This is a genomic window from Amycolatopsis vastitatis (assembly GCF_002234595.1).
In the GTDB taxonomy this organism is placed as follows: domain Bacteria; phylum Actinomycetota; class Actinomycetes; order Mycobacteriales; family Pseudonocardiaceae; genus Amycolatopsis; species Amycolatopsis vastitatis.
In genome coordinates this window covers 1-43,119 of the sequence record NZ_NMUL01000046.1, presented here as the reverse complement: position 1 = coordinate 43,119, position 43,119 = coordinate 1, and the positions used below count along the sequence as shown (strand labels likewise).

The following is a 43,119-nucleotide window of genomic DNA, read 5'->3' as shown; positions in this document are numbered from 1 at the left end:
AATGTGGCGTTGGTTGCGTGGAATAGGCACTGCGGCGCGAAGCGCCTCCGTTGAGGGTGGTGGCGGGGGCATGGATGGAGCACCCAATGTGGCGTTGGTTGCGCTGAACGCACCCAATGTGGCGTTGGGTGCGTTGGACGCACCGAACGCCACATTGGGGCGCTAGAGGCGCCGGTTGGCCAGGGCGCCGGTGGCCGTGCGGGCCTGAGCCGACACCGCCGGGTCCACGTCGACCAGCAGCATCTCCGGCTCGGCCCCGGCCGCCGCCGGCACGCGGCCGAAGCCGTCCGCGGCCAGCGAATACCCGATTCCCGTCGGGGCCTTCGGGTTGACCTCGGTGCCCGTCGCCGCCGGGTCGGCCTGGCCGCACGCCAGCACCCAGCAGCCCGAATCGAGGGCCCGCGCCCGCACCAGGACCTCCCACTGCTCCCGCTTGCCCGCTCCCGCACCCCACGACGCCGGCAGCAGCACGACGTCGGCGCCGTCGTCGGCCAGCGCGCGGAACAGCTCCGGGAAGCGCACGTCGTAGCAGGTCGCGACGCCGTACACGATGCCGTCGTGCTCGAACGTCACTGGCGCGGTGCCCGGGGCGACCGTGTCGGACTCGGCGAAGCCGAACGCGTCGTAGAGGTGGATCTTGTCGTAGCCGAGGTGGTGCCCGGCGCCGGTGATCAGCAGCGTGTTGCGCACGCGGCCCTCGTCCGCGGGGGTGAACATGCCGGCCACGACCACCACGCCGTGCTCCGCGGCGACCACGGCGACCGCCGAGGCCCACGGCCCGTCCAGCACCTGGGCGACCGGCTCCAGCGGACGCCCGAAGCGCGCCATCGTCGCCTCGGGGAACACGACGATCCGCGCGCCGCCCGCCACCGCGGCTTCCACCCCGGAGCGAACCAGTTTCAGGTTCGCCTCCGGATCGTCACCCGAGTTGACCTGGCACAACGCGATTCGCGCCACCGCTGCCTCCTGCATTCTGGGATCGGCCGTCATGGGGGAGTATCGCTGAAAACCCGTTCGGCGTGACCTCGTACCCTGGGGGCATGTTGAACCGCACCGACCTGCGTGGGCAGGTCCCGACCGCCGCCGAACTGCGCGCCACGCTCCCCCGCGCCGAATACGACGTGGACGCGGCGCTGCATCACGTGCGCCCGGTGGTCGAGGCGGTCCGTGACCGCGGTGTCGAAGCCGTCCTCGAGTACACCGAGAAGTTCGACAAGGTCCGCCCCGGTGCCGTGCGGGTGCCGCGGGCGAAGCTGACCGAGGCCCTCGCGCAGCTCGACCCGGAGGTCCGCGCCGCGCTGGAGGAGTCGATCACGCGCGCCCGGAAGGTCCACGCCGAGCAGCGCCGCACCGACGTGACGACCACGGTCGTCGAGGGCGGCACGGTGACCGAGAAATGGGTGCCGGTCGAGCGCGTCGGGCTGTACGCCCCGGGCGGGCTGGCGGTGTACCCCTCGACCGTGGTGATGAACGTCGTGCCGGCGCAGATCGCCGGCGTCGGCTCGCTGGTCGTGTGCTCGCCGCCGCAGGCCGCGTTCGACGGGCTCCCGCACCCGGCCATCCTCGCCGCGGCCGAGCTGCTCGGCGTCGACGAGGTGTGGGCGGCCGGCGGCGCGCAGGCCGTCGCGTTGCTGGCGTACGGCGGCACGGACACCGACGGCGCCGAGCTGGCGCCCGTCGACATCGTCACCGGGCCGGGCAACATCTACCTCACCGCGGCCAAGCGGCTGCTGCGCGGCCTGATCGGCATCGACTCCGAGGCCGGGCCCACCGAGATCGCCATCCTCGCCGACGAGACGGCCGACCCGGTGCACGTCGCCGCCGACCTGATCAGCCAGGCCGAGCACGACCCCCTGGCAGCGAGCGTCCTGGTCACGACGTCGATCGAGCTGGCCGACGCCGTCGACAAGGTGCTGGTGAACCGCGTCGCGGCGACGAAGCACACCGAGCGCGTCGCCGAGGCGCTGGCCGGCAAGCAGTCCGGCGTCATCCTGGTGTCCACAGTGGACGACGGACTGCGCGTCGTCGACGCCTACGCCGCCGAGCACCTGGAGATCCAGACGGCGGACGCGCGCGCGGTCGCCGCCCGGGTCCGCAACGCGGGCGCGATCTTCGTCGGCGCGTACGCCCCGGTTTCGCTCGGCGACTACTGCGCCGGGTCCAACCACGTGCTGCCCACCGGCGGGTTCGCCCGCCACTCCTCGGGCCTGTCCGTGCAGAGCTTCCTCAAGGGCATCCACGTCGTGGACTACTCCGAGGACGCGCTGCGCGAGGTCGCCGGGCGCGTCGTCGCGCTGGCCAACGCCGAGGACCTGCCCGCGCACGGCGAGGCCGTCGTCGCACGCTTCGGAGGTTCGGTCTGATGACGATCGGCGAAGACGTCACCCTGGACGAGCTGCCGCTGCGGGACGACCTGCGCGGCAAATCGCCGTACGGCGCACCGCAGCTGGACGTCCCGGTCCGGCTCAACACCAACGAAAACCCCTACCCGCCGCCGCCCGAGCTGGTCGCGGACGTCGCGGAGGCGGTCCGCGCGGAGGCAGTCGAGCTGCACCGCTACCCGGACCGCGACGCGGTGGCGTTGCGCCAGGACCTGGCCGACTACCTGAGCGTGTCGACGCGGGTGGTGCTGTCGGAGGCGAACGTCTGGGCGGCCAACGGGTCCAACGAGGTGCTGCAGCAGATCCTGCAGGCGTTCGGCGGCCCCGGGCGCAGCGCGCTCGGCTTCGAGCCGTCGTACTCGATGCACCCGATCATCGCCTCGGGCACCCGCACCGAGTGGGTCCCGGCGCCGCGCCGCGACGACTTCAGCCTCGACACGGCCGCGGCGGCCGCGGTCATCTCGGAACGTCGTCCGGACGTCGTGTTCGTCACCAGCCCGAACAACCCGACGGGCGGGTCGATCCCGCTTTCCGAACTGCGTTCTTTGCTCGATGCGGCCACCGGGATCGTGGTGGTCGACGAGGCGTACGCGGAGTTTTCGTCGCAGCCGAGCGCGGTCGAGCTGCTGGCGGACTACCCGTCGCGACTGATCGTGTCGCGCACCATGAGCAAGGCGTTCGCCTTCGCGGGCGGCCGGCTCGGCTACCTGGCGGCGGCCCCGGCGGTGGTCGACGCGCTGCAGCTGGTGCGTCTGCCGTACCACCTTTCGCGGCTGACGCAGGCGGCGGCGCGAGCGGCGCTGCGGCACGCGGACGCCACTTTGGACAGTGTGCACAAGCTGGCCGCGGAACGCGACCGCGTGGTGGAGGCGCTGGCGGGCCTGGGTTACGACCCGGTCCCGAGCGACTCGAACTTCGTCCTCTTCGGACGGTTCGGCGACCCGCACGAGGCCTGGCAGTCCTATTTGGACCACGGGGTGCTGATCCGCGACCCGGGCATCCCGGGTCACCTGCGCGTGAGCATCGGCACCCCGGAAGAGAACGACGCCTTCCTCGAGGCGAGTAAGGAAGTCTCGCGATGACCCGCATCGGCAAGGTCGAACGGACCACCAAGGAGTCCTCGATCTCCGTCCAGCTGGACCTCGACGGCACGGGCGAGGTCGAGATCTCGACCGGCGTGCCGTTCTACGACCACATGCTGACGGCGTTCGGCGTCCACGGCTCGCTGGACCTGAAGGTCGAGGCCACCGGCGACGTCCACATCGACGCCCACCACACGGTCGAGGACACGGCGATCGTGCTGGGCCAGGCGATCCGCCAGGCCCTGGGCGACAAGAGCGGCATCCGCCGCTTCGGCGACGCGTGGATCCCCATGGACGAAACCCTGGCCCACGCGGCGATCGACGTGTCGGGCCGGCCGTACTGCGTGCACGTGGGCGAGCCGGAGCAGTTCACCACGTTCACGATCGGCAACAACTACCCGTTCGTCCTGACGCGCCACGTGTTCGACTCGCTGTCGTTCCACGCCCAGATCGCCCTGCACGTAAGGGTGATCCACGGCCGCGACCCGCACCACATCGCGGAGGCGGAGTACAAGGCGGTGGCCAGGGCCTTGCGCGCGGCAACGGAACCGGACCCCCGCGCGGCCGGCATCCCCTCCACGAAGGGCGTCCTGTGAGCAACGGAGTCGTCGGAGTGCTCCTGCTCGCCCTGGGAGGGTTCCTGGTGGGCGGGGTCTACTCGACGTGGAAGACGGCCAAGTTCATGGCGGCGGTGCTGGGAGTAGCGGCCCTGCTCGCCATCGGCGGCGCGATCTTCTGGTTCTCGAGCTGAAAGCCATGAGGGGCACCTTCATGGACATCAAGTCCATGAAGGTGCCCCTCATGGCAGTTCGCTAGCGGCTCGCGCCGACCAGCTCGCGGCCGTCGTCGCCAGGGGCGTCGTCGAGGTGTTTCGTCAGCTTCTCGCCCTCCACGTCGACGTCCGGCAGGATGCGGTCCAGCCACTTCGGCAGCCACCACGCGCCGCGGCCGAGCAGGGACATCACCGCCGGGACCAGCGTCATGCGGACCACGAACGCGTCCATCAGCACGCCGAACGCCAGCGCGAACCCGATCGACTGGATCAGCGTGGACTCGGCGAGCACGAACCCGGCGAACACGCTGATCATGATCAGTGCCGCCGCCACGACGACCCGGGCCCCGTGCCGGAAGCCGGTGACCATGGCCTCCTGCGGCTCGGCGCCGTGCACGTGCTCCTCGCGCATCCGCGTCACCAGGAACACCTGGTAGTCCATCGCCAGCCCGAACAGCACGCCGATCAGCAGGATCGGCAGCATGCTCATGATCGGCCCGGTCGATTCGACGCCGAGGAGATCGGTCAGCCAGCCCCACTGGAACACCGCGACCACCGCGCCGAACGTCGCCGCGACCGAGCCGAGGAAACCGATCGTCGCCTTCAGCGGCACCACGACCGAGCGGAACACCAGCATCAGCAGCACGAACGCCAGCCCGACGATCAGCGCGAGGTACGGCAGCATCGCGTCGGACAGCTTGGCCGAGACGTCGATGTTCGCCGCGGTCTGCCCGGTCACGGCCAGCTTCGCGTCCAGCGAGCCGGATTCGGCTCGGATCGCGGCCACCAGGTCTTCGGTCTGGGTGCTGCTCGGGCCGCTCTTCGGGATCACCGTCAGCAACGCCGTGTCACCGGTCTGGTTGACGCGCGGCGGCGTCACGGCGGCGACGTCGGGCAGCTTCTGGATGTCGGCCGCGGCCTGGCCGAGCGCCGCCTGGCGGTTGGCGCTCGCGCCGATGTCGACGACGACCAGGAGCGGCCCGTTCGCGCCTTCGCCGAAGCTGCGGCTGACGATTTCGTACGCCTTGTGCTGCGTCGACTCCGGCGCGGCGGTGCTGTCGTTGGGCAGGCCCAGCTGCATGCCGAGCGCGGGCAGCGCGACGAGGGCCATCCCGGCCAGCGCGACGAGCAGCACCGGGATCCGGTGGCGGGCGACGAACCGCGCCCAGCGTTCGCCGTGCGTCGTTTCGACCGGCTTGCGCCGCAGCCGGATGCGGCCACCGGCGACCCGGGACCCGGCGAAGCCGAGGATGGCGGGCAGCAGCGTCAGCGCGATGACCACGGCGATCGCGACGGTCACCGCCGCGGCGACGCCCATCTGGCCGAGGAACGGGATGCCGATGACGGTGAGGCCGGCCAGCGCGATGATGACGGTCAGCCCGGCGAACACGACGGCCGAGCCGGCGGTGCCCGCCGCGCGTCCGGCGGCTTCCTCGGGATCTCGGCCGATGCCCAGCTCGTGGCGGTAGCGCGACACGATGAACAGCGCGTAGTCGATGCCGACGGCCAGGCCGATCATCAGCGCCAGGATCGGCGTGTTCGAGTTCAGCTCGAGGAAACCGGAGGCGAGCAGGATGCCCGCCATCCCGATGCCGACGCCGATCAGGGCGGTGAGCAGCGGGATCCCGGCCGCGAGCAGCGAGCCGAAGGTGATGACCAGCACGACGGCGGCGACCGCGACGCCCAGGCCCTCGGTGGCGCCGGTCGCGGGCGCGCCTTGCACGGCGTCGCCGCCGAACTCGACGGTGAACCCGGCGGCACGACCGGCGTTCGCGGTGTCCAGCAGCGCCTGGCGGTCCCCGTCGGTCAGTTCGTACGCCTTCGCTCCGTAACTGACCTGGGCGAGCGCGACGCGCCGATCGGGTGAGATCGACTGCGCCTGGAACGGGTCGACGACGGCCGAGACCTTCGGCGCCGTCTTCAGCTGCGCGACCAGGGCCTCGACGGCGGCCTTGCCCTTGGCGTCGGTCACCGTGGTCCCGGCCGGGGCCTCGATCGCCACCCGTGCGGTGGCCCCGCCCGCCTTGGCCTGCGGAAACTTCTCGGTCAGCTGGTCGATCGCCCGCTGCGACTCCGTGCCGGGGATCGTGACCGAGTTCGACAGCTGGCCCGACAGCGTCAGCGCGCCCAGCCCGAGCGCCACCAGGACGGCCGCCCAGACGGCCGCGACCAGCGCTCTCCGTCGGAAGGAAAACCGGCCGAGCCGGTATAGGAAGGTCGCCACGAGTCAGCTCCATTTCGCCTGAACGGGGGTCCAGTCACTCCGTCAAGTGAGTCCCACGCTAGCCGATCGGCAAGGGAGACTCCAAGCCGATCGGCAAGTATGTGACTTGCCGAACAGCAGGTTTATTCCTTGTCGATCGGCAAGGAACCGGTTTGCCGATCGACAAGCCGTGACGTAGGCTCCGACGGCTCGATGAGGAGGACGAATGACCGCCGGCCCGGCCGAGGACACCCGGACCCGACTGCTGCAGACGGCCCTGCGCCTGTTCACCGAACACGGGGTCGAGGGCACGTCGCTGCAGATGATCGCCGATGCGCTGGGGATCACCAAGGCCGCCGTCTACTACCACTTCAAGACGAAGGCGGAGATCACCGAGGCGGTGGCTGAGCCGGGCATCCGCGACCTGGACGAGCTGGTGCGCCGAGCGGCGGCGCAGAAGCGGCGCGGCGCGCAGGTGGACCTGCTGCTCGACGGTTTCGTCGACCTGGTGATCCGCCACCGGGCGCTGGTGGCGCTGTTTTCGAGCGACCCGGGCATCGCCCGCGCGATCGAGAAGTCCGCGCACGGCGGGATGGAAGGTTTCGGCCGCGTGCTGCTCGGCATCCTCTCCGGCCCCGACCCGGACACGACGGCCCGCGTCAACGCGCTCGTGGCCGTGACCGGCATCGCGATGGCCGGCGGCTCCCCGGACCTGGCCGGCCTCGGCGACGACGAACTCCGCGTGGAGCTCCTCGACGTCGGCCGCCGCCTCCTCGGCCGCCCCCGCCGCCGGACCCCCGTGTCGGCCCTCTGATCACGAGAGATGCCCCGCCAATCACACGTGATGCCTCCGCAATCACGGGTGATGCCCCTTTGATCACGGGACTCGCGTACCTGGACGGCCGGTTCGTGTGATCAGGGCCGGAACTCGCGTGATTGAGCGGCGATCTCACGTGATTGGAGGGGCATCTCGCGTGATTGGAGGGGCATCACGTGAGGTGGGTTGTCAGGTGAGGGGGGAGAGGCAGGTTGGGGGGACTGTGGCTGTCAGCCAGACTTCGTTGGCGCTCACCTGGAACCTGTGGCCTGCCGCGGCCATGGCGGCGGCGTCGACGCGCAGGATGACCGGCTTGCCGCGGCGGGCTCCGACGATCCTGGCCGTCTCGACCGTCGCCGAGAGGTGGACCGCGTGGCGGTTCATCGGGCGCAGGCCCTCGCGGAAGATCGCGTCGAGGAACTTCGCCACCGTGCCGTGGTAGAGCACGTCCGGCGGGGTCGCGTCCGGCAGGCCGAGGTCCACCGTGACGCTGTGGCCCTGGCTCGCGCGGATGCGCGTGCCGGTCTCGTCGAAGGCGAAGCGGCGCTTGTTGTTCTTCTCGACGACTTCGTCGAGCTCCTCGCGGGTGATCGAGAGCGCGCGCACGAGCGTGTCGACGGGAACCCAGCCGCCGGGGGCGAGGGTGAGGCCGAGTGCGGCGGGATCGTGACGCAGGTGCCGCGCCAGCCGCTTCGAGATGCGGGTCATTTCCTTTTCGTTCATTGCCTCCTCAGCATCCCGCCGCGGGCAACCGGTTAAATGCCGCCTTCGACCGCAGGACGCAGTTTGCTCGCCCCCGGCCCGAAGCGGGCCAGCTCGTCGTCGTTGTTGTAGAGCACGCAGCTGCGCAGGGAAAGGCACCCGCAGCCGACGCAGCCGGTGAGCCGGTCCCGGAGGCGTTGCAGGGCGTCGATCCGCGCGTCGAGCTCGTGCTGCCAGTCGCGGGACAGCCGCGCCCAGTCGGCTTTCGTCGGGGCGTGGTCCACCGGCAGCGTCGCCAGTGCCGAGCTGATGTCTTCGAGCGAAAGGCCGACCCGTTGCGCGGCGCGGATGAACGCGATCCGGCGCAGCACCGAGCGGGAATAGCGGCGCTGGTTGCCCGCCGACCGCTCCGAACCGATCAGCCCCTTCTCCTCGTAGAACCGCAGTGCCGTGTGCGGAACCCCGCTGCGTTCCGCCACCTGTCCGATGCTGAGATGTTCAGCGAGCCTGGTCACCAGGTCAGACTATCCTTGACTTCGAGTTTGGTCGAGGTTGCATCGTCGTGTCATGACCACTGTGACCGAACCGGGCTACGCCGAGCTGCCGCGGCTGATTTCGCTGATGACCGGAGACGAAAAGCACACCGCCGCCGCGGAGTCCACTTTGGACGTCCTGTGGGTGCTCTACGACCGGGTGCTCGGCGTCACGCCGGACAACTTCCGCCAACCCGGCCGTGACCGCTTCCTGCTGTCCAAGGGCCACGGTCCGATGGCCTACTACGCCGTGCTCACCGTGAAGGGCTTCATCTCCGAAGCCGAGCTGCCGACCTGGTCCGACCCGGTGTCCCGGCTCGGTCATCACCCCGACCGGCGGCGGATCCCCGGCGTCGAGATCTCCAGCGGCTCCCTCGGCCACGGCCTGCCGATCGCGCTCGGCACCGCGTTCGGCCTGCGGGCGCGCGGCCTGACGGAAGCCAAGGTCGTGACGCTCGTCGGCGACGCCGAGCTGGACGAAGGCTCGAACCACGAAGCGATCGTCGTCGCGGCGCGGGCCGGCCTCGAAAACCTGACCACGGTGGTGGTCGACAACCAGTCGTCGACGCGCGGCTGGCCGGGCGGGATCGCCCGCCGCTTCGCCGTCGAAGGCTGGGAGACGCGCACGGTGTCCGGCCGTGATCACGACGCGCTGTACGAAGCTTTCACCACCGCCCACCCCGGCCGGCCGCTCGCCGTGGTCGCCGTCGTCGAACCGAAGGGCTGAACCGTGCTGCCGATGCGGGAAACGTTCCTCGCCACCACCGAAAAGATCATCGACGCCGATCCGGACGTCGCCGTCGTGCTGGCCGACATCTCCGCGGCGCAGCTGGCCGGGGTCGCGCGGCGGCACCCGGACCGCGTGATCAACGTCGGGATCCGCGAACAGCTGCTGGTCAGCGCGGGCGCCGGGCTGGCGCTCGCGGGCCTGCGGCCGATCGTGCACACGTTCCCGTCGTTCCTGGTGGAGCGTGCTTTCGAGCAGATCAAGCTCGACTTTTCGCACCAGGAGGTGGGCGGCGTCCTCGTGTCATGGGGCGCGTCGTACGACATGTCGACGGCGGGCCGCACGCACCAGTCCCCCGGCGACGTCGCGCTGATCGATTCGCTGCCGGGCTGGACGGTGCACGTGCCGGGCCACCCGGAGGAGGCGCGGCGGCTGCTGCTGGAGTCGGTCCCGGGTGACGGGCGGGTCTACCTGCGCCTGTCCGCGCAGGAGAACGCTTCCCCGCACCTGGGGGTCGGCTTCACGCGGCTGCGGCAGGGCTCGCGCGGAGTCGTGGTGGCCGTGGGCCCGGTGCTGGACCGGGTGCTGCGGGCGACGGCGGGCCTGGACGTCACGGTGCTGTACGCGTCGACGATCCGCCCGTTCGACGCGGCGGGCCTGCGGTCGGCGGTGCTCTCGGCGTCCGCCTCGGTCGTGCTCGTGGAACCGTACCTGGCCGGGACGTCGGCGTTCTGGGTCGGCGAGGCGCTTTCGGACGTGCCCCACCGGCTGAAGTCGCTGGGCGTGCGGCGCGACACCGAGGTCCGGACCTACGGCGGGATCGCGGACCACGACCTGGCGCACGGGCTGGACGCGGGGTCGCTGGGACTGTCGATCAGGGAGTTCCTGGGGGAGTAGGAGTGGCGTCGCCGGTGCCGGGGGTGCCGGCGGCCGGGTGTTCGTAGCGGACGCTGGAATCCCGCTGCTGATCGAGGAGGGCCATCAGCTTCTTGTTGTTCCACCGTTCTTCGACGGTGTTCCGGGGCAGTGCGACGTGCAGGCTCTCGTACAGCTTGAACCGGTTGAGATCGATCACCGTCGCCACGGCGACCATGTAGTCGGTCGCCGAGGCGACCGACGCCCGGTAGGCGATGGAGGTCAAGGCGCAGGGAGCGAGCGCCAGGAACAGCCACCAGCCGTCGGTGGTCAGGGTGGCCACGGTCATCAGGAAGGCCAGGAACGAAACCACGCACAATCTGACCGCGGTGTCGAACTGTTGCCGGCTGTCGCGCAGATAACGCACGTGACTTTCCTCGGCCACCAGGACCAAGTGCGGTGCCGTGAGGATCGCGTCGATGCCGTATTGGCGGCCGGCGGTGTCTTCGCCGCTCCGGAGGGCGTTGCCGAGCCGGGTGGGCATGATGCGGTCGCGGGCGGGATAGGCGGCCGGGAATGTCCGGAGGGCGGCCCGGAGCGATTCCTTCGCTGCGTACAGTCCGGAGAACCGGTCTCCCATGCGGGATCGGAAGAGCTCGTCCCGGTGGTCCGCGGCATCGGCGGGATCGATTCCGCGCCGGGCCAGGATCTTGTCGAGCCCGGCCTGCCATCGCCGGCCGAGGACCTGGCGCCGGTTGACCAGCCGCGCCTCCCGTCGGCGGTGGTGGCCGATCCGCCAGCGCAGGGCGGCGCGGGCGGGCCACGAACTTCCCCAATAGCCTTCGAGGAGCCGGGTCATCGCGAACTGCAGCGGATGCAGGAAAAGGCCGACCGCGAGCGTCGCCAGGACGATCCAGGCGATGTTGCGGACCGAGATGGTCTCGAGCCAGTCCTTAAGCGCCTGGAAATCCGGCTGCCCTCGCCACGCGTGGCTCGCGTGCAAAGCAGCCGCCCACAACACCAGGAACAGCGACGGGACCATGCTGACCAGACCGAAATAGCGACCTACACGGCTGCCGACCGACAGAGCCGGGCCGGCGATCGACGAGGTCATCGTCCGTCCGTTTCCACTCGCTGCCCGCAACGGTCGCAGACGTACCGTCCCGGAGCTTCCCGGCGCACGGTGTGTTTCTTCCGCCGGCAGTTCGGGCAGACCAGCTCGGGATCGTCGTCCTCGGCGCCGGGCCGGTCGCCGGGGAGCCGAGACGGTGGATTGTCGAAGCCGAGCACAGCCTGGAACCGGGCGAGCGTGAGCGCCAGCCGCAGAGCTCGCATCCGCCTCACCCCGCCCTCCAGGACCCGACCATGTTAGGTCAGCATTCAGGCCCAGTCGACTGTGCGGGACGAGGTGGGGATGAGGTGTTCGCCCTGGGCGGTGCCCGCCGTGGGCATCGTGCTCCTCGCGTGCGGTGCCGGCCGGCTCGGCTGGGTCGTGCTTCGGGAGCGGCCGACCGATAGCGTGACTTCCATGGGGCTCACGATCAGGCCGCTCGCGTTGGCGGTCATCCGGCGCGGGGACGCACTTCTCGTCTTCGAAGGGCGCGACGACTTCAAGGACGAGACCTACTACCGGCCGCTCGGCGGTGGGGTCGAGTTCGGCGAGAGCAGCAAGGACGCGCTCAAGCGCGAGTTCGGCGAAGAACTCGGCGCCGAGATCGAAGTCGGCAAACGGCTCGGCGTGCTCGAGAACGTCTTCACCTGGCGGGGCACTGCCGGTCACGAGATCGCCTTTCTCTACGAAGCCGCCTTCGTCGACCCGAGCTTCTACGAGCGCGACGAAATGAAGATCATCGACGAGCCCGCCACCGCGTGCTGGGTCGACGTGGCCGGCTTCCGCGACGGGAGCAAGATCCTTTATCCCGACGGGCTCATCGGGCTGCTCTCACCGGAGCAGGGACCGGGAGGTCGGTGAGAGTTCCAGCCCGCCCGGCTCCCGGCTGAACCACACCGAGAACGGCCCGTCCGCCCGGACCGGCAGCTGCGGGAACGTGTTCGGAGACGGCTCGGTCTCGAACGCCGCGAACGCCGGCTCCGGCGGCGATGACGGAGCGGAAACCGTCACGTACACGCCTGCGCCCGGTGGTGACGAAGCGAGCCCGCGCCGGACCGGGCGCAGCAGCAGGACGTCGTCCGAGTCGATCATCGTCGCGTTAGCCGCGTCCCGGAAACGGCGCCACACCGGGCCGAAGTAGAACTCTTCCAGTGCCGCCTTGCGGGCCTCCATCGAGCGGAAACCCCGCAGCCAGACGAACTCGTCCGGTGCCGCCCGGGACCGGAACAGCCCGAACAGGTGCGCGCCCGCCGCCTCCTGGGGCTCGATGAACTCGCGCTCGAACAGCTCGATCAGCTCGTCGCGCCGTCCGGGCTTCAGCGTGTAGCGCCGCAGCTCCACCACGGTTTCGAAATCGGTGAACGTCATGGGAGCGGAAGCTACCGGGCACTACCGACAAAAAAACGATCAGCGGAACGCGGCCAGCCCCGTGACGGCCTGGCCGAGCGACAGCGCGTGCATCTCCTCCGTGCCCTCGTACGTCAGCACCGTCTCCAGGTTCGCCATGTGCCGCATCACCGGGTACTCCAGCGAAATCCCGTTGGCGCCGAGCATCGAACGGGCCGTTCGCGCCACGTCCAGCGCCGATCGCACGTTCGCCATCTTGCCGAAGCTGACGTGGTTGTGGTGCAGGGCGCCGGCGTCCTTCAGCCGCCCGATCTGCAGCGCCACCAGCCCGGCACGGTTGACCTCGACGACCAGGTCGGCCAGCTTCCGCTGGGTCAGCTGGAACCCGGCCAGCGGCTTGCCGAACTGCGAGCGCGAAAGTGTGTACTCCAACGCCGATTCGTAACACGCGCGTGCCGCGCCGACCACGCCGAACAGGATCCCGTAGCGGGCCTCGTTCAGGCAGGACAGCGGCCCGCGCAGCCCCCGGACCTCGGGGAACGCCGCCGACGCGGGCAGCCGGACGCCGTCCAGCACCAGTTCCGCGGTCAACGACGCCCGCAGCGAGAGCTTGTGCTTGACCTCGTTGGCGGTGAACCCCGGCGCCGTCGTCGGGACGACGAACCCGCGGATCCCGTCGTCGGTCTGCGCCCAGACGACCGCGACGTCGGCGACGGTGCCGTTGGTGATCCACATCTTCGTGCCCGAAAGCACCCAGTCGGACCCGTCGCGCACCGCGCGCGTCCGCATCGAGCCCGGGTCGCTGCCCGCGTCCGGCTCGGTCAGGCCGAAGCAGCCCAGCGCGTCGCCGGTGGCCATCCGCGGCAGCCACTCCTGACGGTGCTCCTCGCTGCCCCACTTGTGGATCGCGTACATCGCCAGCGAGCCCTGCACCGAGACGAAGCTCCGCAGCCCCGAGTCGACGGCCTCGAGCTCGCGGCACGCGATGCCGTACGCGACCGCGCTGGTGCCGGCGCAGCCGTAGCCCTCCAGGTGCATGCCGAGCAGGCCGAGCGAGCCGAAGCCCTTCGCCAGCTCCGCCGCGGGCAGCGCGCCCGTTTCGTACCAGTCCGCGACGTGGTCCAGCAGGTGGTCCTTCGCGTACGCGCGGACGGCGTCGCGGATGGCGCGTTCCTCCTCGGCGAGCCCGGCGTCGAGGTCGAGGAAGTCGTGAGGATCAGGCGAGCGGCTCATGCGCGCACCTCGCTGACGCTCGGCGCGGCCTGAGCCCTGGGCGCAGTGTCGAATGATTCGTTCGCAGGCTCACTCATGAGGGCTCCCGGGGAACGCGGCGATGCGGTCCTCGCAGGAAACCACAGTCAAGCGTCTGTTCTCCGCGTGGCGTTCGTCACGCGGGCGGCAGACGCGCTCGGCGTGCACCGCGGCCGGGTCTGCTGGCGCGGGATCAGCAGCTCGCTGAACTGCGGAAACGGCACGCTTTCGATGTCTTCACGCCAGGCGTGCAGCATCTGGGACAGCAGATCGTCCTCGGCCATCTTCGCCTCCCTGGCGTCCGCTCGTGCGCGCTCGAGACACACGATCGGGTGACTTGATACCCAGCGAGCGGGACCCTTAAACGACCTTCGCCAAGATTCTTCCGGGGGATCCGCCCCGCGTGGCAGAATCGCGTCGCCGCCGCCAAGGCCTCTACTTCCGAGGAGCCCTCATGCGCGCGGCCAGTCTGCTCGCTCTGACCACCGCCACCCTGCTCACCGCGACCGGCGTCGCCACGGCGCACGAAGCGGGCTGGCGCCAGGCCGGGCACACCACCGTGGAGAACCGGATCAGCGGCGAAGGCCTCACCACGCTCCGGCTGCCCGGCCGCGCCCCCGAGCTCGTCTACCGCAACGGCGCCACCATCCCCCAGCCGCTCAAGGACGAGGGCTGGGGTCACGTCGGCGACCCCGACTCGCTGCACGGCTACCTCTTCGACGTCTACCAGGACACCCGCACCCCGGCGCCGGCCACGAAGATGTACCTGGTCACCAAGCCGGACGGGACGACGACGGAGTTCGTCCACCCGCTCCAGCCCGACGAACCCGCGGCCAACGCGAACGCCCAGGTCGCCGTCACGCCCGACGGCCAGTGGCTGGTCTCCGGCCCGCTCGGCGAGATCGACCGCCTCTACGTCTCCCCGACGCCGTTCCTGAACCCGCGGGCCCCGAAGCAGGCCGGCGACCTGCCCGTCGCCGCCCGCATCCACCTCGACCACCACATCCGGAGCGCCCAGGGCTGCGACTTCGTCGGGCCGACGCGCCTGATCTGCGCGACGAGCGACCCCTACAACGACCTGTACCCGACGAACCTGCAGCTCCTGCAGATCGATCTCGCCCGCCCGCTGACCGGCCGTGACGTCACGGCGAAGGTGCGCGAGATCGGCCAGGTCCCGCTGGTCAGCACCTGCACCGGCACGTTCACCCCGGAAGGCGTCGACTACGACGCCGGCGTGCTGCGCGTCGAGGTCGTGCCGCCGTCGCCGTGCAACACGGTGACGGACGTCTATTCGTTCGAGCGCCGCTGAGCACGACGGCTACGCTGGGTGGCGTGTCTCGTGTGGTGATCCTCGACTACGGTTCCGGCAACCTCCGCTCCGCCGAACGCGCCGTGGCGCGCGCCGGGGCCGAAGTCGAGGTCACCGCCGACCCGCATGCCGCGATCGAAGCCGACGGCCTGGTCGTGCCCGGCGTCGGCGCGTACTCCGCGTGCATGGCGGGGCTGCTGGAGGTGAAGGGCCACCGGATCATCGGCAAGCGCCTCGCAGGCGGCCGCCCGGTGCTCGGCATCTGCGTCGGCATGCAGATCCTCTTCTCCCGCGGCGTCGAGCACGGCGAGGAGACCGACGGCACGGGGGAGTGGCCCGGCGTCGTCGACCGGCTGCACGCCGACGTCCTGCCGCACATGGGCTGGAACACCGTCCGCGCTCCGGAGGACTCGCAGCTGTTCGCCGGCCTCGACCCGGACGAGCGGTTCTACTTCGTGCACTCCTACGCCGCGCGCAAGTGGGAGCTCGACGGCCTGGCCGGCCAGGAGCCGAAGGTCACCTGGGCGAACCACGGCGAGGACTTCGTCGCCGCGGTGGAGAACGGGCCGCTGTGGGCCACCCAGTTCCACCCGGAGAAGTCCGGCGACGCCGGGGCGCACCTGCTGCGCAACTGGCTGGCGACCCTCTGACCGGGTGATCCGGGTCTCCGCCTTAGAGTGAGCGGCGTGACTTTCACGCTGCTTCCCGCCGTTGATGTGGCCGATGGCCAGGCCGTGCGACTCGTCCAGGGCGAGGCCGGCACCGAGACCTCCTATGGCAGCCCGCTGGAGGCCGCGTTCGCGTGGCAGCGCGACGGCGCCGAGTGGATCCACCTGGTGGACCTCGACGCCGCCTTCGGCAAGGGCAGCAACCGGGAGCTGCTCGCCGAGGTCGTCGGCAAGCTCGACGTCCAGGTCGAGCTGTCGGGCGGCATCCGCGACGACGCGTCGCTGCGGGCCGCGCTGGCCACCGGTGCCCGCCGGGTCAACCTCGGCACCGCGGCGCTCGAGGACCCGGAGTGGACCGCGCGCGTGATCGGCGAGTACGGCGACCGCGTCGCGATCGGCCTCGACGTCCGCATCACCGAGGCCGGCCACCGGCTTTCGGCCCGTGGCTGGACTTCCGACGGCGGCGACCTGTGGGAGGTCCTCGAGCGGCTGGACCGCGACGGCGCGTCCCGCTACGTCGTGACCGACGTCAGCAAGGACGGCACGCTGCGCGGCCCGAACCTCGAACTGCTGCGGGACGTCGTCGCCCGCACCGACGCGCCGGTGATCGCCTCCGGTGGGGTGTCCAGTGTGGACGATCTCGTCGCGCTGGCGGGCCTGGCCGCCGACGGCGTCGAAGGGTCCATCGTCGGCAAGGCGCTCTACGCCGGCGCGTTCACCCTGCCCGAGGCCCTCGCCGCGGTCGCGAAGGTCTGACCGAGCAGGGACACCGCGGTCCGCCGCGCCGCCGACCCGGCCGACCGGCGCAAGGTGCTGGCCGAACCGGTGCCGGACGTGCTCGCCGGGGTCGAGGCGATCGTCGGCCCGGCCCGCGGCCGCATCGCCGAGGTCATCGGCGGGTATTCGCCCGAGCAGCAGGAGGTGCTGTTCGACTACTTCGCCCGCGCCGCACCGGCTTACCGGGAAGCCTCGGAGGAGATCCGCAAGGCGACGCGGGGCCGTTAGCCCTGTGGTGGACGGTAGGTCGTGACCGTGCCGCCGTGGCCGAACGTCAGGACTTCCACGGGTGTGAAGCCGCGCGGCCCGAAGCCCCCGCTGAACATCGGCACCCCGCCGCCCGCGACCACCGGGTACGACTTGACCACCAGCTCGTCGATCTCCGGCAGCAGCTGGCCAGCCAGATTCGCGCCTCCGCACAGCCAGACGTCCAGGTCGCCGTCCTCCGCTTTGAGCTGCCGCACGAGCGCCAGTGGGTCGCCGGGCACGAGCGTGACGGCCGGGTCGGCGATCCCGGTCAGCGACCGTGAGACTACGTACTGCCGGAGGTGTGTGTACGGGCTGTCGATGCCTTCGTTCAGGGCCGGCTGGTAGGTGCCGCGGCCCATGACGACCGTGTCGTACCGCTTGTTCGGCGTGTCCACGGCCATTCCGATGAGCGGGCGGATGTGGGTCGGCATGGTCTCCGGGAACTCCGTGCGGAGGTGGGCGACCATGTCGGGCGCGAGGGGGTGGAAGCCGGTGTCGCCGTCCGGCCCGGCGATCATGCCGTCGATGCTGACGCCGATGAAGTACACGAGCTTGCGCAAGGGTCCCCCTATTTCGATAACTCCGAGCGTAGTACTTTAGTTGGAGTGGTTTTGACGATAGTACTACGCCTGGAGTGGTGTCAATGGTCCGACGCAACCCGGAGCGGCGGGCGGCGCTGCTCGACGCCTCGATCGAGGTCCTGGCCAACGAGGGCGCGCGGGGCCTCACCTTCCGCGCGGTCGACCAGCAGGCCGGGGTGCCGGTCGGCACGGCCTCCAACTACTTCTCGAGCCGCGATGAAATCCTCAAGCACGCGGGGGAGCGGGTCTACGAGCGGCTGGTCGACGACGCGGTCCTCGCGGGCGGCCTGGCGGGGGCGCGCGACCGGGCCCGCGTCACCGAGCTGATGCACGAGCTCGTCGATCGCGTGGCCGCGTTCCCGACGGGTTTCCTGGCCCTGCTGGAACTGCGGCTGGAAGCCACCCGCCGGCCGGAGCTGCGGGACGTGCTGACCCGGCGCATCCGGGCGGACGTCGAGTTCAACGTCTCCTACCACGAGAAGTCCGGCCTGCCCGGCGACGGCACGATGGTGGTCCTGCTGTGGCTGGCGCTGAACTGGCTGATCGTGGAACGGCTGACGTTGCCCGATCTGTTCACCGAGGAGCAACGGCGTGACATGGTCACGGCTCTGGTCGATCGGCTGCTGGCGGGGCAGCCGGCATTACCTCCGGCGTAATCGACCCGGCGCCGCCGGTGGGCCAGCATTCCTTTCAGGACGACGAAAGGAATGCCATGACCGCCTACGGACTCGCCCACCTGCGCCCGCCCGCCGTGCTGCCCGGCGAAGCGTTCCAGTACCTGGAGCGCATCCAGGCGACGCTCGATCCGTACGGCGGCAAGTTCCTCGTGCACGGCGCGCCGGTGCAGGTGCTGGAGGGCGAATGGCCCGGCTCGCTCGTGGTCATCGAGTTCCCGGACGTCGCCGCGGCGCACGAGTGGTACGACTCGCCCGCGTACCAGGAGATCCTGCGGATGCGAGCTGATCACATCCCCGGTGACCTGGTCATCGTCGAAGGGTGCGGTCCGGACCACGACTCGGCCGCCATGGCCGCGGCCATGCGCGCGGCGGCCGCCAGCCAGGTTCAGTACTCGGCGTAGATCCCGATCACGTTGTCATTGCCGTGGGCCGAAAAGCGGCTGACAGCGGTCCGCGGGAGTCGTAGGTTGCCGCGGGTGGAGGAGATCGTCACCGAGCTCGAAATGACCGCCGCCGATCAGCTCAACCCCGCGCCCGTCGTCGACGGCGTCGCGCTGCGGGCCACGGAGCCGGGGCCGGGGGTCAAAGACCTGCACGTCCGGATCGGGACGCCGTACCGGTGGCCGAGCGCGTCCCGGAGCGACGACGGGTGGGAACGCTGGTTCGCCGAACCGGCGCGGCGGTACCGGCTCGTCGAGTACCGCGGCGAGGTCGCCGGCGCCGCCGACTTCGAGCCGCAGCCCGGTGGTGACGTCGAGATCACCACCTTCGGCCTGCTGCCGGAGTTCGTCGGCAAAGGACTCGGCGGGTACGCGCTCACCCTCGTCGTCGCCGACGCGTGGACCGTGCCCGGTGCGCGCCGGGTCTGGCTGCACACCTCGTCGCTCGACCACCCGAACGCGCTGCCGAACTACCTCAGACGCGGCTTCCGCAGCTTCAGCCGTCCACTTTGACCGCGATCCCGACCGTCCGGTCCGCCGGGCCGCGCAGCTTCGAGAAGAACATCGTGACGCGCCCGACGACGCCGTACTTGCGGGCGATCACCTTCCGGACCCGTTCGGTCCCCTCGGCGTCGAGCAGCCGGGCCTGTCCGGTGACGACGGCGCCGTGCGTCTTCCGCCCGCGGACGTCGCACGCCTGGACCTCCACCCGGCCACTGTTGCGGATGCGCTTGACCTTCCCGGCCTTCCGCTCCGACCACAGCACGAGCTCACCGCCGTCGCCGGCCACCCAGATCGGGGTCGGCACGGCGCGCCCGTCACGGCGGAACGTGGTCAGGACGACGTAGCGCTCGGCGGCGAGCCGGTCCGTTTCGGATGCCATGCGCCCACGGTAGTCACGGCGTCCGCCGCCGCAGCGTCGCCGCGCCGAGCATCAGCGCCAGCAGCGCGCAGCAGGCGACGACCAGCAGGTCGCGCAGGATCACCGCGTCGATCGTGGCCGCCGCCGTCACCCGGTTCAGCGCCTCGACCGCGTACGACAGCGGCATCACGTCCGACAGCCACCGCAGCAGCCAGCCCATGTCCGCGCGCGGCACGAACAGCCCGCACAGCAGGATCTGCGGCAGCACGAACACCGGCATGAACTGCACGGCCTGGAACTCGGTGCGCGCGAAGGCGCTGACGAACAGTCCGAGCGCCATCCCCAGCAGCGCGTCGAGCAGGGCGATCAGCAGCAGCATCGCCACCGGGCCCGCCAGGTCGAGGCCGAGCCACCACAGCGAGACGCCCGCCGCGACCGCGACCTGGACGACGGCGATCGCGCCGAACGCCAGCGCGTAGCCGAAGAGCAGGTCGAGCCGTCCGATGGGGAGCGTCATCAAGCGTTCGAGCGTCGCCGTCGTCCGCTCGCGCAACGTCGTGATCGAGGCGATGAGGAACATGATCAGGAAGGGGAACACGCCGAGCAGCGCGGGCGCGACGTGGCTGAACACCAGCGTCGAGTTGAACACGTACCGCAGCAGGACCATCAGCAGCGTCGGCACCAGGATCAGCATCACGACGGTGCGCGGGTCGTGCCGCAGCTGCGTCAGGATGCGCCGGGTGGTGGCGAGGGTCAGCGCGGGGTTCATGACGCCGCCTTCACGAGGTGGAGGAAGGCCTGTTCGAGGTCGGCGGCCCCGGTGCGCTCCCGCAGCGCGAGGGGCGCGTCGTCGGCGAGGAGGACGCCTTCGCGCATGAGCAGGAGCCGGTCGCAGCGCGCCGCTTCGTCCATGACGTGGCTGGACACCAGCAGCGTGGCGCCGGCCTCGGCGAGCCGGCGGAACAGCGCCCACAGCTCGTCGCGCAGGACCGGGTCGAGCCCGACGGTCGGCTCGTCGAGCACCAGCAGCTCCGGCGTGCCGAGCAGGGCGACGGCGAGGTTGGCGCGGCTGTGCTGCCCGCCGGAGAGCGAGCCGACGAGCTTCCCGGCGTGGTCGGCCAGCCCCACCTCGGCAATGACTCTGTCCACATCGGACGCCGGCGCGCGCAGCACCGCGGCGAAGTACCGCAGGGCCTCCCGGATGGTCAGGTCGGCGTAGATGGCGGGGTTCTGCGTCGCGTACCCGATCCGGCGCCGCAGCGGCGGGCTGCCGGCGGGCAGGCCGAGCACGGTGACCGTGCCGCCCTCGACGATCTGCACGCCGACGACCGCCCGCATCAGCGTGGTCTTGCCGCAGCCGCTCGGGCCGAGCAGCCCGGTGACGGCGCCACGCGGCACCTCGAAGCTCACGTCCCGCACCACCGGCCGGCCACCGCGGCGGACCCGCAGGCCGGCGACCCGCAGCGCTGAATTAGTCATGCGTTTAATTCTGCGCCCGTTGAGAAGGCAGGTCAAGGGGGTGGCCGGTGGCTCGGACCCGCGGTGGTGGCCGGAGGTCATGAACGACTCATTCATGACGTCTGACGACAGGAAAGAGTCGTTCATGACGTTGTGGATCGGTCCGGAGGCGGAGCCGGACGCTTCCGGGACCGGCTCAGGCGCTGAAGGCGCGTCAAGAGTCCACGCGGCACACCGCGATGGGCAAGCAGGCGGAAGCGCGCCAACCCCTCTTTTGGGACGATGTATCCGCAGGCCCCGCACACCGGAGGGATGCCGATGATCGTCGCACGCGAACTACCGGTTCACCCGCAAGCGAGCTTCTTCGGCGCGGGGCCCTATCCCGCGCGCCGCGCCGCGATCGCCGCCGCCGCGGTCCTCGCCGGCTTCGTGCTGACCGCGATCTGGTCGGCGCCCTTCGTCGACTCCGTGATCGGCGACAGCGTCGCGAACGGGCTCCTCGGATACGACGCGAAAGCCACCCCGATCGGTGGCGTCCTCGCCGGGACGCTGTTCGCCTTCGTCTCCGGGCTCGCGGGTTCGTTCACCGCTTGCAACATCGCCGCCTTCGGGGCGGTCGCACCGCTGGTCGGCGGCCAGGCGGGCGAAAAGCGGCGGTTCGCCACCACGCTCAAGCCGCTCGGCTGGATCGCCGCCGGCATGCTCACCGTGTCGGTCGTGTACGGCGTGATCGTCGCGCTCGTCGGCACCCGGATGCCGCAGTTCTCCACCGCGCAGACCACCCGGCTGTCCCCGCGCAGCGTCCAGTCGATGATCGCCTTCGGGGTCGTCGGCCTGGTGTTCCTGCTGCTGGGCTTGATCGCGCTCGGCCTTCTCCGCGGTCCGGGGTTCCTGCGCCGCCACCCGGCCGCGCCGCTGGTCCTGATGGGCGCGCTCATCGGCGGGTTCCTCATCGGGCGGCCGTACCCGCTCTTCCGGATCATGTTCCGCAGCGCCGCGGAACAGCACAACGTCCTGTACGGCGCCGCCGCGTTCGCGCTCCAGTCGGTCGGCAACATCGTCGTCATGGCGGTGCTGTTCCTCATCCTGACGCACGCCACGGGCGGGCGCGTGCAACGCTGGCTGGCCGCGAAGCCGGCCCGGATCGCGACCGTGACCGGCGCGGCCCTGCTCGTCGGCGGCACCTTCACGCTGCTCTACTGGGACGTCCGCGTGCTCGGCAGGCTCGGGATCATCTGGTTCCCGATGATCAGCTGGTAGCCCGGCCCAGCCAGCGGTAGTCGGGCGAGGGGTCGAGCTGGACGCTGTCCGCGACGGCGGCCAGCACGGCTTCCGGCTGCGCGCCCGAAACCGTCAGCCAGCGTCCGGACGGCAGCCGGACCGCGACCGTCGCGTCCTTGCCGTTCGCCGGGGCCAGGAAGAAGCCGTGGCTGCCCCGCACCACGATCGGGGCGGCGCCGTTCACGCCGGGGGATCCCGCGCCGACGGCGGCCCGGACCGGCGGCCCGCCCGGGGCCGCGGCCGTCAGCTCGGTCGAGCCGTCCTCCGGGCCGGTGCCCCGGACCGCGGCCGAGCGTTCGGCCAGTCCCGCCGGGAGCGGGCCGAACCGCAGCTCGCCGCGGACGCCGACCGGCTTGGCGGTGACGGACTCGGCGACGCGCATCGCCACCGCGCGGGCGTCCGGGACGCCGGAGACGTGGGCGGTCAGCACGTGCGTTTCGTCGGCGAGCCAGGTCAGGAGCGCGGCCGAGCCGGTGTCGCCGGTGACCATGGCGACCCGGCCGCGCACCAGGATCTGGTCCCCGAGCGACGCGATCTTCAGCGCGGTCTGCGACCACTCGGGGTCGACCGGCGAGTACGCCGACAGCGTGATCTCCGCCGGCCCGGCGAACCACCGCCGGACCTGCGGCGCGGTGCCGGGGCCGCCCTCGCGGTACTGCTCGGTGAAGCCGTCGGGCAGCCAGCCGGGGCTGTAGCCGAGCACCGGGCGGCTCGCGGCGGGCACCAGGTCGACCGTGGTGAGCAGCTGCGTGCCGGCGACGACGCCGGCGACCAGCGCGACCACCGCGGCGGCGACCAGCGCCAGCCGGGTCGCCGGCCGCCGCTGCCGCCCGGCGCGGGCGAGCGCGTCGCGCACCGCGTGACCGTCCGGCGCGCGGGCGGCGAGGCGGTCCAGGCTCTCCCGGATCAGCGTCTCGGTCTCGTGCTCGCTGCGGCTCATTCGGGGGCTCCGGTGGTCAGGGCCGTGGGGTGCGGGGCCTGGCGCAGGGTGGCCAGGGCGCGGGAGATCTGGCTGCGCACGGTGGACACGCCGCAGCGCAGGACCGCGGCGATCTCGGCGTCGGAGTAGCTCTCGTAGTAGCGCAGCACGATCGCCGCGCGCTGTTTGCGGGGCAGCGTGGCCAGGAGGCCGAGCATCGCGTCCCGCTCGTCGTAGGCGGTGGCCGGGTCGGCCGACGGTGGGCTCAGCGCGTCCAGGACGTCGTGGCTGCTCGGCACCATCCGCCGCACGGCCCGCCGCCGCCACGACAGGTACTCGTTGGTGACCATCCGCCGCACGTAGGTCGGCGGCGCGGCGATGGCGTCCCAGCGTTGCTGGGCGCGCAGGAGCACGTCCTGGACGATGTCCTGCGCCAGGTGCGGGTCGTTCGTCAGGACGGTGGCGTAGCGGAGCAGCCCGTCCAGCCGCTCCGCCACGAACTCTTCGAAACCCACGCACGTCCCTTCCGTCACCCATCCCATGGACGCGCGAGGGGGCCGGACTGCTGCATGCGGACGGGACTTTTTTGTCGCGGCGTTTGTCGCGGGATGACGTCCTCGAGCCGGAGGAACGCGAAACCGTTGGTCGGGAGGTCGCCGTCGGCCGGGCGGCGTTCGCCGTCGTGGACGACCAGGAGGCCGTGCGGGAAGCGGCGGCCCAGCGACGCCGTGGTGATCGCCGAGCCGTCGGAGTGCTCGACCGAGTCCGTGCCGCGGCCCGCGACGATCCGCAGGTCACGCGTGCGGCGGCCGTACACGACGAAGCGCGAGTCGCCCTGGCTGGACGCGAACAGCGTGCCGTCCGCCAGCGCCAGGCCCTCGGCGTCCGCGGTGAGCCACCGGCCGCCGAACCCGGGGTCGGCGCCGTCCGGCACGCACTCTTCGGCCGCGGGGTCCCAGCGCTGCGGGACGCCGTAGGACCGCACGCGGTCGATCAGCTCGGGCCGCCCGAAGCCGCCCGGCGTGAGCGGGATCCGCCAGATCCCGACGTCCTCCTGGGCGGTGTAGAGCACACGGCCGTCGAGCACCGAGCCTTCCAGCTGCGGTCTTTCACCGGGCTCCTCGCACGGCGCCCAGGTCGTGCCGTCCGGCAGCCGGAAGGCCGACGGCAGGTCCACCGTGGCGATCTTTTCGGTGCCGACGGTCCCGTCGGGCTTGTCCACGAGCCGCAGCAGCGCCACCCGCGTCTCGTGCCGCCGGGTCACCGCGACCCGCCGGTCACCGGTGCGCGGGTCGCGGCCCGCCGCCAGGCCGTACGCCGTCCGCTGACTGTCCACTTCGGACTCCGACGTCGAGAACACCGGCGCCGCGGCCGGATCGGTGACGTCGGTCAGGACGTGGGCGGCCGCCGGGTCGATCCGGTAGACCCGGATCCGGTCCCGTCCGCGGTCGCTGACCACGGCCAGGTCGCCGACGACGTCGACGTTGTTGAACCGGCCCTTCGGCCCGGCCGGGACCAGCTGCAGGGTCCGCCCGGCCAGGTCGAACGCGGCGAGCCCGCCTTCCTTGAGCGTGCCGATGACGACGCTGCGCTCAGGGTCGCGCGGGTGGACCCAGATCGCGGGATCGTCGGCGTCGGCGTTCGCCGGGGACGCGCTCGCGTCGTCGACGAACGCTTGCGTCTGCGCGACTGGCGACGGGTCGCACGGCGCGGCGGAAGCGGGGACGGCGGACAGCAGGGAGACGGCGGCCACGGCCACCGGGAGGAGTCTGCGCACGGGCGCAAACTAGACGAATCGGATGGCCGGGGAATGAACGCGCCGTGATGAGCAGCCCCGGTTTCCAGCCTACCGGGAGGGGCCGACAGTTCCGGGGGCCCGAGTCTCGAGCGCCCCAATGTGGCGTTCGGTGCGTCAGACGCACCCAATGTGGCGTTCGGTGCGTTGAACGCAACCAACGCCACATTGGGGCGCTTGCCCGGCACTGTGGACAAGCCGAGCTTCGTCGGCCGCGAGCGCCCGGAACTGTCGGTGCCCGCCGGTAGCGTGGAAACGGGGGCTGCTCAGGCAGGCGGCGCGAGGTAGTACTGGGCCACCGGGGCGAGCATCTCCACGATCTCGTCGTCGGAGGCGTGCACCAGCGGCGGCAGCTTGATCACGTACCGCAGCAGCGCGATCCCGATCATCTGCGCCGCGATGCCCGTCACCCGGATCTTCGGCACCTCCAGGGACCGGGCGACCTCGGCCAGCACCGTGCGCTCGATGAACTGGCGCATCATCAGCGCGACCTGTTCGTTCGTCGCCGCCGCGCGCAGCATCGCGACGAACGGCGTCCGGCCCGCCGGCTCCGCCCAGACCGCCAGGAACGCCCGCACCAGGCGTTCACCCAGCGATGCGCGCGGCCCCGCGAGGATCGACGGCACCAGGGACGCCGGGTTCACCGGCAGGTTCATCGCCGCCGCGAACAGCTCCTGCTTGGTGCCGAAGAAGTGGTGCAGCAGGGCCGCGTTCACGCCCGCGTCGGCGGCGATCCCGCGGACCGTCGCTCCGTCGTACCCCAGCTCGGCGAACCGGTGCCGCGCCGCGTCGAGGATCTTCTCGCGCGTCTCGGTCTGCCCCGGCCGCCGTCCCGCCCGTGCCATTGTCCGAGCTTAGAACCCCCTTGACTACGCTGGTGACCATGTCTGTCGCGGTGCGGGTGATCCCCTGTCTCGACGTCGACGCGGGCCGGGTCGTGAAGGGTGTCAACTTCGCCGGCCTCCGTGACGCCGGCGACCCGGTCGAGCTGGCCCGGCGTTACGACGCCGAGGGGGCCGACGAGCTGACGTTCCTCGACGTCACGGCGTCCTCCGGCGACCGCGAAACCACCTACGACGTGGTCCGCCGCACCGCCGAGCAGGTCTTCATCCCGCTCACCGTCGGCGGCGGCGTCCGCAGCAACGACGACGTCAACCGGCTCCTGCGCACCGGGGCGGACAAGGTGAGCATCAACACCGCCGCCATCGCCCGGCCGGAGTTCCTCAGCGAAGCATCGAGAAGGTTCGGTGCCCAGTGCATCGTGCTGTCGGTCGACGCGCGCCGCGTGCCCGAGGGCGGCGAGCCGACGGCCTCCGGGTTCGAGGTCACCACCCACGGCGGCCGCCGCGGCACCGGCATCGACGCCGTCGAGTGGGCCGCGCGCGGCGAAGAGCTGGGCGTCGGCGAGATCCTGCTGAACTCGATGGACGCCGACGGCACGAAGAACGGCTTCGACCTCGAACTCATCGGGCTGGTGCGCAAAGCCGTGCGGGTCCCGGTGATCGCCAGCGGGGGAGCGGGCGCGGTCGAGCACTTCCTGCCCGCGGTCCGGACCGGCGCGGACGCGGTGCTCGCGGCCAGCGTGTTCCACTTCGGACAGCTGAAGATCGGCGACGTCAAGACCGCTCTGCGCGACGGCGGGGTCGAGGTCCGATGAGGACCTGGCAAGCACCCGCCGAGGTGAAGGTCGTCGCCGGCCTGCTGGTCGGGCTGCCCGTCGCGTGGGCGCTGCTCGACCTGATCCCCGTGCTGAGCGCCGGCTCGGGCCTGGCCATCTACCGGATGCCGGCGCTCGCGCTCATCCTCGGCGGCGTCGTCACCACCGGGCTCGTGCACAAAATGGGCAGCGCCCGCATCGGCGGCATGGTCGTCAGCGTCGTCTTCGCGCTGCTGCACGCGTTCCTCCTGCTCGGCGCGGCGCTGTGGTGGAACAAGCTGTTCTCCGGCCTGTCCTTCGCGGGCTACGGCTACGCGTTCGTCCTGTTGAACTCGATGCCGCTCAAGCGGCACATCCTGGGAGCGCAAGCATGAGCCTCGACCCGGCCGTCTCGGCGCGCCTCAAGCGCAACGCCGACGGCCTGATCGCCGCCGTCGTCGTCGAGCACGCCACCTCGGACGTGCTGATGATGGCCTGGATGAACGACGACGCCCTCGCCGCCACCCTGGCCACCCGCCGTGGCACGTACTGGTCGCGCAGCCGCGGAAAGCTGTGGGTCAAGGGCGAGACGTCCGGGCACTACCAGCACGTCCGCGAAGTGCGGATCGACTGCGACGGGGATACAGTCCTGCTGCGCGTCGACCAGACCGGCCCGGCTTGTCACACCGGCACGCACACCTGTTTCGACACCGAGGAACGCCTCCTCCTGGCGGATGAGAAAGAGCACGCGTGACCATCGTCGCCGACATCCTGGTCGGGCTCGTCGCCCTGATCCACCTCTACATCGTCGTCCTGGAGATGTTCCTGTGGACGACCCCGCGCGCCCGCGCCGGCTTCGGCACGACGAAGGAGTTCGCGGAGGAGACGAAGACGCTCGCCGCGAACCAGGGGCTGTACAACGGTTTCCTCGCGCTCGCACTGGTGTGGGGCCTCATCGCGAGTGACCCGACCGGGTTCCAGCTGAAGCTGTACGGGATCGTGTGCGTGATCGTCGCGGGCCTGTACGGCGCCGCGACGGCCAGCAAGCGGATCCTGTTCGTCCAGGTGGTTCCCGGAGCGCTGGCACTGATCGCGCTCCTGCTCGCGCGCTGACGTCGATTCCCCGAATTGACCAATGGTGTCCAGGAATGGCGATGAACCACCATTCCTTCCCGCATCCGGGTGACGGTGGACCTGCTCACTTGCACGCTCGGCGAGGCCGTCCGGTTGCCCTTCCGGCCTGTGCCGTTTCTCGCACCGTCTCCGCAGCTCAGGGCTTCTAAGCTCGGCTGATGGCGCTCGACGGTTCCCTTCTCGGTCTCCTCCGGCGGCGGGCGGTGTGGCAGGCCGTCACGGTGACCGGCGCGGCCGTCTTCGGCTTTTTCCTGGTGTCCCTGGTCGCTTACCTGCTCGTCCGGAAAGCCCCCGTCTTCGGGTCCGGCGAACTTCCCGCCCTTTTCACCACCTTGGCGGCATCCGCCGGTCTCGCGGTTCTCGGCGTCTTCGAGCTGAGCTTTCTCGCCCGCCGGTTCCGTACCGCGGCGATGGAGCAGGACTTCGGCTCCTGGCTGCCGCCGGCGGACGACGCCGACCGCGACCGCCGGATCGACTTCGTGGCGGAGACCGCCGGGCTGCGTCGGCTCGCGCGCCGCGCCTCGGCCCTCGTCCTGGTCTGGGTCGCGCTGGCCATCGCCGGGATCACCGGCCAGGTCCTGCTCGACGAGGCCGCCGCGGACCTCCTCGCGACCGGGGCCCGGTTCGAGGGCGTCGTGCTGTCCGTGCACCACCGGTCCCGCGGCACGTACTGGATCGAGGTGGGCTTCGGCGCCCGGACCGTGCGGATCGTCCAGACTTCGGAGCACCGGTACCACGTCGGCGAGGGGGTCACCGTGGTGGTCGACCGCACCGGCCCGGAGCGCGTGCGCACCACCGAGGAGCCGAACGACGACCAGGTCCTCCTCAACCTCGCGGTGATCCGGCTCGTGGCCGGGTTCGGCGGAGCGCCGTTCGCGGTCGCCGCCGCGGTGGGCTGGCGGCGGCGGGCCCGCGCCGTCGCGGCCACCGGGTGGCGCGTCGCCACGGTCGACGTCGTGCCCGACCGCACCCGCGGCCGGAACCGGCACCTGCCGGACGTCCACGTCCGCTACCGCGACGGCACCGTGATCGTGCTGCGCGCCGCGCGTTCACTGCACCGCGCCAAGCCGATGGCGGTCTACACGGACCGGCTCGCGTGGATCGGCGGCTGGGGCCCGGACATGGTCGTCCTCTTCCCCAACGGCCCGTACCGGCCGGGGCCGTACGCGATCCCGGCGTCCGCGCGGAGGGCGTGCCGGGAGCGGGCTCAGCCGATTTCGCCGGTGAGGTAGCGCTGCAGGTTCGGCGCGATCGCCCGCACCAGCACCTCGACCTCCTCGGTGGCGAGCGGCTCGAACTTCGCCACGTACCGGACCATGCCCAGGCCCACCATCTGGGTCGCGCAGAGGTTCATGCGCAGCGGGATGCGGTCGGAGCCGATCGAGGAGATCAGCCCGCTGAAGAACCGCTGGAAGAAGTCGCGCAGCACGTGCCCGGCCTGTTCGTGGCCGGTGATGCTGCGGATGAGCGCCACGAACTGGCCGCCGCCCGCGCTGTCCCAGCGGGTGATGAAGGTGCGGACGATCCGTTCGCCCAGTTCGTCGCCGGGTCCGTCGCGCAGGGCCTTCTGCAGCTCCATGGGGTCGAACGGAAGCTCGAGGACCGCTTGCGCGAACAGGCCCTCCTTGCTGCCGAACCAGTGGTTGACCATCGCGGCGTCGACCCCGGCGCGGGTGGCGATGGCGCGCACGGTGGCGCCGTCGTAGCCGTTTTCGGCGAACACGGCCCGCGCGGCTTCGATCAGCGCGGTGCGGGTGTCCTGCCCGGCGGGCCGCCGCCCCCGGCGGCGGGCAGTAGTCTCGGGGTTGTCCGTGGTGCTCACGGCTCCATCATGACCCACGCGCCCGACAAATTCAACATTCATTGAATTTGTGCCGCCGCGCACGTCCTGAATGACTCATTCAGGGCCCGGGAGGTCCTGAACGAGTCATTCAGGACCTTGGCGGAGCCGCTTGGGCACCGCGATCGGCCGGGGCGGCACAATGAGCCGCATGGTCAGCGCATCCGCCGGTCCGTCCGGCCCCGGCTCGGTCAGCCCCTCCCGCGAGGACTTCCGCGCCCTCGCCGAGAGCCGCCGCGTGATCCCGGTCGTGCGCCGGGTCCTCGCCGACGGCGAGACGCCGATCGGGGTCTACCGCAAGCTCGCCGCCGACCGGCCCGGCACCTTCCTGTTCGAGTCCGCGGAAAACGGCGCGTCCTGGACCCGCTGGTCGTTCATCGGCGTCCGCAGCCCGGCCGCGCTCACCGTCCGCGACGGCGAAGCCGTCTGGACCGGCACGCCGCCGGTCGGCCTGCCCGCCGAAGGCAACCCGCTGGAAGTGCTGCGCGAAACGATCGAAGCGTTGCACACCGAACCGCTGCCCGGATTGCCGCCGCTGACCGGCGGCATGGTCGGCTACATCGGCTACGACGCCGTGCGGTGGCTGGAAAAGCTGCCGGAACTGGCCGAGCGAGACCTCGACATCCCCGAGCTGACCATGCTCCTCGCCACCGACCTGGCCGCGTTCGACCACCACGAAGGCACGGTCACGCTCATCGCGAACGCCGTCAACTGGGACGACTCGCCCGAGCGCGTGGACGCGGCCTACGACGACGCCGTCGCCCGGCTGAGCGCGATGACCGAGCAGCTGCAGGTGCCCGCGCCCGCCACCATCGCCGCGTTCGACCGGCCCGCGCCCGAGTTCACCCGGAAGCGGTCGAAAGCGGACTTCCACGCCGCGGTCGAGAAGGCCGTCGAGGCGATCAAGGCCGGCGAAGCGTTCCAGATCGTGCCGTCGCAACGGTTCGAGATCCCCACGGCCGCCGACGCGATCGACATCTACCGCGTGCTCCGGACGTCCAACCCGAGCCCGTACATGTACCTGCTGCGGCTCGACGGCTTCGACATCGTCGGCTCCAGCCCCGAGTCGCTGGTCACCGTGCGGGACGGCCGCGCGACCACGCACCCGATCGCGGGCACCCGCTGGCGCGGCGCCGACCCGGAGGAGGACGCCCAGCTGGCCAAGGACCTCCTCGCCGACGAGAAGGAGCGCGCCGAGCACCTCATGCTCGTCGACCTCGGCCGCAACGACCTCGGCAAGGTCTGCAAGCCGGGCACCGTGCGCGTCGTCGACTTCTTCCAGATCGAGCGCTACAGCCACGTCATGCACATCGTGTCGACCGTCACCGGTGAGCTGGCCGACGGCAAGACGGCGTTCGACGCGGTCACGGCGTGCTTCCCCGCCGGGACGCTGTCCGGCGCGCCGAAGGTCCGCGCGATGGAGCTGATCGAGGAGCTGGAGCCGGTCCGCCGCGCGCTGTACGGCGGGGTCGTCGGTTACCTCGACTTCGCCGGCGACGCCGACACGGCGATCGCGATCCGCACGGCACTGGTCAAGGACGGCATCGCGCACGTCCAGGCCGGCGGCGGGGTGGTCGCCGACTCGGTGCCGGACTACGAGGACACCGAATCGCTGAACAAGGCCAGGACCGTGCTCTCGGCCGTGGCCGCCGCGCAGACGATGGTGGCGGCGGGCGCCCTCGACCCGGCCGCGGACAGCGCCCATGTCTGACACGCCGTCACGCCGTCCACTGTGGATGATCGTGGTCGCGCTGCTGCTGGGCGCCGTGGCCCTGTGGGGAGCGTCACGGCTGACGTGGTTCGCCGAGTTCCGCGACGGCGGCGTACGGGGGACGGTGCTCTACCGCGAAACCGGCGAACAGCGGGCGACGGCGCTCGTGCCGCTGGCGCTGCTGGCCCTGGCCGGCGTGGCCGGGCTGGTGGCCACCGGGGGCTGGGCGCGGCGCGTGCTCGGCGTCGTCCTGGCGCTGGCCGGGCTCGCCGCGGTCTGGACCGGCGTCGACGGCGTCCGCTTCGGCGGCTACGCCGACGGGCTGCCGGTGACCCAGATGCTGCTCGGGCGCGGCCTGGCCGTGCTCGGGGGAATTCTCGTCGCCGCCGGCGGGTTGGCAGCGGTCAGGACCGCCGGCCGGAGCGCCCGGCTCGGCGCGAAATACGCTGCCCCGGCCACGCGGAAGAAGGAGCGGGATCCGGACGCCGAGCTGTGGGAGGCCTTGTCCGAAGGGGAAGATCCGACGGACCGCCGGGGTGGGCATTCGGAGTAACGCGCACACCCGGAACCGGGCGTCTCGGATGCGGGGGTTAGCATCGTTTCGGCGGGAAGGGGAAGGTTTTTGTGAGCGACCTTGCGAATGAATCCGTGAGCACGTGCCCGGGCGGGGGCGCCCGGTGAGCGTGCTCGAAGACATCGTCGCCGGCGTGCGGGAAGACCTCGCCGTGCGGGAGTCCGCGCTGCCGTTCGACGAGCTGAAGATCCGCGCGGCCGCCGCCCCGGCGCCCCGCGACGTCATGGCCGCCCTGCGCGAGTCCGGCATCGGCGTGATCGCCGAAGTCAAGCGGCGCAGCCCCTCCAAGGGTGACCTGGCCGACATCCCCGACCCGGCCGCGCTGGCGAAGGACTACGAAGACGGCGGTGCGCGCGTGATCAGCGTGCTGACCGAGCAGCGCCGCTTCGGTGGTTCGCTGGCCGACCTCGACGCCGTGCGTGCGGCCGTGGACACGCCGATCCTGCGCAAGGACTTCATCGTCAGCCCCTACCAGGTGCACGAGGCCCGCCTGCACGGCGCCGACATGGTGCTGCTGATCGTCGCCGCGCTGGAGCAGAACGCGCTCGTCTCGCTGCTCGACCGCGTCGAATCGCTCGGCATGACCGCGCTGGTGGAGATCCACAACGCCGAGGAGGCCGACCGGGCCCTCGAGGCGGGCGCCAAGGTCATCGGCGTCAACGCGCGCAACCTGCACACCCTCGAGGTGGACCGCGACGTCTTCTCGCGGCTGGCCCCCGGCCTGCCGATGGACGTCTACAAGGTCGCCGAGTCCGGTGTCCGCGGCCCGGGAGACCTGATGTCCTACGCCGGCCACGGCGCCGACGCGGTGCTGGTCGGCGAGGGGCTCGTCGCTTCCGGCGACCCGAAGGGCGCCCTGGTCAAGCTGGTCACGGCCGGCTCCCACCCCGCCTGCCCGAGGCCGTCGCGGTGACGGAACAGCACGACAAGCACGACCCGGACGAGCGGGGCTACTACGGCCCGTACGGCGGGCGGTTCATGCCGGAGGCGCTCATCGGCGTCGTCGACGAGGTCGCCACCGAGTACGACAAGGCCCGGCACGACCCGGAGTTCCTGAACGAGTTCAACCGCCTGCTGAAGGACTACGCGGGCCGCCCGTCGCTGCTCACCGAGGCCAAGCGCTTCGGCGAGCACGCCGGCGGCGCGCGGGTGTTCCTCAAGCGGGAAGACCTGAACCACACCGGCTCGCACAAGATCAACAACGTGCTGGGCCAGGCGCTGCTCACCAAGCGCATGGGCAAGAAGCGCGTGATCGCCGAGACCGGCGCGGGCCAGCACGGCGTCGCGACGGCCACCGCGTGCGCGCTGCTCGACCTCGACTGCGTCGTCTACATGGGCGAGGTCGACACCGAGCGCCAGTCGCTGAACGTGGCCCGCATGCGGCTGCTCGGCGCCGAGGTGATCCCGGTCAAGACCGGTTCGCGGACGCTGAAGGACGCGATCAACGAGGCCCTGCGCGACTGGGTCACCAACGCCGACACGACGCACTACCTCTTCGGCACGGCCGCCGGTCCGGCGCCGTTCCCGACGATGGTCCGCAACTTCCACCACGTCATCGGCACCGAGGCCCGCGAGCAGATCCTGGAGCAGGCCGGCCGCCTGCCCGACGTCGTCGCGGCGTGCGTCGGCGGCGGGTCGAACGCGATCGGCATCTTCTCGGGGTTCTACGACGACCCCTCCGTGCGGCTGGTCGGCCTGGAGCCGGGCGGCGAGGGCATCGAGGGCAACCGCCACGGCGCGACCCTCACGAAGGGCACCCCGGGCAGCCTGCACGGCGCGATGACGTACCTGCTGCAGGACGAGGACGGCCAGACGGTCGAGTCGCACTCGATCTCGGCCGGGCTCGACTACCCGGGTGTCGGCCCGGAGCACGCGTGGCTCAAGGACACCGGCCGCGCCGAGTACCGCCCGATCACCGACGCCCAGGCGATGGACGCGTTCAAGCTGCTGTCCCGCACCGAGGGCATCATCCCGGCGATCGAGTCGGCGCACGCCCTGGCCGGCGCGCTGGACCTGGGCCGCGAGCTGGGCCCCGACGGCTTGATCGTCGTGAACCTGTCGGGCCGCGGCGACAAGGACATGGACACGGCGGCGAAGTGGTTCGGGCTGGTGAACGGATGAGCGGGCTGGACGACCTTTTCGCCTCGACGCGGGCCGAGGGACGCGGCGCGCTGATCGGTTACCTCCCGGCCGGCTTCCCCACGGTCGACGGGTCGAAGGACCTGATCGCGGCGTGCGTCGACGGCGGCGCGGACCTGATCGAGGTCGGCGTCCCGTACTCGGACCCGGTGATGGACGGCCCGACGATCCAGGCCGCCTCGGTGACGGCGCTGGACAACGGCTTCCGGCTGAAGCACCTGTTCGAGGTGGTCGAGTCGGTGTCGGCACGCGGCGGCCGCGCGGTGGTGATGACGTACTGGAACCCGGTGAACCGCTACGGCGTGGACCGCTTCGCGCGCGACCTCGCTTCGGCGGGCGGCCTCGGCTTGATCACGCCGGACCTGATCCCGGACGAAGCCGCTGCGTGGATGACCGCTTCGGAAGAGCACGGCCTGGACCGGACTTTCCTGGTGGCACCGTCGTCGTCGGAGGAGCGGCTCGCCCTCACGGCGGCTGCGTCGTCGGGCTTCATTTACGCGACCGCGGTGATGGGCGTCACGGGCGCCCGCGACCAGGTCGGCGCGGGCGCGGAGGAACTGGTCCGCCGCACGCGAGTCCACACGACGTTGCCGATCGGCGTGGGCCTCGGCGTCCGGTCCGGCGAGCAGGCGGCCCAGGTGGCGGCCTTCGCGGACGCGGTGATCGTGGGCTCGGCCCTCGTCACGGCGGCCGCTGAAGGTGCTTCGGGGGTTCGCGCGCTGTCGGAGGAGCTGGCTGAGGGCGTGCGCCGGGCTGTCACCCCTGCCTGAGGCGTACTTGAACGCCGGACGGCCCACCTGGTCGCTCCAGCTCTGAGAGCGTTTGTACGAAACCTGTACACGTCACCGGCACAGTCCGGATCATGGACTTCGACCTTGGACGTCTCCAGCGCCGGACCTTCCTCCGCGGCGCCGCCGGTCTCGCCGTCGCGGGCGCTGCCGGGCTGCTGCTTCCCGGTGCCGCGCAAGCCGCCACCGAGCCGCGGATCTACAGCTGTGACGAGTGGGGTGCGCGGCCGCCCGCCGATGCGCTCACCACGCTCGACCACCCCGCCAACCGGGTCCTCATCCACCACATCGCCAGCGTCAACACCACCGACTACTCGCTGGCCCAGGCCTTCCAGATCGCCCGCGACACCCAGCACGACCACATCGACAACAACGGCTGGTCCGACACCGGCCAGCACTTCACCGTCAGCCGCGGCGGCTACCGCATGGAAGGCCGGCACGGCAGCCTGAGCACCGTGCGCGGCCGCACCACCATGATCCAGGGCGCGCACTGCCCCGGCCAGAACACCAACGCCATCGGCATCGAGAACGAAGGCCTCTACACCAGCGTCGAGCCGCCTCAGGCGCAATGGGCCTCGCTCGTCCTCATGTGTGCCTACATCTGCCGGCAGTACGGCATCCCCGTCTCGGAGATCAAGGGCCACCGCGACTACTACAACACCGAATGCCCCGGTGACCGCCTCTACGCGAAGCTTCCGCAGCTGCGCACCGAGGTCGCCAGGGCGATGGCCGGGTAAAGCTCCGCCGGCCGCGCCGAGACGTCCCGGCGCGGCCGGCGGCTTCATCCGTTCTCGAGCGTGCCCAGCGTCCGGACGGCGTCGGTCGCCGCGGCCTGGTCGGCCGGGTCCGGCTCGGCCGCCGCGCCGGGGTGGGCCGACGCGGCCGGGCGGGTGCAGCCCAGCTGCTGCAACGATCCCTGGAGCCGGTCGGTCAGGAACTTCAGCAGGCTGACGCCGTCGTCGGGGGACGGCGCCGGCCGCAGCAGGCGGCGGTCGGCCGTGAGCCGGTCGAGCCCCGCCGAGCGCAGGGTGCGGCAGTACGCCCGGGTGCTCGCCGTCCGCCGGTCCAGCGGGGGCTGGTCGACCCCCGCGCGGTAAAGGTTCGTCTTGGCCGTGCTGGGTTTGCCGCCGACCAGCGTCATCGGGTCGCCCGGCGGCACCAGCGCCACCGGGTTCCGCTGCCCGGCCGCGGCCTGCAGCTCGTTGAGGGCGAGCGACGTCGTGGGGCGGCCGCGGTCGGTGAGATCCGGGACCGTGAACGGCGTGCAGCCCAGCGCCGGGTCCACGAAGGCGTCGAGCAGCCGGTTGTCGCTGCCGTTGGCGAGGGTGGCCGGCTTGCCGAGGACGCGGGCGTTCGCCGCCGTGGCCTGGGCCGTCCGGCCGTCGCGCGTCGCGAGGTAGGTCGTCGTCACGTTGTCGCTCTGGTCCTGGTCCACCAGCGAGAAGTCACGCACCGACGGGCACGGCCGGCCGTCCTTCGCCCGGCCCAGCGGGGGGATCCGCAGCTTGCCGGCCCGCACGGCGGTGTTCGCCGCGTCGAAGAACGCCTGCGCGCCGCAGAAGGCGACCTGGCCGAACAGCGAGCGGCCCAGCCCGTTCACGCACCGGCCCGCCTTCAGCGCGGCCGGGCTGCCGCCGAGGGTCAGCGTGTCGCCGTTGAAGCCGAACCACAGGCCGACGACGGCGTTCCGGGGCAGGGCCGGGACGACCGGCGGCGCGGCGGGCGCGCGGCCCGCGTCGACGACGAGCGGGTGGTACACCGACAGCTTCCCGGTGGCGGGGTCGAGGATCGTCGCCTCGGCGAAGGCGCCCTGGGCGTCGACCGCCTCGTGACACGCGCCCTGGCGCTGATCGGTCGCGGCGAGCTGGTACGGCGTGGCCAGGCCACGCGCCGAAAGCGGATCTTCGGGCACCTTCAGGGTGCAGGAGGAATTGGGGGTCGCGGGCGGCGGTGCCGGGGTGCGCGGTGCGGCCACCGCGATTCCGACCGCAGCCAGCGACGCCGCGGCCACCGCGACGGTCACCTTGAGCTTCCAAGGCCGTTGCCGGTGGCGGGGACGAGCTTCTGGCATGGACTGTGCCTTCTTTCGGCCTCCTCACCTCACCCGCTGCGGGACGCTAGCACGGATAACGGCCGGATCACAGAACCATTTCTGGGCAGAAAAGCGGCATTCGCGGCGAATGGTGCCGCACAAAAGATCAATGGAGATACCGCATCACGGCGCACAGCTCCTCGGGCGCCAGTGCGCCGAGCCGGTCGATCTCCCCGCGGCGCACGTCCATCACCGTCGTCGCCAGCTCCGGCCCGAACGCCGAGGTCAACGCGGAGTCCGCTTCGAACGCCGTCACCGCTTCGGCCAGTGTCGTCGGCAGCCGCTCCGCCGAGGGGAGCGTGCCCGGGTCGACGTCCACCGGTTCCGGCAGGCTCGCCCCGGAATCCAGGCCGGCCAGGCCCGCGAACAGCAGCGCCGCCACCACCAGGTACGGGTTCGCCGTCAGGTCGAAGCACTTGACCTCGAAGTTCGCCGCCCGGTCGCGCTGCCCGGCCGGGCCCTGCACCAGCCGCAGCGGGGCCTCGCGGTTTTCCAGGCCCCACGCGTGGAACACCCCGGCCCAGTGGTGCGGTTCGAGCCGCAGGTAGCTGACCACCGAAGGCGCGCCGATCGCCAGCAGGGCCGGCAGCCGCGAGAAGATCCCGGCACCGAACGCTTCGGCCGTCTCCGTGAGCCCGAACCGCCGGTCGCCGCCCGCGCACAGGTTGCGGTCCCCGTCCCAGAGGCTCAGGTGGACGTGACCGCCGTTGCCGACGCCGTCCGGCGCGAACTTCGGCGTGAACGACGCGCGCAGCCCGTGCCGCTGACTGACCGTGCGGATCGTCTCGCGCGTCAGCACCGCGACGTCGGCCGCCCGCACGGGATCGCCGGCCGCCACGGACAGCTCGAACTGCCCCGACGCGTATTCGGGGTGGATCTGCTCCACCGCGACGCCCTGCGCGGACAGCGCCGAGACCAGGGCGCGCAGGTAGGCCGCCTGCGAGGAAAGGCGTGCGTAGCCGTAGGCCGGTCCCGCCGTCGCCGAACGCGGGTCGTCGGGCGCGTCGGCCGCCGTGATCACCCACTCGATCTCGAACGCCGTCCGGACGTTGTAGCCCCGCGCCGCGAGCCGGGCCGTCGCGGCCGCCGCCAGCGCCCGCGCGTCCTGCGGGTGCGGCAGGCCCTCCTGGTCGTACCGCCACGCCGGCGCCCACGCCCAGCCCGGCTGCGCGGCCAGCGGCACGAGCGCGTCGAGGTCCGGGTGCAGCCGCAGGTCGCCGACCGGGCCGCGGGAATGCGTACCGCCGACGATGTCGTCGGTGGCCAGGAAGAAGTCGAACGAGTTCGACGCGCCGACACCCCACCCCGCCGCCGACCACAGCCGGTCCACCGGCACGGCCTTCACCCGCGCGATGCCGCTGTTGTCCACGAAGGTCAACGCGACGAGCTCGACGCCGGCGGCGCGCAGGCCGTCGGCCCTGATGGCACCTTGTTGCGCGAGCTCCGCCCGATCGAGCTGGCTCATCCTGCCCCCATCACTGTTCACTGGTCTTCTCGCCTGAGAAAGAGGTGAAGATCGTGTCAGACACCGTCGAAACCCGTCCAGGTCTGCGCCGCTCCCTCTCCGTATGGCAGGCCGTCGGCCTGTCCGTCGCGTTGATGGCCCCGAGCATGGCCGCCAACATCAACCCCCAGCAGACCGCGGCCGCCGCCGGCCGCGCCGTCCCGCTCGCCTTCCTGCTTTCGGCGGTCGGGGTGCTGCTCGTCGCGTACGGCTTCGTCAAGCTCTGCCAGTACTACCAGCACGCCGGCTCGGTGTACGCCTTCGTCGGCGCGACGCTCGGCCCGCGCGCGGGTGTCGTCTCCGGCATCGGTCTCCTCGGCACATACACGTTCTACGCGGTCGTCACGAGCTCGGCCGCGGGCACGCTCGGCACCGCTTTCCTCGCGCAGGTCGGACTCTGGCCGGACCCGCCGTCGTGGGGCCCGTTCGTGCTCACCGCCGTCGCGCTGGCCGGCGCCTGGCTGCTGTCCGTGGTGCCCGCGCGCCGCGGGACGAGCACGCTGCTGGCCGTCGAAGGCGCGACCATCGCGGTGATCCTGCTGGTCACCGTGGTGATCCTGGTGCGCCTGCTCGCCGGTGGCGCACCCGGCGGCGCGCGGTTCACGATGGACGTCTTCGTCCCGGAAACCGGGCTGTCCGGCGTGTTCCTCGGCGCCGTCTTCGGGTTCCTGTCCTTCGCCGGGTTCGAAGCCGCCGCGACGCTCGGCGAGGAAACCCACGACCCGAAGCGCAACATCCCGCGCGCGATCCTCGGCACGGCGATCTTCGGCGGCGGCTACTTCGTCGTGGTCACCGCGGTCGAGATGATGGCCTTCGGCACCGACGCGACCGCGTTCCACGACTCGCCGTCGCTGCTCGGCGACCTCGGCAGCCGGTACGCCGGCGCGTGGGTCGGCGACGTCATCAGCGCCGGCGCCGCGATCAGCGCGTTCGGCTGCTGCCTCGCCTGCGTCGTCGGCGGCTCGCGGCTGCTGTTCGCCCTGGGCCGTGACGCGGTCGGCGGCCGCGGCATCGGCCGGACGTCTTCGCGCGGCACGCCGGTGACCGCGGTGACGGCCGTGACCGCCGCGGCGGCGCTGATCATCGTGGTGTGCGCGGTGTTCTTCGGCGCGACCGCGTCGGACACCTTCGCCTGGTCCGGCTCGATCGGGACGCTCGTGCTGCTGGTCATCTACCTGCTCACGACGATCGGCGCGATCCTGCTGCTGTTCGTGAAGCGCCGGAAGCGCGTCCCGCGGTGGCACCTCGTGTTCCCGGTCGGCGCGCTCGCCGTGCTCGGGTACACCGTGTACGTCAACGTCGTGCCGTATCCCACCGAGGGCCCGGCGCGGTGGTTCCCCGTGGTGGTCGGGGCCGTTCTGCTGCTCGCGGTGATCTTGGTGCTTGCCGCGCCCGCTTACGCTCGTAGGGTGGGGGAGAGGCTGACGAGTGCGGACGGAGGCGCATGACCGGACTGCTCCCGTTCGTCTCGGACCTGCCGCTGGTGGACCACCACTGCCACGGCGTCGTCACCGGGGACGTCACCCGCGCGGGCTTCGAGGCGATGCTGACCGAAGCCGACGCGCCGTCGCCGCTGGGTACGAGCCTGTTCGACTCGCTCGTCGGGCTGGCCGTGCGCGAACGCTGCGCGCCCGTGCTCGACCTGCCGAAGCACGCCCCGGCCGAGGTCTACCTCGAACGCCGTGCCGCCCTCGGCGCGGACGAGGTGGCCCGGCGGTTCCTGCGGGCCACCGGGACGACCGATTTCCTCCTGGACGGCGGGTTCCTGCCGGACTCGCTGACCACGACGGCCGAGTTCGCCGGGCTGGCGGGGACGCGAGCGCACGACGTCGTCCGGCTGGAACAGGTTGCCGAGGCGGTGATCCAGGGGACGACCGCGGCCGGGTTCGCCGCCGCTTTCGCCGACGAGCTGGGGAAACAGGCGGAAAAGGCGGTCGGGCTCAAGTCGATCGCGGCCTACCGTGTCGGCCTCGGACTGGCGGGGGAGCGGCCGTCGCCGTCCGAAGTCGAGGCCGCGGCCGGGCGGTGGCTCGCCGGGGGCGGCGGTCGCCTGGCCGACGAGGTGCTGCACCGGCACCTCGTGTTCACCGGCCTCGACCTCGGCCTGCCGGTGCAGTTCCACGTCGGCTACGGCGACTCCGACGTGGATTTGCACCGCTGTGACCCGCTGCTGCTCACCGGGCTGCTGCGGGCGACCCGCGACCGCGGCGTGCCGATCCTGCTGTTGCACAACTACCCCTTCCACCGAAATGCCGCGTATCTGGCGCAGGTCTTCGAGCACGTGTTCGTCGACGCCGGGCTCATCACGCACAACGCGGGGTTCCGGGCGCCGGCCGTGCTGGCCGAGCTCCTGGAGATCGCGCCGTTCGGGAAGGTGCTCTTCTCGACCGACGCCTTCGGCCTGGCCGAGCTGTACCACCTGGGCACGGCCCTGTTCCGGCAGGGTTTGTCGGACTTCCTGCGTACCGCGCTCGACGCCGACGCGATGTCCGAAAAGGACGCCGTCCGGCTGTGTGCTTTGGTGGGGCACGAGAACGCGACGAGGATCTACCGCTTGGAGCACGTGTGAGTGAACTGTGGACCCGGTGGACGCGGGCGATCGCCGACGAACTGCCCGCCGCCGTCGAGCTCCGGCACACGGTGCACGCCGACCCCCGCGGTTCCGGCGACGAGGAGGACACCGCCCGCCAGGTGGTCGCCGCGCTCGGCGCGGGTGACGGTGTCCGCGTCGCCAAGACCGGCCGCGCGATCCGGCTGCCCGGCACGTCCGACGGCCCGGCCGTGGCGCTGCGGGCCGAGCTCGACGCCCTCCCGGTGCTGGAGGGCACCGGCGTGCCGTGGGCGTCCGGGAACGACCTGATGCACGCGTGCGGCCACGACGTCCACCTCGCCGCGCTGGTCGCCGTGGGCCGGGCCGCGCAGCGCATCGGCGTGCCGCGGCCGATCCTCGCGCTGCTGCAGCCGCGCGAGGAGACGTCCCCGCCCGGCGCGCTCGACGTCGTCGAGTCCGGGGTGCTGGCCGACTGCGGGGTGGACACCGTGATCGGCGCGCACGTCCAGCCGCGGATCACGCACGGCATGGTGTCCGCGGTGCCCGGCCCGGTGAACGCCTCCACCGACGAGTTCGAGGTGACCATGCACGGCCAGGGCGGTCACGCCGGCTACCCGCACCTGCTGCGCGACCCGATCCTGGCGCTGTCGCAGCTGGTCGTGAGCCTGCAGCAGCTCGCGTCGCGGCGGATCGACCCGGTGTTCGGCGCGGTCTGCTCCATCGGCCGCATCCAGGGCGGCGCCGCGGCCAACGTCGTCCCGAACAGCGCGAGCGCGTTCGGCTCCCTGCGCCTGATGCGCACGAAGGACCGCGAACGGGCCCTGGAAACGCTGGCCGACATCGTGCACGGCACCGCGCGGGCCCACGGCTGCACCGCCGAACTCGAGATCAGCCCCTGCGAGCCGGTACTGGACAACGATCCGGCGCTGGCCTCGGGTGCCCAGCAGTGGCTGCGTCACGCGGGCTTCGCCGTGGACGACAAGTTCCGGTCGTTCGGCGCCGACGACTTCGCCCACTACTGCGGCGGCGGAACCCGCGGGCTGATGATGTTCGTCGGCCTCGGCGACACCGCGGGTGTGCCGAGCCTGCACGACGAACGGTTCCTCCCCCGCGACGAGGCCGTCACCCAGGTCGCGCACGCGCTGGTCGCGGGTTATCTGGCCGCCTTGGAGGTACCGGCGGGCTAGCGCTACGGTGGCCGCGTGATGAGCGCCTACCTCGCGACGATCCCCAGCCCCGACCGTGGGGTCTGGCACCTGGGGCCGATCCCGATCCGCGCGTACGCCCTGTGCATCATCGCCGGCATCATCGTGGCGATCTGGTGGGGCGAACGGCGCTGGATCGCCCGCGGCGGCACCAAGGGCACGGTGATCGACCTCGCCGTGTTCGCCGTGCCGTTCGGCCTGGTCGGCGGCCGGTTGTACCACGTGATCACCGACCCCGAGCTGTACTTCACCGAGGGCCGCAACCCGTGGAACGCGTTCGCGATCTGGGACGGCGGCCTCGGCATCTGGGGCGCGATCGCCCTCGGCGCGGTGGGCGCGCTCATCGCCTGCCGCCGCAAGGGCATCCCGCTGCCGGCGATGGCGGACGCGGTCGCCCCCGGCATCATCGTCGCGCAGGCCATCGGCCGCATCGGCAACTACTTCAACCAGGAGCTGTACGGCGCGCACACGGACCTGCCGTGGGGCCTGGAGGTCTACCAGCGCTTCAACCCGGAGGACCCGGACAACCTGCTGAACGGCGTCGCGACGGGGCACATCCCGCTGCCGGAGAGCCCGGTCCACCCGACGTTCCTCTACGAGCTGCTCTGGAACCTGCTGGTCGCGCTACTGGTGGTGTGGGCGGACCGGCGCTTCAAGCTCGGGCACGGGCGGGTGTTCGCGCTGTACGTCGCCGGGTACACCGTGGGGCGTGGCTGGATCGAGATGATGCGGACCGACACCGCGAACCACATCCTCGGGCTGCGGGTGAACGTGTGGACGTCGATCCTGCTGTTCCTCGGGGCGGTGGCCTACTTCGTGGTCGCCGGACGGCGGGGGCCGCGGGAGGCACCGGAGACGCTGGTGAGCAAGGACGCCGTGGGGCCGGACGAGGTCCCGGTGGCCGCGGGGGAGGCCGAGGCTTCGGAGGCCGATTCCGCAGTCGCCGGCGAGTCCGAGCCCGCGAAGGTTGCCGCCGACGAGCCCGAGCCGGCGAAGGTTGCGGCCGATGCCCCGGCTGCCGCGGACAAGCCGGCTTCCTCGGAGGCACCGGCCCAGGAGCCGAAGAAGACCGACGAGAGCTGAAGCGCCGGTTTCGAGCGCCCCAATGTGGCGTTGGTTGCGTTGGACGCACCGAACGCCACATTGGG

At 71.6% G+C, this 43,119-nt stretch carries 51 protein-coding genes; 31 read left to right on the top strand and 20 right to left on the bottom strand.

Going from position 1 to position 43,119, the window contains the following annotated elements; all coding sequences use genetic code 11:
* Positions 1–162: 162 nt before the first annotated feature.
* Positions 163–957, bottom strand: coding sequence for a carbon-nitrogen hydrolase family protein (locus CF165_RS38320; protein WP_093952496.1), 795 nt, complete (start codon positions 955–957; stop codon positions 163–165).
* An 83-nt stretch (positions 958–1,040) separates the two neighbouring features.
* Here CF165_RS38320 and hisD point away from each other — a divergent pair, with 83 nt between their 5' ends.
* From hisD to CF165_RS51840, 4 genes are read left to right on the top strand one after another with little or no spacing between them, the layout of a single operon-like run.
* Positions 1,041–2,363, top strand: coding sequence for a histidinol dehydrogenase (hisD, locus tag CF165_RS38315; protein WP_093952495.1), 1,323 nt, complete (start codon positions 1,041–1,043; stop codon positions 2,361–2,363).
* A complete protein-coding gene (locus CF165_RS38310) occupies positions 2,363–3,463 on the top strand; it encodes a histidinol-phosphate transaminase (protein ID WP_093952494.1) in 1,101 nt (366 codons plus the stop codon). The genes hisD and CF165_RS38310 overlap by 1 nt, the downstream gene beginning before the upstream one ends.
* On the top strand, positions 3,460–4,059 hold the full coding sequence (hisB, locus tag CF165_RS38305) for an imidazoleglycerol-phosphate dehydratase HisB (RefSeq protein WP_093952493.1): 600 nt from the start codon (positions 3,460–3,462) through the stop codon (positions 4,057–4,059). The genes CF165_RS38310 and hisB overlap by 4 nt, the downstream gene beginning before the upstream one ends.
* Positions 4,056–4,214 carry a CG2302 family histidine operon protein gene (locus CF165_RS51840; protein ID WP_167441700.1) on the top strand — a complete coding sequence of 53 codons (159 nt, stop codon included), beginning with the start codon at positions 4,056–4,058 and terminating at the stop codon, positions 4,212–4,214. Before hisB ends, CF165_RS51840 begins: the two co-directional genes overlap by 4 nt.
* 61 nt (positions 4,215–4,275) lie before the next feature.
* Here the strand turns inward: CF165_RS51840 and CF165_RS38300 are convergent, their stop codons facing one another.
* The gene (locus CF165_RS38300; protein WP_093952492.1) at positions 4,276–6,459 is read right to left on the bottom strand and encodes an MMPL family transporter; all 2,184 of its coding nucleotides are present in this window, start codon (positions 6,457–6,459) and stop codon (positions 4,276–4,278) included.
* A 205-nt stretch (positions 6,460–6,664) separates the two neighbouring features.
* Here CF165_RS38300 and CF165_RS38295 point away from each other — a divergent pair, with 205 nt between their 5' ends.
* The gene (locus CF165_RS38295) at positions 6,665–7,252 is read left to right on the top strand and encodes a TetR/AcrR family transcriptional regulator (protein ID WP_093952491.1); all 588 of its coding nucleotides are present in this window, start codon (positions 6,665–6,667) and stop codon (positions 7,250–7,252) included.
* Positions 7,253–7,444: 192 nt separating this feature from the next.
* Here the strand turns inward: CF165_RS38295 and CF165_RS38290 are convergent, their stop codons facing one another.
* Complete coding sequence (locus tag CF165_RS38290; protein WP_167441699.1) at positions 7,445–7,978, bottom strand: RNA 2'-phosphotransferase; 534 nt, start codon at positions 7,976–7,978, stop codon at positions 7,445–7,447.
* A 32-nt stretch (positions 7,979–8,010) separates the two neighbouring features.
* Positions 8,011–8,472 (bottom strand): redox-sensitive transcriptional activator SoxR, encoded by a 462-nt coding sequence (soxR, locus tag CF165_RS38285; protein WP_093952490.1) that lies wholly within the window; start codon positions 8,470–8,472, stop codon positions 8,011–8,013.
* A gap of 52 nt (positions 8,473–8,524) precedes the next feature.
* Here soxR and CF165_RS38280 point away from each other — a divergent pair, with 52 nt between their 5' ends.
* Both CF165_RS38280 and CF165_RS38275 read left to right on the top strand, forming a co-directional pair.
* Entirely contained in the window at positions 8,525–9,217 is a 693-nt protein-coding gene (locus tag CF165_RS38280) for a thiamine pyrophosphate-binding protein (protein WP_093952489.1), read from the top strand.
* A gap of 6 nt (positions 9,218–9,223) precedes the next feature.
* The gene (locus tag CF165_RS38275; protein ID WP_093952499.1) at positions 9,224–10,114 is read left to right on the top strand and encodes a transketolase family protein; all 891 of its coding nucleotides are present in this window, start codon (positions 9,224–9,226) and stop codon (positions 10,112–10,114) included.
* Here CF165_RS38275 and CF165_RS38270 read toward each other — a convergent pair.
* Together CF165_RS38270 and CF165_RS38265 are read right to left on the bottom strand one after the other, a co-directional pair.
* Positions 10,092–11,186, bottom strand: a complete 1,095-nt coding sequence (locus tag CF165_RS38270; protein WP_093952488.1) for a hypothetical protein — start codon at positions 11,184–11,186, stop codon at positions 10,092–10,094. The two genes, CF165_RS38275 and CF165_RS38270, sit on opposite strands and share 23 nt — an antisense overlap.
* On the bottom strand, positions 11,183–11,407 hold the full coding sequence (locus tag CF165_RS38265; RefSeq protein ID WP_093952487.1) for a hypothetical protein: 225 nt from the start codon (positions 11,405–11,407) through the stop codon (positions 11,183–11,185). Before CF165_RS38265 ends, CF165_RS38270 begins: the two co-directional genes overlap by 4 nt.
* 109 nt (positions 11,408–11,516) lie before the next feature.
* On the opposite strand from CF165_RS38265, the gene CF165_RS38260 reads away from it, so the two are divergent.
* A complete protein-coding gene (locus CF165_RS38260) occupies positions 11,517–12,044 on the top strand; it encodes an NUDIX hydrolase (RefSeq protein ID WP_240521962.1) in 528 nt (175 codons plus the stop codon).
* Here the strand turns inward: CF165_RS38260 and CF165_RS38255 are convergent.
* From CF165_RS38255 to CF165_RS51835, 3 genes are all read right to left on the bottom strand, one after another.
* Positions 12,015–12,551: an NIPSNAP family protein gene (locus CF165_RS38255; RefSeq protein WP_093952486.1), complete on the bottom strand. Its 537-nt coding sequence runs from the start codon at positions 12,549–12,551 to the stop codon at positions 12,015–12,017. The two genes, CF165_RS38260 and CF165_RS38255, sit on opposite strands and share 30 nt — an antisense overlap.
* A gap of 39 nt (positions 12,552–12,590) precedes the next feature.
* Positions 12,591–13,763 (bottom strand): acyl-CoA dehydrogenase family protein, encoded by a 1,173-nt coding sequence (locus tag CF165_RS38250; protein WP_093952485.1) that lies wholly within the window; start codon positions 13,761–13,763, stop codon positions 12,591–12,593.
* A gap of 125 nt (positions 13,764–13,888) precedes the next feature.
* Positions 13,889–14,065 carry a hypothetical protein gene (locus CF165_RS51835; RefSeq protein ID WP_167441698.1) on the bottom strand — a complete coding sequence of 59 codons (177 nt, stop codon included), beginning with the start codon at positions 14,063–14,065 and terminating at the stop codon, positions 13,889–13,891.
* Positions 14,066–14,235: 170 nt separating this feature from the next.
* Here CF165_RS51835 and CF165_RS38245 point away from each other — a divergent pair, with 170 nt between their 5' ends.
* Genes CF165_RS38245 through CF165_RS38230 form a run of 4 tightly spaced genes read left to right on the top strand, consistent with a single transcriptional unit; the run spans position 14,236 to position 16,763 of the window.
* Positions 14,236–15,090, top strand: a complete 855-nt coding sequence (locus CF165_RS38245; RefSeq protein ID WP_093952484.1) for a hypothetical protein — start codon at positions 14,236–14,238, stop codon at positions 15,088–15,090.
* Between the two features lie 32 nt (positions 15,091–15,122).
* Positions 15,123–15,740, top strand: coding sequence for an imidazole glycerol phosphate synthase subunit HisH (gene hisH, locus CF165_RS38240; protein WP_093952483.1), 618 nt, complete (start codon positions 15,123–15,125; stop codon positions 15,738–15,740).
* 36 nt (positions 15,741–15,776) lie between these two features.
* A complete protein-coding gene (gene priA / locus CF165_RS38235; protein ID WP_093952482.1) occupies positions 15,777–16,514 on the top strand; it encodes a bifunctional 1-(5-phosphoribosyl)-5-((5-phosphoribosylamino)methylideneamino)imidazole-4-carboxamide isomerase/phosphoribosylanthranilate isomerase PriA in 738 nt (245 codons plus the stop codon).
* A gap of 54 nt (positions 16,515–16,568) precedes the next feature.
* Positions 16,569–16,763, top strand: coding sequence for a hypothetical protein (locus tag CF165_RS38230; RefSeq protein ID WP_093952481.1), 195 nt, complete (start codon positions 16,569–16,571; stop codon positions 16,761–16,763).
* Here the strand turns inward: CF165_RS38230 and CF165_RS38225 are convergent.
* On the bottom strand, positions 16,760–17,344 hold the full coding sequence (locus tag CF165_RS38225) for a dihydrofolate reductase family protein (RefSeq protein ID WP_093952480.1): 585 nt from the start codon (positions 17,342–17,344) through the stop codon (positions 16,760–16,762). The genes CF165_RS38230 and CF165_RS38225 overlap by 4 nt on opposite strands.
* Before the next feature lie 83 nt (positions 17,345–17,427).
* Here CF165_RS38225 and CF165_RS38220 point away from each other — a divergent pair, with 83 nt between their 5' ends.
* From CF165_RS38220 to CF165_RS38210, 3 genes are all read left to right on the top strand, one after another.
* On the top strand, positions 17,428–18,021 hold the full coding sequence (locus CF165_RS38220; protein ID WP_093952479.1) for a TetR/AcrR family transcriptional regulator: 594 nt from the start codon (positions 17,428–17,430) through the stop codon (positions 18,019–18,021).
* A 56-nt stretch (positions 18,022–18,077) separates the two neighbouring features.
* Complete coding sequence (locus CF165_RS38215) at positions 18,078–18,443, top strand: DUF1330 domain-containing protein (protein WP_093952478.1); 366 nt, start codon at positions 18,078–18,080, stop codon at positions 18,441–18,443.
* 75 nt (positions 18,444–18,518) lie between these two features.
* Positions 18,519–18,995, top strand: a complete 477-nt coding sequence (locus CF165_RS38210; protein WP_093952477.1) for a GNAT family N-acetyltransferase — start codon at positions 18,519–18,521, stop codon at positions 18,993–18,995.
* On the opposite strand, the gene CF165_RS38205 is transcribed toward CF165_RS38210, so the two are convergent.
* The 3 genes from CF165_RS38205 to CF165_RS38195 are packed head-to-tail and all read right to left on the bottom strand — an operon-like array spanning position 18,979 to position 20,823.
* On the bottom strand, positions 18,979–19,365 hold the full coding sequence (locus tag CF165_RS38205; protein WP_093952476.1) for a PPOX class F420-dependent oxidoreductase: 387 nt from the start codon (positions 19,363–19,365) through the stop codon (positions 18,979–18,981). The two genes, CF165_RS38210 and CF165_RS38205, sit on opposite strands and share 17 nt — an antisense overlap.
* Positions 19,366–19,378: 13 nt before the next feature.
* On the bottom strand, positions 19,379–20,113 hold the full coding sequence (locus CF165_RS38200; protein ID WP_093952475.1) for an ABC transporter permease: 735 nt from the start codon (positions 20,111–20,113) through the stop codon (positions 19,379–19,381).
* Positions 20,110–20,823 (bottom strand): ABC transporter ATP-binding protein, encoded by a 714-nt coding sequence (locus CF165_RS38195; RefSeq protein ID WP_093952474.1) that lies wholly within the window; start codon positions 20,821–20,823, stop codon positions 20,110–20,112. The genes CF165_RS38200 and CF165_RS38195 overlap by 4 nt, the downstream gene beginning before the upstream one ends.
* 297 nt (positions 20,824–21,120) lie before the next feature.
* Between CF165_RS38195 and CF165_RS38190 the strand changes: the two genes are divergently transcribed.
* The gene (locus CF165_RS38190) at positions 21,121–22,062 is read left to right on the top strand and encodes a hypothetical protein (protein WP_093952497.1); all 942 of its coding nucleotides are present in this window, start codon (positions 21,121–21,123) and stop codon (positions 22,060–22,062) included.
* On the opposite strand, the gene CF165_RS38185 is transcribed toward CF165_RS38190, so the two are convergent.
* The 4 genes from CF165_RS38185 to CF165_RS53505 all read right to left on the bottom strand — a co-directional run bounded on the left by CF165_RS38185 (position 22,052) and on the right by CF165_RS53505 (position 25,642).
* Positions 22,052–23,023: a hypothetical protein gene (locus tag CF165_RS38185; protein WP_093952473.1), complete on the bottom strand. Its 972-nt coding sequence runs from the start codon at positions 23,021–23,023 to the stop codon at positions 22,052–22,054. The genes CF165_RS38190 and CF165_RS38185 overlap by 11 nt on opposite strands.
* Positions 23,020–23,517, bottom strand: a complete 498-nt coding sequence (locus tag CF165_RS38180) for an RNA polymerase sigma factor (RefSeq protein WP_093952472.1) — start codon at positions 23,515–23,517, stop codon at positions 23,020–23,022. The genes CF165_RS38185 and CF165_RS38180 overlap by 4 nt, the downstream gene beginning before the upstream one ends.
* A gap of 14 nt (positions 23,518–23,531) precedes the next feature.
* Entirely contained in the window at positions 23,532–24,761 is a 1,230-nt protein-coding gene (locus tag CF165_RS38175; RefSeq protein ID WP_240521964.1) for a phytase, read from the bottom strand.
* A 302-nt stretch (positions 24,762–25,063) separates the two neighbouring features.
* Positions 25,064–25,642 (bottom strand): TetR/AcrR family transcriptional regulator, encoded by a 579-nt coding sequence (locus tag CF165_RS53505; RefSeq protein ID WP_093952471.1) that lies wholly within the window; start codon positions 25,640–25,642, stop codon positions 25,064–25,066.
* A 38-nt stretch (positions 25,643–25,680) separates the two neighbouring features.
* On the opposite strand from CF165_RS53505, the gene hisF reads away from it, so the two are divergent.
* The 5 genes from hisF (at position 25,681) to CF165_RS38145 (ending at position 28,799) form a co-directional block, all read left to right on the top strand.
* Positions 25,681–26,454, top strand: a complete 774-nt coding sequence (gene hisF / locus CF165_RS38165; RefSeq protein ID WP_093952470.1) for an imidazole glycerol phosphate synthase subunit HisF — start codon at positions 25,681–25,683, stop codon at positions 26,452–26,454.
* The gene (locus tag CF165_RS38160; protein WP_093952469.1) at positions 26,451–26,828 is read left to right on the top strand and encodes a hypothetical protein; all 378 of its coding nucleotides are present in this window, start codon (positions 26,451–26,453) and stop codon (positions 26,826–26,828) included. Before hisF ends, CF165_RS38160 begins: the two co-directional genes overlap by 4 nt.
* Positions 26,825–27,187, top strand: coding sequence for a phosphoribosyl-AMP cyclohydrolase (gene hisI, locus CF165_RS38155; RefSeq protein ID WP_093952468.1), 363 nt, complete (start codon positions 26,825–26,827; stop codon positions 27,185–27,187). The genes CF165_RS38160 and hisI overlap by 4 nt, the downstream gene beginning before the upstream one ends.
* Complete coding sequence (locus CF165_RS38150) at positions 27,184–27,546, top strand: DUF1304 domain-containing protein (RefSeq protein ID WP_020644760.1); 363 nt, start codon at positions 27,184–27,186, stop codon at positions 27,544–27,546. Before hisI ends, CF165_RS38150 begins: the two co-directional genes overlap by 4 nt.
* A gap of 179 nt (positions 27,547–27,725) precedes the next feature.
* Positions 27,726–28,799, top strand: a complete 1,074-nt coding sequence (locus CF165_RS38145) for a DUF3592 domain-containing protein (RefSeq protein ID WP_240521961.1) — start codon at positions 27,726–27,728, stop codon at positions 28,797–28,799.
* Here the strand turns inward: CF165_RS38145 and CF165_RS38140 are convergent.
* Entirely contained in the window at positions 28,775–29,389 is a 615-nt protein-coding gene (locus CF165_RS38140) for a TetR/AcrR family transcriptional regulator (RefSeq protein ID WP_167441696.1), read from the bottom strand. The genes CF165_RS38145 and CF165_RS38140 overlap by 25 nt on opposite strands.
* 169 nt (positions 29,390–29,558) lie before the next feature.
* On the opposite strand from CF165_RS38140, the gene CF165_RS38135 reads away from it, so the two are divergent.
* From CF165_RS38135 to CF165_RS38110, 6 genes are all read left to right on the top strand, one after another.
* Positions 29,559–31,118, top strand: a complete 1,560-nt coding sequence (locus CF165_RS38135; protein ID WP_093952466.1) for an anthranilate synthase component I — start codon at positions 29,559–29,561, stop codon at positions 31,116–31,118.
* 25 nt (positions 31,119–31,143) lie between these two features.
* The gene (locus CF165_RS38130) at positions 31,144–31,671 is read left to right on the top strand and encodes a Trp biosynthesis-associated membrane protein (protein WP_093952465.1); all 528 of its coding nucleotides are present in this window, start codon (positions 31,144–31,146) and stop codon (positions 31,669–31,671) included.
* A 124-nt stretch (positions 31,672–31,795) separates the two neighbouring features.
* Positions 31,796–32,605 (top strand): indole-3-glycerol phosphate synthase TrpC, encoded by an 810-nt coding sequence (gene trpC / locus CF165_RS38125; protein WP_093952464.1) that lies wholly within the window; start codon positions 31,796–31,798, stop codon positions 32,603–32,605.
* The gene (trpB, locus tag CF165_RS38120; protein ID WP_093952463.1) at positions 32,602–33,813 is read left to right on the top strand and encodes a tryptophan synthase subunit beta; all 1,212 of its coding nucleotides are present in this window, start codon (positions 32,602–32,604) and stop codon (positions 33,811–33,813) included. Before trpC ends, trpB begins: the two co-directional genes overlap by 4 nt.
* On the top strand, positions 33,810–34,601 hold the full coding sequence (gene trpA, locus CF165_RS38115; protein ID WP_093952462.1) for a tryptophan synthase subunit alpha: 792 nt from the start codon (positions 33,810–33,812) through the stop codon (positions 34,599–34,601). Before trpB ends, trpA begins: the two co-directional genes overlap by 4 nt.
* 92 nt (positions 34,602–34,693) lie before the next feature.
* Positions 34,694–35,356, top strand: coding sequence for a peptidoglycan recognition protein family protein (locus CF165_RS38110; RefSeq protein WP_093952461.1), 663 nt, complete (start codon positions 34,694–34,696; stop codon positions 35,354–35,356).
* 44 nt (positions 35,357–35,400) lie between these two features.
* Here CF165_RS38110 and CF165_RS38105 read toward each other — a convergent pair whose 3' ends face one another.
* Complete coding sequence (locus CF165_RS38105) at positions 35,401–36,642, bottom strand: hypothetical protein (protein WP_093952460.1); 1,242 nt, start codon at positions 36,640–36,642, stop codon at positions 35,401–35,403.
* Positions 36,643–36,817: 175 nt separating this feature from the next.
* Positions 36,818–38,176 carry a type I glutamate--ammonia ligase gene (locus CF165_RS38100; RefSeq protein WP_205661082.1) on the bottom strand — a complete coding sequence of 453 codons (1,359 nt, stop codon included), beginning with the start codon at positions 38,174–38,176 and terminating at the stop codon, positions 36,818–36,820.
* Positions 38,177–38,229: 53 nt separating this feature from the next.
* Between CF165_RS38100 and CF165_RS38095 the strand changes: the two genes are divergently transcribed.
* The 4 genes from CF165_RS38095 to lgt are packed head-to-tail and all read left to right on the top strand — an operon-like array spanning position 38,230 to position 43,054.
* Entirely contained in the window at positions 38,230–39,663 is a 1,434-nt protein-coding gene (locus CF165_RS38095; RefSeq protein WP_240521960.1) for an APC family permease, read from the top strand.
* Positions 39,660–40,784, top strand: coding sequence for an amidohydrolase family protein (locus CF165_RS38090; protein ID WP_093952457.1), 1,125 nt, complete (start codon positions 39,660–39,662; stop codon positions 40,782–40,784). The genes CF165_RS38095 and CF165_RS38090 overlap by 4 nt, the downstream gene beginning before the upstream one ends.
* The gene (locus CF165_RS38085) at positions 40,781–41,953 is read left to right on the top strand and encodes a M20 metallopeptidase family protein (protein WP_093952456.1); all 1,173 of its coding nucleotides are present in this window, start codon (positions 40,781–40,783) and stop codon (positions 41,951–41,953) included. The genes CF165_RS38090 and CF165_RS38085 overlap by 4 nt, the downstream gene beginning before the upstream one ends.
* Positions 41,954–41,971: 18 nt before the next feature.
* A complete protein-coding gene (lgt, locus tag CF165_RS38080) occupies positions 41,972–43,054 on the top strand; it encodes a prolipoprotein diacylglyceryl transferase (protein WP_205661081.1) in 1,083 nt (360 codons plus the stop codon).
* The last annotated feature ends 65 nt before the right edge of the window (positions 43,055–43,119 follow it).

Coding starts and splice junctions, on each gene's coding strand:
- hisD (WP_093952495.1), top strand. CDS start 1,041: ATGTTGAACCGCACCGACCTGCGTGGGCAGGTCCCGACCGCCGCCGAA.
- CF165_RS38310 (WP_093952494.1), top strand. CDS start 2,363: ATGACGATCGGCGAAGACGTCACCCTGGACGAGCTGCCGCTGCGGGAC.
- hisB (WP_093952493.1), top strand. CDS start 3,460: ATGACCCGCATCGGCAAGGTCGAACGGACCACCAAGGAGTCCTCGATC.
- CF165_RS38295 (WP_093952491.1), top strand. CDS start 6,665: ATGACCGCCGGCCCGGCCGAGGACACCCGGACCCGACTGCTGCAGACG.
- CF165_RS38290 (WP_167441699.1), bottom strand. CDS start 7,978: ATGAACGAAAAGGAAATGACCCGCATCTCGAAGCGGCTGGCGCGGCAC.
- CF165_RS38280 (WP_093952489.1), top strand. CDS start 8,525: ATGACCACTGTGACCGAACCGGGCTACGCCGAGCTGCCGCGGCTGATT.
- CF165_RS38270 (WP_093952488.1), bottom strand. CDS start 11,186: ATGACCTCGTCGATCGCCGGCCCGGCTCTGTCGGTCGGCAGCCGTGTA.
- CF165_RS38265 (WP_093952487.1), bottom strand. CDS start 11,407: ATGCGAGCTCTGCGGCTGGCGCTCACGCTCGCCCGGTTCCAGGCTGTG.
- CF165_RS38255 (WP_093952486.1), bottom strand. CDS start 12,551: ATGACGTTCACCGATTTCGAAACCGTGGTGGAGCTGCGGCGCTACACG.
- CF165_RS38250 (WP_093952485.1), bottom strand. CDS start 13,763: ATGAGCCGCTCGCCTGATCCTCACGACTTCCTCGACCTCGACGCCGGG.
- CF165_RS51835 (WP_167441698.1), bottom strand. CDS start 14,065: ATGGCCGAGGACGATCTGCTGTCCCAGATGCTGCACGCCTGGCGTGAA.
- CF165_RS38245 (WP_093952484.1), top strand. CDS start 14,236: ATGCGCGCGGCCAGTCTGCTCGCTCTGACCACCGCCACCCTGCTCACC.
- CF165_RS38220 (WP_093952479.1), top strand. CDS start 17,428: ATGGTCCGACGCAACCCGGAGCGGCGGGCGGCGCTGCTCGACGCCTCG.
- CF165_RS38215 (WP_093952478.1), top strand. CDS start 18,078: ATGACCGCCTACGGACTCGCCCACCTGCGCCCGCCCGCCGTGCTGCCC.
- CF165_RS38205 (WP_093952476.1), bottom strand. CDS start 19,365: ATGGCATCCGAAACGGACCGGCTCGCCGCCGAGCGCTACGTCGTCCTG.
- CF165_RS38200 (WP_093952475.1), bottom strand. CDS start 20,113: ATGAACCCCGCGCTGACCCTCGCCACCACCCGGCGCATCCTGACGCAG.
- CF165_RS38195 (WP_093952474.1), bottom strand. CDS start 20,823: ATGACTAATTCAGCGCTGCGGGTCGCCGGCCTGCGGGTCCGCCGCGGT.
- CF165_RS38190 (WP_093952497.1), top strand. CDS start 21,121: ATGATCGTCGCACGCGAACTACCGGTTCACCCGCAAGCGAGCTTCTTC.
- CF165_RS38185 (WP_093952473.1), bottom strand. CDS start 23,023: ATGAGCCGCAGCGAGCACGAGACCGAGACGCTGATCCGGGAGAGCCTG.
- CF165_RS53505 (WP_093952471.1), bottom strand. CDS start 25,642: ATGGCACGGGCGGGACGGCGGCCGGGGCAGACCGAGACGCGCGAGAAG.
- hisF (WP_093952470.1), top strand. CDS start 25,681: ATGTCTGTCGCGGTGCGGGTGATCCCCTGTCTCGACGTCGACGCGGGC.
- CF165_RS38160 (WP_093952469.1), top strand. CDS start 26,451: ATGAGGACCTGGCAAGCACCCGCCGAGGTGAAGGTCGTCGCCGGCCTG.
- hisI (WP_093952468.1), top strand. CDS start 26,825: ATGAGCCTCGACCCGGCCGTCTCGGCGCGCCTCAAGCGCAACGCCGAC.
- CF165_RS38145 (WP_240521961.1), top strand. CDS start 27,726: ATGGCGCTCGACGGTTCCCTTCTCGGTCTCCTCCGGCGGCGGGCGGTG.
- CF165_RS38135 (WP_093952466.1), top strand. CDS start 29,559: ATGGTCAGCGCATCCGCCGGTCCGTCCGGCCCCGGCTCGGTCAGCCCC.
- CF165_RS38130 (WP_093952465.1), top strand. CDS start 31,144: ATGATCGTGGTCGCGCTGCTGCTGGGCGCCGTGGCCCTGTGGGGAGCG.
- trpA (WP_093952462.1), top strand. CDS start 33,810: ATGAGCGGGCTGGACGACCTTTTCGCCTCGACGCGGGCCGAGGGACGC.
- CF165_RS38110 (WP_093952461.1), top strand. CDS start 34,694: ATGGACTTCGACCTTGGACGTCTCCAGCGCCGGACCTTCCTCCGCGGC.
- CF165_RS38100 (WP_205661082.1), bottom strand. CDS start 38,176: ATGAGCCAGCTCGATCGGGCGGAGCTCGCGCAACAAGGTGCCATCAGG.
- CF165_RS38090 (WP_093952457.1), top strand. CDS start 39,660: ATGACCGGACTGCTCCCGTTCGTCTCGGACCTGCCGCTGGTGGACCAC.
- lgt (WP_205661081.1), top strand. CDS start 41,972: ATGAGCGCCTACCTCGCGACGATCCCCAGCCCCGACCGTGGGGTCTGG.